The following is a 57,671-nucleotide window of genomic DNA, read 5'->3' on the forward strand; positions in this document are numbered from 1 at the left end:
GGGTTCCGCATTCGGCGCAGCTCTGGGCCTGGCCGGTGCCGGGGGTCGGGCTGGTCATCTCTCGGGGATCCTTTCGGCGGCGGTCACCTGGACCGTGTAGGGCATGTGGGCGGGGCGGGCGGCGGCGACGAGGCTGTCCAGCCGGTGTTCGTCCGCGGGGGTGGGGTCGGGCAGGCGCAGGGTCACGTGCAGGCGCGGGCGGGTTTCCCCGGGGACAGGGCCGAGGGGACGGGCGTCCCAGGCGGCGGCGCCGCTCTCGGTGATCTCCGGGGTCACACCGAACACCAGGCGTACGGCCTCGGACAGGCCGCGCCGGGTGCCGCGTACGCGGTGCAGATACGCGGCGGCGGCGACAGCGGCGCGCAGCCGGGCCTCCGGTTCCGTGCCGTCGGTCTCGGCGCCCACCCAGCCGGCGAGCCACTGGGTGAAGTCCACGGGGGCCAGGGACGGCCTGAAGTAGGAGTCCAGGCAGTCGAGGACGGACAGGATCGGGGCGATGACGTCGTCCAGACCGCCGACGAAGCGCTGGGCGAGGTCGTCGTCTGCGAAGACGGCGGGGAGCATCGCGCCGATGGGGTGAGAGGAGCCGAGACCGTCGATGGAGCCTCTCACCGGCGCTCGCCTCCCGTGCCCGGGAGCCCGGGGCTCACGGCTTGTCCCCGATCACGCGGACCCGGTGGTCGAAGGAGAACACCAGCGACGGGGGCGAGAGGTCGATGCGGTTGGTGGGGTCGCCCCGTTTGCCGGTGAGGGGGTCGGCGGGGTGCAGCTGGACGTCGTCGACGAGTTCGACGCCGGGCACCCGCTGGAGGACGGCGAAGACCTCGCCGGACTGGACCGGGCGGCCGAAGGGCCAGCCGCGGCCGTCGGCGCCGCCGGTCAGCGGGTCGAGGTGGCGGTAGAGCGCGTCGTGGGCCTGACGGCGCACCCGGTCGGTGTCGGTGCCCCGGAAGGCGTGCAGCGTCGCGACGACGGTGACGCCCTGGTAGAAGGGCGGGCCGACGGCCAACCGCGTGCCGATCAGGCGGCGTTCGTCCAGGTGACGGGTGATGCGGCGCAACAGCGCGTCGCCGGGCACCAGTTGCTCGAAGCGCAGTCGGCCCCCCGGGTCGGGAACCGCCTGCGGGACCACCAGCACCCGCACCGCGTACGCCCCGTGCTCGCCCTCCTCGCCCTCCAGGCAGGTGATGCGGGCGGTCTCGGGGGCCGCGCGGCGGGCGAGTTCCTCGTAGTCCCGCAGGGTCACCGCGCGCTCCTGGGCGCGCAGCGTGATCGGCGCCCGGACCTTCGCCTCCTCCACGGTCTCCGCGTCCACACCGCCGCGCGCCGCCTCCCGGTTGACGACCTCGGAGACGTACGGGACGGAGGTGCGCAGCACCCGGATGGCGCCCCGGGCCACGTTCCCGGCCCGGCCGCCGCCGGTGCGATAGCGCACCGCGCGGATGACGGCGCCCTTGGGCGCGACGGCCCCGTACGAGCGCAGGGTGCCGTCGGGCTCCCGTACGGCCGGGCCGAAGGCGATCTCGCCGGTGGCGGAGTCCAGGGTGATGTGGCGGTCGTAGGAGGTGGACGCGGCGAAGGACGGGACGACGTCCCAGTCGGTCCAGCCGTCGTGCTCGGCGGTCTGCAGCAGCACGGGCGGGGTGTCGCCCACCACCGGGAAGTGGGCGAGGCGCAGCCGCTGACCGGGCAGGCCGGTGGACTCGCCGAGGGCCTCGTCGTACACGGTCTCGGCGTGGACGGCGGTCGTGGTGCCGCCGATGGTGAAGGCCTCGGCGGCGCGGACGGTCGGCGAGGTGGTGTAGAAGGGCTGGCCGGGCAGGGGTTCGGTGACCCGGCAGCGCAGCCAGCCGGCCTCCTGTCCGCCGGTGCGGGACAGGGTGTGCCCGCCGGGCATGTGCAGGACCACCTCGCCCGGCCGGTTCAGGCCGCCCGTGCCGTCACGGTCGACCTCGCACTCCGTCCAGCCGTCCTCGGTCCACGCCTCCCAGACCAGCGGCGGCTGCCGCGGGTCCACGCCGACGCCGTCGACCACGCTGTCCAGCTCCAGCACGATCGCGCAGTACGGGACGGCGGCGGTGAGCCCGAACAGCACACCGTCGCCGGGCCGCGGGGACTCGGCGAAGCACATCAGGTCCTTGCCCTCGGCGAGGTCGGCCGTCCGGTCGGTGACCGGCTCACCGGGCCGCTGGGTCACCAGGTGGCGCAACGCGCAGGGTACGACGGACAGTTCGCGCTCGGTGGCGAAGACGACCGCCTCCTCGCTCTCGGTGCGCAGCGTGGCGACCTCGGTGCCCACCGGCAGCGGCACCGGCTCCTCCTGCGGCGCCGACAGCCAGAACGTCACGTCCGTACGGGCGGCCGAGGGCGGGAAGAGGGTGATGCCCACCAGGTCCAGGAACGCCAGATGGTTCTTCTCCGGCACCCGGTTGAGCCGGTAGACGATCTGGTCGGCCATGTGGGCGACCGTCTCCACCAGGGTGACACCGGGGTCGGAGACGTTGTGGTCGGTCCACTCCGGCGCCCGCTGCTGGATGTAGCGCTTGGCGTCGTCCACGAACTGCTGGAAACGCCGGTCGTCGAGGTTCGGGGAGGGCAGGGCCATCAGCGGTCGCTTTCGGGACGGTCGGAGCCTTCGGGAGCGAGGTCCGGCTCGTCGTGGGAGGGGATGACGTAGAACGGGAAGACCAGGCTGCGCGGGTTGTTGGTGCCGCGGATCGCGTAGCGGACGTCGATGAAGAGGACGCCCTGGTCGGCGCCCGCCGTCACCTCGACGTCGGTCACCTCGATCCGCGGCTCCCAGCGGTCGAGGCTCGTGTACACCTCGTGCTGGATACGGCCGGCCGTGGCCTCGTTGACCGGCGCGAACACCAGGTCGTGGATGGCGCAGCCGAACTCGGGGCGCATCGGCCGCTCGCCCGGCGCGGTGGCCAGGACGAGCCGGATGGCCTCCTCGACCTCGCGCTCCCCGCTGACCAGGGCGATGCCCCCGGTGGGCCCGATGCGCAGCGGGAACGCCCAGCCGGATCCGACGAACTGCTCGGCCATCAGCGGGCCACCCCTCTTTCTGGGACGTACGACTTCTCGGCCGACGTGTGGACGTGTGGGCAAGTGGGGCGTGTAGAGCGTGTGGACGTGCGGGCCATGTGGGCTGTGCGGGGCATGTAAGTCACGTCGCCTGTGCGGGGCGTGTGCACGGTGGGCGTGCGGGCGGTGGGCGTCACGGGATCGGATACGGCTTCTTGTTGACGAGCACGATGCCCGTGATGTCGACATTGGCCGCCCGCAGCGCCGCCTGGCCGACCGCGTTGATCTGCACGGTTCCGGCCGCGCTGATCGTCGCGGCCCCGGCCGCGCTCATGGTGAGGGCGCCCACGGCGTTCACGTTGACCGCGCCGCCGAGCGACCGGAGGCCGACGATGCCCTGGCCCTGGAGGTTGAGGGGGCCGCCGCTGCGGATGGTCACGGACCGGCGCGCGCTCAGCGTCAGATCGGTCCCGGCCTTGACCGAGACCGAGGTGCCGCCGGTGATGGAGACGGCACCCTTGCTGTCCACGGTGATCTCGGTCTTCGTCCGGTCGAGGTTGATGATCAGCCGGTCGTTGCCGGTGGCGAGGCGCACGCCCTGCTTGCGCAGGCCGGTCTGCTGGCTGAGCAGGTCGACCCGGTTGCCCTCTCGGTCGGACAGGGTGTGGCGGATCGCCTTCTTCTTGACCGGGTCGTGCAGGTGCACGTCCTTCACGGGGGTCGGCTTGTCGACGCCGTTGTAGAGGCCGCCGATGACGAACGGGTGGTCGAGCGCACCCCGGTCGAAGGCGACCAGCACCTCGTCGCCGACGTCCAGCGGGAAGATCCCGCCGCCGGCCTTGCCGCCCAGCTGCACGGTCCGCGTCCAGTCACTGACGTACGCGTCGTCCAGCCACGGGAACTGCAGCTTCACCCTGCCCTGCTTCAGCGGATCCTGGACGTCGGTGACGAGGGCGTTGGCGACACTGGGCAGCCGCGGGGCCGCCGTACCGCCGCCCGAGGTCAGCCCGAACAGCGAGCGCCACTGCCGGCCGCTGACGGTCACCCACGTCTCGTAGTGGCTGCCGTCGCCGAAGGTGTGCCGTACGGACGTGCAGGTGTACTTGCCCTCGAACGGGGCGCCCACGTCGGAGAGCGTGATCGGCACACCGGGGCGCAGCAGCGGGTTGCCGCGCACCATGACCTCCAGCTCGGCGAAGGCGGAGGTGATGTCGTCGGCGAGGGAGGCGGCGGCGTGCGTGACCTCGCTCTGCAGGTCGTACGGCGTGTCCGTCTCGACCAGCTTGGCGGCCTTGAAGGGGGTCGCCGCCTTCTGCGGGGTGGTGCCGATGGCGATACCGGGGTTGGCGTCGGCCTTCGTCGTCGCGGTGAGCTTCTTCTTCGTCGTGACGTTCCAGCCGCGCGCCTCGACCTTGCCGACCTGGTCGGCGGCGGTGACGGCGGCCCGGCAGCGCAGGATGTCGACGCCGGCCTTCAGCTCGTAGGGGTTCTTCCGGCCGGGGGCGCTCGACGCGGGCGCGCCGGACGCCGGCTTCGGCTCGACGAACTGGAACTTCCCCTTGGCGTCCAGCGACATCACCATCTCGTTCTCGTCGGCGAGCCGCGCGAGGAAGTCCCAGTCCGTCACGTTGGACTGGCTGATGAAGTCGTAGACGGTCTTGGTGGACTGCACCTGACCGATCGGGACGCCGTTCATCGCGGCCAGCTTGCGGGCGATGTCGGCGGCCGTCTGGTTGCGGTACGCCGCCACCCTGCGCACCCGCATCAGCCGGTGGCCGGCGTCGTAGCCGCGCACGACGGTGAAGGTGCCGGTGCCGTCGTAGTCGGTCTCCATCCCGGTGACCTCGCCGGTGAACACCGGGCTGCCCGCGCCCTGTCCGCCGGCCACGGGCGAGATGACGACCAGGGAGCCGAACCTGACGTTCAGTTTGCCCAGCAGCAGCCCGTGCGGGTCCCGGAAGGTGACCCGGAACGCGCCGGGCACCCCGGCCCCGAGGTCGACCCAGCCGCCGACCAGCAGGTCGGCGTAGGCGGTCGGCAGCTCCCTGCCGTCGATGGTGACCCGGATGATGTTGGAGAAGGACGGGTTTCCCGCCTCGGCCCCGCCCATCAGCGGCCCACCTCTCCGGCCGCCGGGAGGACGAGTTCGGTGCCGGTGGGCAGATGGGTGGGGTCGTCGATGCCGTTGGCCTCCGCGATCGCCCGCCACGCGGACGCGTTCCCGTACTCCCGCCACGCCAGCGACTGCAACGAGTCGCCCGCCACGACCCGGTGCACACTGCGCGCGGTGAGCGCGCCCGAGGTCGGGTTCTGCCCCTCGGTCCGGCTGGGGATCTCGTGCAGCGTCATCCGGCAGGCGGCCCGGATCGGCACACCGGTCGTCCCGAACAGGGAGTACGTGACGTCCACGGAGCTGACGTACGCCGTGAAACGCGCGGTCGAGAACGACCCCCACTGGAACACCACCCACGGCGGCGACGGCTGCTTCGCGGCGAGGCTCTTGGCCGTCACCTCGCAGCACGACAGCAGCGACTCGACCTTCTTCAGCACGGTGGTGCCGCTCGGCTTGTCGGAGGAGTCGAGGAAGATCTCGACGTTCATCTCCCGGGGGTCGGGCCCCATGAACTCCGGCAGCGCGCCGTCGCGCACCGCCGCGCTCGTCGTCCGCTTCCACTGGGCGCCCTGGCGCAGCGTCAGTTCGGAGGGGTTGAACTCGAAGTTGAACGTCTTCTTCAGCCCGCCCGGTGTGGTGCTCGTCCCCACCGGCGGCTCGTGAATGGCCAGGGTGGCCCGCACGAGACTCTTGCCCGCGCCGCCGCCCTTGCTGCCCTTCGCCATGGTCTGTCCCCGCCCCTCAGTCCGTGAACCCGTGGTGCGCGATCTCCAGCACCTCGGTCGCCACGCTCGGGTTGGACGGGTCCAGGGACGGCCCCTGCCAGCTCACCGGCAGGACGTCGATGAGCCCCCAGTGCGCCACCTCCGAGCCGTCCGCGCGCAGCGCCGCGATCTGGGCCGTCGGCCGCTTCACGCCCGTCGCGACGGACGAGATCCACGCGGCGACCTTCGCCGTGTCCGGCGTCAGCGGCCTCGTCAGCCGGATGTTCGAGAACGTCACCCGCGAAGGGAACTGCCAGACGAACCCGTTGTTCCCGCCCTCCTGGCGGTGCTCGATCTCCACGGTCGAGGACAGCCCTTCGCACCCGTTGAAGTAACCGAGGCTCTCGCCGTCGATCGTCAGCGTGAAGAAGATGGTGGAGCCCGGGTCGAGATCGCGGGACATCTGGGAAGGGCCTTTCTGGTGGTGCGGGGCGTTCGGGGGCGGTCAGTGGCGGGGGTCGCGGAGTCTGCCGACGCGTTCGCGGTCGAGGCGGAGTTCGGTGCGGACGAGGCGGGTGATGCGGCCGATGAGCTTGTGGGTCAGTTCGTCGAGCTGGAAGTCGGTGAGGGAGCGAGGGTCGAACGGGGGGCTGGGGGAGTCGTTCTCCGCCGCGGGGGAGGGGGATGCGGGGGAGGTGGTGGGGGCGGTGGTTGTGGGGGTCGAGGTGGCGGGGGTGGGGCGGAGGGGGGCTTCCGGGGCTCGCTGGATCGGTGCGGGTGCGGGTGCGGGTGCGGGCGCGGGCGCTGGCGCGAGTGACGGTGTGGGCGCGAGTGCGCGGGGGGTGACGGGCGGGGTGGCGGGGGCCTTGCGGGCGACGGTGAGGGGACGCGCGGTGGGGGGCGGGGTGGTGGGCTGGGCGGGTCTGGCGGGCTGGTGCGCCTTGAGGCGTTGTACGGCGGGGCCGGTGCCCGGGGTCGCGGGGCGGCGCAGGGGTACGGCGGGCCGGGGGGTCTGACGCTGGATCACGGGGGGTGCCGTGGGCGTGGGCAGGGCCGAGGTGAGGGCGCGGGTGGGGGTGAGGGGGCGCGCGGGGAGGGGCGCGGTGGCGAAGGAGGTCAGGGGCGTGGCCGTGGGGGCGGAAGAGGGCAGGACCGCAGGGGTTCTGGAGCCGGAGCCGGGCGACGGGGCAGCGCCCGGTCGCCCGAGGGGTTGCCGGGTGGGGGTGATGGGCGACTGCGGGGTGGGGGTGGCGGGTCGCGCCGTTCCCCGCGCCCCTTCAGGGCGCTGTTCCTGGCCGGGGGGTCTCAGGGGGACGGCCTGCTGCTGTGTCGTCGTCGCCCGCTGCAGGGGGAGGGGCGAGGCGGGGCCCGCGCCGCCGGAGGGCTTGCGGGGGGAGAGGGGCTGCGCGTCCTGGGGCGGGGTGGAGAGCGGGGCGCCCAGGAGGGGGCGCTGACGGGGGGTGGGTGCCGGTACCGACGGTGTGAGGGGGGTCGGTGGGGGGGGCGTGGGGGCGGGGACGGCCGACGGGACGGGGCCGGAGGTGGGGGCACCGAGACCCAGGCGCTTTGCCGCGCCGGGGGTGCGCGGGCTGGTCGGGGCGGGGGAGGAACGACGGGGGCCTGTGGCCGCGGCGGGCGTGGTGTCCGTACCGCCCGGGGCGTGGGCGGCCGTCCCCTGACCGCCGGCCGCTGTGCTGGTGGTGGTCGGTGCGGCGGGAGGTCCGGCGGGCGCGGCTGCCGTACGGCCGGTGCCGGTTGTCGCCCGCTGGACGTCCACGGCTCCGAAGGCGGGGGCGGTCGAGCTGGGGCGGCCGGAACTGCCCGCTGCCCTGCTGGAGCCGGTGGTGGCGGTCGTGCCGGAGGGAGAGGTACGGGCTGTGCTCGGCGTGGCACCGCCCGTGCCGGATGCCTCGGCCGGGGTGCGGCCGCGTCCCGCCACGGGCTGTTGCGCATCGCCGGGAGCAGGGGCAGTGCTCGTGCTCACGTGCGGGGCGGTCGGTGGGGTGACGGTCACGTCGGGGTGGGCGGGCGTACCGCTGGACCCCGTCGCCGCGCGCTGGACGGTGTCGGCGGTGGTGGGTCCGGGGGCGCCAGAGGCGCCGTGCGGGCCGGTGCCCGTACCGGCTGAGCGGGTTGCCGGCGTGGCAGGGGCCGTGCCGCGGGTGTCCGCTGCCGTACGGCCCGGGTGGGCCGCCGCCCGCTGGACGGTGCCTTCGGTGCGTCCAGGTGCGGCGGGGGTGCCCGCGCCGGTCGCTGCGGCCGGGTTAGCGCTACCGCCGGGGTGCGCTGCCGTACGGCCGGGGTGGGTCGCCGTCGGCTGGACGGTGGCCTCGGTGTGTCCGGGGGTGGGCGGGGGGCCCTGGGGGTTGGTGGGCGGGGGGCCCTGGGGGTTGGTGGGCGTGGGGCCGGGGTTTGCCGGCGTGCGCCCCGGGTGGGCTGTCGCCCGCTGGACGGTGCCTTGGGTGTGTCCGGGGGCGGAGCGGATGGGTTGCGGGCTCGTGCCCGCGCTGCCCGAGTCGGTTGCCGTCGGCCGGACGGTGACCTCGGACTGTCCAGGGGTGGCGGGGAGGCCCTGGGGGTTGGTGGGCGTGAGGCCGGGGTTCGCCGCTGTGCGGCCCGGGTGGGCCGTCGCCCGCTGAACGGGGTCTTCGATGCGTCCGGGGGCGGTGGGGGTGCGATGCGGGCTTGTGGCCGGGCGGCCCGAGTCGGTCGCCGTCGGCTGGGCGGTGACCTCGGACCGTCCCGTGACCCGGGGCGATCCGGAGGACGCGGGGGAACCCTGGGGAGAGTCCACCGCCGTACGGCCCGCAGGGGACGCAGGGGACGCAGGGGACGCAGGGGACGCAGGGGACGCAGGGGACGCGAGGGATGCAGGGGACTCAGGGGACGCATGGGTCGCCGCCCGCTGGATGTCGAGCCCGGCGCGACCGAGGTCGGCCGCCGCGTCGGCGGAGCCGCTGGACGTGTTGTCATTGCTGCCCACGGGGGTGTCGCTGCCAACTTCCGCCGTCGGCTGGACCGTTGCCCTCACAGGGGCACCGGAAGCGTCGACCTGACCCACACCCGAGGCCGCCGACCCCGACGCGCCGGACCCCGACGCGCCGGACCCGGACGCCGTACGCCTCGACGCCGTACCCCTCGGTGCGGCGTCGCCCGGCACCGACCGTTGCAACGAGACAACGCCGGAGGCGGCCCTGGGCCCGGACGTCGGGCCGTCGGCGATCGCCGCGTGGCCTCCCGTGGTACCGCCCGATGCCGTAGGCCCACCAGGGGATCGGCCCGGGGCACTGCTCGGTGCCGCGGGCCCACTCGAAGCGTCGCCCGAAGTCCCGCTCGGCACCACCGGCCCGGACGACACATCGCCCGCTGCCGTGGGCCCCGTTGAGCCGCCCCCCGAGCCCCCGCCCCCCATGTCCCCGGCAGCCTGCGGCCGCACCGTCGGCAGCACGCGGCGCTGGACGGCCGGTGGGGTGGTGGGGACCTTGGTCAAGGGCGCCCGGCGGGTGGTGCGGGGCGGTACGGGAGTCACCCGGGGGCCGGCCGGGCGGGACGGCGTGACCTGGTACGGCGCGCGCTGCACCGGCCGTACATCGCCGGGCGCGTCGGGCTGGGGCGCGGGCTCGTCGAGCGCCACCGGGAGGGTGCGTACGGGCAGTTCGAGGCCGGCCACCGGTGCGGCCGAAGTGGTGAGGACGTCCCTGACCAGCCCGCCCGGCGCTCCGGGCAGGACGGCGTGGGACAGGGTCCCGGTGAAGGAAGGGTTCTGCCAGGTGCTCAACCGCCCGCTGAACCCGGCGTCCGCGACAGCGGCCCGCCCTCCGAGGGCACGCTGGATCGGAGCGAGCCCCTCCCACCCACGCCCCGCGGCCGAGCCACCGCCCGCACCGGCGGCCGGAGCCGGACTCCCCTCCGAACCCGAACCCGAACCCGAACCCGAATGCGAATGTGAATGCGACGGCGAACCCGACTCCGAGCCCGCACCCCCGGCGGCAGACGTCACCGCACCGACCGCGGCGACCGAGCCGACCCCACGTCCTGCCGCCCCCGCCGCGCCCGCGACACTCCGTAGCCGATCCAAGAACCCCACGTGTCAGCCCTCCGACCCGCCCCGTGTCACGAGGGACGCGATCTGTTCGGTGTAGCGGCGGCGGTCGTGGTGTTCGAGGTCGAGGATCTCCTCGAAGCCCCAGTGGAAGTGGTAGGCGACGTACGCGATCTCCTCGTGCAGCCGGTCGGTCGCGTACGTCACGATTCCCCCAGGCGGCTCCCGCCGAGTTCGACCTCGAACGGCTCGGAGCAGTGGGGGCACTCCACGGCCGCGCGGGTGTGGCCCTCCGCGTTGACCTGCCGGTAGAAGTCCTGGAGGAACGCGAGGTCGGACGCGAACATGTTCTCCACGATCCCGTCGTGGACCATCGGGAGGTTGCCCAGCCGGGTGATGACCCGGCCGAGCAGCACGACCGACAGATACGCCGGGTTCTCCTGGACGCGGACGTCCCGCAGCGGGATCAGCTCGTCCCGGGCGGTGGCGAGACGCATCACGCCCTCCCGGTGGACGTTCCCCGCCTCGTCGACGTACCCGCGCGGCAGCTCGAACGGGAACTCCGTCCGCAGCCGCTGCGCCGCCGGCGCGACCGCCGGGGCGGCGGCGGGAGGGACGGCGGTGGTGGGAAAGGGGGACGCGACCGAAGCCGCCTCCTCCCCGGCCCCCGCCACCGCACCCACCGCACCCGGACCCGCACCGGGGACGTCCACGATCGAGCCCGCGCCCGCGCCGGCCCTGCCAGCCGTGCGCCGCATTACTCGATGACCAGTTCTTCGAAGACGATGGTCACCGTCTCGGTGAGCGCGGACGCCTCGCCGGCCTTCAGGGTGCTGGCGTCGATCTTGCTGCACCAGGCGTTGCGCATGTTGTACCGCTTCACCGGATTGTTCTGGTAATCCATCATGATGATCGACGCGTTCTTGCGCGCCGAGCTCATCTGGCCGTTGATGGAGTCGTTGATCCACGTGTTGAACGCGGCCGACTGGGTCATACCGCGGACCACGGTGCACTGACCGTTCTTCTGCACACCCGGCAGCAGGTTGACCTCGGGCCGTCCCTGCGCGGAGTTCTGCTGGTACGTGATGACGTCCTGTTCGAGGGTGAGGCCGCTGACCTCCGCGAGGTACTCGACCATCACCCCGTCGATCTGCAGGCCGAAATTGTGTGAGGTAAGGGCGTCACCCGGCGCGAGACTCATCTGTTCTGTGTCCTTCTAGGGGGTCGGGCAGGGGGTGGGGCTGGAGAACTGGCTTGGTACGCGAACGCTGGTGGGCGCGGGCCGGCGAGGGCCTACTCCTCCAGCTCCCCGCTGCCGCTGGAGAACTGCGCCAGCCGGAAGATCACGAACTCGGCGGGCTTGACCGGCGCGATACCGATCTCGCAGATGACCCGGCCGAGGTCGACCGACTCCGGCGGGTTGGTCTCCTCGTCGCACTTGACGTAGTACGCGTCCTCGGGCCGCTGGCCGAAGAGGGCGCCGCTGCGCCACTCGTTGACCAGGAACGCGGAGACGTTGCGCCGGATCCGGGCCCACAGGGCGTGGTCGTTCGGCTCGAACACCACCCACTGGGTGCCGATCAGGATCGACTCCTCCAGGTAGTTGAAGTACCGGCGGATGTTGAGGTAGCGCCAGGCCGGGTCGGACGACATGGTGCGGGCGCCCCAGACGCGGATGCCGCGGCCCGGGAAGGCACGGATGCAGTTGACGCCGATGGGGTTGAGCAGGTCCTGCTCGCCGCGGGTGATCTGGAGTTCGAGATCCACCGCGCCGCGTACGACCTCGTTGGCGGGCGCCTTGTGGACACCGCGCTCGAAGTCGTTGCGGGCCCAGACGCCGGCGACGTGGCCGCTCGGCGGGATGACGCGGGACTGGCCGCTGGCCGGGTCGAAGACCTTGATCCAGGGGTAGTAGAGCGCCGCGTACTTGGAGTCGTACCCGGCGGTCTCCTGGCGCCAGACCCGGATCTGCCGGGCGTTGAGGCCGGGCGGCGGGTCGATGACGGCGACCCGGTCGCCCATCAGCTCGCAGTGGGCGATCAGACCGAGCTGGACCGCCTTGACGGCCTCCAGGTCGATCGCGCCGCGCTGGTAGGCGGCCATCAGGTCGGGCACGGCGACCATGGAGATCTCGTCCACGGCCTCCAGCCCGCCGAAGCCGGTGCGGTCGGCGGAGTCGCCGAGGTACTGGGCCGGGCCGGGGTGGCCGTCGTCCGCCGCGACCGGCGTGACGGGCGCGGGCGCGGCGGGGGCCGCCAGTGCCACGGTCTGGTTGTCGGGGCGCGCGAGCTGCGCGGCCGGTGCCGTCTCCTGGACCGTGATGAGCTTGGAGCGCTCCTTGACCTGCGTGACGACGTAGTTGCGGCCGCCCTTCTTGGCGGTCACGTCGAAGGTCTCGACCGGCTTGTCGCCGTCCTTGACGATCAGCCGGAACCGTTCGGCCGGACCCTCGCCCTCGGGGTCGGCGACCTCGACGCTCAGCGAACCGCCCGCGATGGCGGTCACACTGAACGTGCCCAGCTGCTTCGGCTCGCCCGGCGGCAGCGCGGCCGGCGCGGCGGTACCCGTCACCGCGGCCGGACCGCCCGCGGACGCGCCGCCCTGGTCGGTGCCGCCGACCCGGACGACGTACGCGGCGCTGCCGCCGTTGTTGAAGAACCCGTACACCGAGTGCGCGAGGTAGTAGCCGTCGGTGAACTCGCCGAAGGCGGCGACGTACTGGGACCAGTTGGTCACCAGCGTCGGCTCGTTCAGCGGACCGGTCGGGGCCAGGCCGACGAAGGCGGCCACCGAGGTGCCCACACCCTCGATGGGACGCGAGCCGCTGGCCACCTCCTCGACGTAGACGCCCGGCGACAGGTAGGACGGCATGCTCTGCTCTCCTTGGGGTACGAGACAGGTCGCCTCTCACCCTCACGCGCGAAGCGCGTCCGTCGAAACGTCCTCGGGGACCTGATCGGGGGCATGTCCGTTGCCCCGAGGGGCAGTCGGGCCGATCGGCGCGGACACACCCGGGCCGCCCCCCCGGCACCGGCCCGGCGGCAGCGCCCCCGTGAGCGCCCCCGAGCCCGCGCACGCTGCCCTTTCGGGCACCGCGACCGTGCACCTTCTCCTCCTGACCCGGCTCCCGCGCTCCCGGTAGCGTCCTGACGTGAGCCTGTGGACTTCCCTCGAACCCGCCTCCGCGACTGTGGACCCCGGGAGCAGTACGACGGTGCGGTTGCGTCTGCGCAACACCGGTGACGTCGTCGACGAGTACCGTTTCGAGCCGGTCGGTGACATCGCGCCGTGGACGACCGTGGAGCCGCAGACGCTGCGGCTGTACCCGGGGACGACGGGGTCGGTGGATCTGACGTTCGCCCCGCCCCGCACCCCGGACGCGGTGGCCGGCCCGAACGCCTACGCGGTGCGGATCACGCCGACCGAGCATCCGGAGGCGACGACGGTTCCCGAGGGGAACCTGACGATCACCCCGTTCACGGAGGTGCGGACGGAACTCGTGCCGCCGACGGTGAAGGGACGCTTCCGGGGGCGGCCGAAGCTGGCCATCGACAATGTGGGCAACACCAAGGTCACCGCGTCGGTCAGCGGCAGTGACAACGGCGACCAGCTGTCGTACGACATCCATCCGAGCAACGTGCAGATCGAGCCCGGCCGCGCCGCGTTCGTGAAGGCCACGCTGAAGCCGCGCCAGATCACCTGGTTCGGGTCGAAGGAGGAGCGGCCGTACACCCTCGCGGTGAAGCGGTCGGGGGTCACGCCGCTCGACGTCGAGGGCACCTACGTGCAGCGGAGTTTCCTGCCCGGCTGGCTCGCCACCTGCCTCGCGATCTGCCTGGCCCTCGCGATCACCTTCGTGACGCTGTGGCTCGCCTACAGGCCGAGGGTCGTCAGCGCCGCCACCGAACTGCAGAAGACCGGGGTCAGCACGCTGGCGCCCAGCCCCTCGGCGCCGGCGTCGACCCCGCCGCCGCCCACGCCCTCCGCCCCGCCCGCCTCCTCGCCGCCCCCGCAGGTGACGGAGACGGAAGCGGCGGGCACCGGTGGAGGCGGGTCCGGCGACGGCAGCGGCGGCGGGTCCGGCGGCGGGTCCGAGCCGAAGAAGAAGCGCGCGCCCACGGCCGCGACCGCCGTACGGCAGCTGGCCGCGTCGGACCCGGGCGGCCGGCACATCTGCTACCGCGCCTTCGTGACCGGCAAGGGTTGGACGGCCCCGGAGTGCGACGGCGACACGGCCGGCACGGTGGGTCAGGCCCGGTCGCTCAAGGCCCTCAACATCGCGGTGTCCGGCGTCAACGGCACGGCCAGCGCCGCGTTCGTCCACAACCCCGACTCGACCAACGGCCAGGGCACCTATGGCGGGAAGCCCTGGTCGAGTGCGAAGGACGGCTTCGACAACTACTTCGGCAGCTCCAAGCCGGGCGCCCCGGACCTGCTGGGCTTCACCATCAACGTCGACGAGGGCGGCAGGGGGGTCTGCCAGTCGGTCCACCAGAAGGACCGGGGCTGGCAGAACCTGGCCTGCGACAAGCCGGGCGAGGGCGAGAACTACATCTTCGGCGGCACCCTCGACAACGGCATCTGGCTCGAAGCCGTCAAGTTCACGGTGTGACAGGGCCGCCCGGGCGGGCGCCGGTGGCCGTCGGGGCAGCCGGGCCTGCCCCGACGGCTCCTGACCGGACGCCGCCCGCCGCGTAGCGTCCTGACGTGAGCCTGTGGACATCCCTCGAACCCGCCTCCGCGACTGTGGACCCCGGGAGCAGTACGACGGTGCGGCTGCGTCTGCGCAACACCGGTGACGTCGTCGACGAGTACCGCTTCGAGCCGGTGGGTGACATCGCGCCCTGGACCAGGGTGGAGCCCCAGACGCTGCGGCTCTATCCGGGGACGACGGGCACGGTGGAGCTGACGTTCGCCCCGCCCCGCACCCCCGACGCGACGGCCGGCCCGAACCCGTACGCGGTACGGATCACCCCGACCCAGCACCCCGAGGCGACGACCGTCCCCGAGGGGAACCTGACGATCACGCCGTTCACCGAGATGCGGGCGGAACTCGTCCCGCCGACGGTGAAGGGACGCTTCCGGGGGCGGCCGAAGCTGGCCATCGACAACCTCGGCAACACCAAGGTCACCGCCGCCGTCAGCGGCAGCGACAACGGCGACCAACTGTCGTACGACATCCATCCGAGCAACGTCCAGATCGAGCCCGGCCGCGCCGCGTTCGTGAAGGCCACGCTGAAGCCGCGCCAGATCATCTGGTTCGGGTCCAGGGAGGAGAGACCGTACGCGCTCGCCGTCCAGCGGGCGGGCGTCGCACCGCACGCCGTCGACGGCACCTACGTCCAGCGGGGGTTCCTGCCTGGCTGGCTCGCCACCTGCCTCGGGGTGGCCGTGGCCCTGGCGATCACCTTCGCGACGCTGTGGTTCGCCTACCAGCCCCAGGTCACCAGCGCCGCGACCGATCTCCGGCAGGCCGGTACGACGGCCCTGCCGAGCGGCAGCCCGTCCGCGATGGCACCGGCGCCGAGCATCTCGGCGGCGCCGCTCCCGTCGGAGACGCCCGAGGCTCCCCCGGAGGAGAAGCAGGAGCAGCAGGAGGAGCAGCCCGAGAAACCGGGTTCGGGCTCCGGCCCGGGCTCCGGGGGCTCAGGGTCCGGGTCCGGGTCGGAACCGGACACGAAGCCCACGGCGAAGAAGCCCGCCGCCGCCAAGGGGTTCGCCATCATCGGCCGGGGTTCGAACCGCTGCGTCGACGTCACGGACGCGAAGAACGGCAAGGGCAAGGACGGCACCCCGCTCCAGATCTGGGAGTGCGCCGGCACCGCCAACCAGAAGTGGGACTTCCGGGGCGACGGCACCGTGCGCTCCCTGGGGCTGTGCATGGACGTGGCGTGGGGCTCCCGGGACGACGGCGCCGTCATCCAGCTGGCCAGGTGCAGCGGCAACCCGGCCCAGCAGTTCGTGCTCAGCACCGAGGGGGACCTGGTCAACCCGCAGGCCGACAAGTGCGTCGACGTGAAGGACAACGGCACCGGCGACGGCGCCAGGCTCCAGCTGTGGACGTGCGCGGGCACGCCCAACCAGAAGTGGCGCGTGAAGTAGGCCCGCCCCGGCGGGGGCCACGCCCCCGCCGGAGTGCACTGCCCGGCGGCAACCGCCGGACGCCCGCTACCAGTTGCCCTCGCCCGGCACCAGCCGCCCGGCCTTGCGGTACTCGCGCTCGGCGCCCTCCCGCAGATCGGCCGAGGTGACCGGCCCGCCCCGCCCGGCGGCGGCGTAGGCGGCGGTGACGACCGCGCTGCGGATGGAACCGCCGGCCAGCTCGAAGTCGCGGGCGACCGCCGCCGGGTCGGTGTCGTCCGCGCGGGGCACCGCGGCGAGGCTGTGCCGCCACAGGGCCAGCCGCTGGGCGGTGTCCGGGAACGGGAAGTCGACCACCAGATCCAGCCGCCGCGTGAACGCCTCGTCGATGTTGGCCCGCAGATTGGTGGTCAGCAGGGCGATGCCGTCGAAGGACTCCAGGCGCTGGAGCAGATAGGCGCTCTCCATGTTGGCGTACTTGTCGTGGGAGTCCTTGACCTCGGAACGCTTGCCGAACACGGCGTCCGCCTCGTCGAAGAGCAGCACGGCGTCCGTGCGGTCCGCCTCGGTGAAGATCCGTTCGAGGTTCTTCTCGGTCTCGCCCACGAACTTGTCGACGATCGAGGAGAGTTGCACGACGTAGAGGTCCAGGCCGAGTTCGGCGGCCACGACCTCGGCCGACAGCGTCTTGCCGGTGCCCGACTCGCCCGCGAAGAGCCCGAGGACCCCACGGCCCCGGCCGCCCCCGGCGCTCAGCCGCCAGTCGCCGAGGACCCGGTCGCGATGGCGGGCGCGCAGCGCCAGTTCCCGCAGCTCGGCGAGGGGCTTGTCCGGCAGGACGAGGTCGTCCCAGCCGACGTCCGGGCGGATCCGGCGGGCGTGCCGTTCCAGACCGGAGGCCGACTGCAGCCGCGCGGCCAGCCGCAGATGGGCGGCGGTCACCTCGCTGCCGTCGAACGCCGCGAGGTCCACGGCCGCGCGGGCCGCCCGCTCGATCCGGTCACCGCCGAGCCGGTACGGGGCGACCGTGGCCGCCAGGTCGAACCCCGGCCCGTCCGCACCGGCACCGAGCGCCGCCGCCCAGGCCTCCACGGCACCCGAGGACTGCCGGGGCACGTCGAGGACCAGCGGATCACGGTCGCACCACTGCGGGTCGTATGGCTGCGGGCCGGTGAACAGCACGGACACGTCGGCCGTCGTCAGCGCCCGGAACAGCGGCCCCGGGTGCTCCGGCAGCGGCGCCACCACGACCGCGCACCCGCGCAGCCGGGCCTCGCGCAGCAGCGGGGGAAGCAGTCGGGCCGCCTCGTCCTCGGCCGCCGGGGGCGTGAAGTGCAGGGCCTCCACCCCCGCCGTGCGCAGGGCAGCCGAGGCCCGCGCCAGCCCGTCACCCTCCCGCCGCTCCCGCAGATGCACGGTGACCGGTGCGGCGGCCAGCCGGCCGGCCAGCCGGTCGGTGAACCCACCGTCCTCCGAGGTCGCGGACGCGGACATGGACGCGGAGGTGAACGAGGCCGCCGCCGGGAGCGACGGCGACGGCGCGAGCGGACGCACGTGACCGGCCAGCGCCGCGTCCATCGTGTCGTCGCCGAGCAGATGGGCGACCAGCCGGTCGGGCACCCTCAACTCCCTTCCGAGAAAGGGTCGTTCGGGCTCCTCGACGGTCAGCAGGCCGAGCGCGCTCAGCGGCGCCGAGGGCAGGAACCGGGCCCGCGCCCGAGCCAGCTGCACGGGCAGGCCGCACAGATCGAGCGCGAGCCCGACGGTGGCCCGGCGCCGGCTGACGTCGTCGTTGAGGTACCCGTACAGCTGCTCGTAGGAGCGGTCCAGATCGGGGGCCAGGGCGATCAGCAGGATGCGCGTGTCCAGCTCGGTCAGCCCGAGCCGCCCCGCGAGCCGCTCCAGCGGACCGCCGGGAGCCACGCCCGCGCCGGCGGCGTCCTCGGCGTCCTCGAACACGGGGGCGTGCGGCCCCGCCGGCGGCTCCAGCAGATGCCGTACGCCCTCCTCGGACACGTACAGCCCCCGCAGCGGATCTCCGGCCGTCGGATCACCGGCACCGCGCTCCGCCACCAACTCGGCGACCCGGTCGCGCAGTCGGGCGAGCCGGAGGAGGAGCGCGTCGGTGTCGGAGGACCCGGAGGTGCCGGAGGCCGCGTGGGTGGTGTGGGTGCTCAACGTCGCCCCTCCCCGGTGTCCGGCGCGGACGCCAACCGGCCCGGCCGGTGCGCGCGTTCCTCCGAGCCCTCCAGGGAGCCGTCCATGCCGCGTACCCGGATCGCCGCGCCCTCGGTGACCGGGGGACCGGCGTCGTACTCGGGGAAGGCCGGGAACGGGACGGTGACGACCAGGTCGAGGGACGGCTTCAGCTCGCCGCCCAGCGCGGACCAGATCTCCGCGAGGGACCGTGACTCGGAGTGCAGCCCCGCAACGGACAGCGGCACGGTCAGGCCCAGCGCCCCGAGCGCCCCCGGGAGTCTCTCGGCGGGCAGCAACTCGTGCGGCAGCAGCGTGGCCAGCACCGCCGAGAGCAGCCGGTGTTCGTCCTCGGGGCGCTTCGTCCAGGCGGTGACCAGGTACGACAGCCGGAACCAGCGGGGCGGCTGCCGGCGCCGCACGACGATGTCCCGGCTGTCACGGACCGGCATGTGGCCGCGCTGGCGACGGGAGACGTCCTCACGGATGTCGTACAGATAGGCGTTGACGGCGGGCGCGTTGCGCCGGGCCGCCCAGTCGCGGGTCGGCGCCTCGAAGGCGACGTCGATGCCGGAGCCGGCCAGGGCACCACCGCCGATCAGTCCCTTGAGGACCTCGTCCACCTCGTGGATCACGGTCGTGCTCCTGCTGTGTCGTGTGCCTGTCCCTCGATCCTGTCCGCCCGGAGGCATCCCTTCCAGACGCGCCGGGGACGACGAGGGGGCACGGTGCGCTGCCCAACGGGCCCGTTCCGTCTGCCCGTTCGATCAGATGTAGCCTTCCCGGAGGGCATAGGCCACCGCGTGCGCCCGGTTGCGCAGATGCAGCCGGGTGGTGAGCCCGTGCATCACGTTCTTGACGGTGCGTTCGGAGTAGGAGAGTTTGCTCGCGATCTCGCCGGTGTCCATCCCCTCGGCGACGAGCCGGAGGACGTCGATCTCACGCGGCACCAGGCCGGACAGCGGCGCCCCGGTGCGGCCGGCCACGGAACGCTGCAGCGTGCCCACCTGGTTGATCAGCCGCCCGAGCAGATCGGCGGGCAGGTCGCCGTCCCCGCGCGAGGCCGCGAGCACGGCCTGCGCCAGCCGGTGCGGGGTGGCCTCGTGGCGCCACACGATGGCCCCGACCCCGCACTCGATGACCTCCAGCAGCTCGGTCTCCCGGATCAGGCTCACCACCAGGACGGCCCGCGCCCCCTCGCTGCGCACCATCCGGCGCAGCGTGGACAGCAGCGGCTCGTCCGGTGTCTCCCCGACCAGTACGGCCACGGTGCCCGGCCGTACCGCGGCGTCGTCCTTCAGGTCGATCACCGGGTGCCCGCGCAGCTGGCTGAGCACGCCGGCCCGGGAGAGCGGGTCGAGGGTGTGGACCACGACCGGGATACGGCGCCGGGGTTCCTGGTGCTCGGCCATGGCGGTGGCCGTGCCGGTGACCATGGCCGTGGCCGCCGGCGTGTCCGCGGTCCGGAATGTGCTGCGCAACCGTTTCTCCCGTATGCACGAAATCGCCGCTCCTGTGAGGGGAGTGGCCGAGGGGCTCGATTCACCCTTCTGTGTGACGTGTGCGCCGCGCAATCGTGGAGGACCACGAGACACACCACGAGATCGACCCCGGGCCCGGCCCCGGCGCTTTCCCGCCGACCTTCCGCGAGCGGTGCACCCGGACGGACCGTGCCCCGTCTACGGAAGCGGAAAACGACGGTCCACGACAGCCACCACCACGACGGTCACGACAGGAGACAGCGATGTGCGCGCCGGAACCGCTTCTCGAACGCCGTGAGCCCTTGGAGCTGCTGGCCGCCGAGGCCGCCCGCGCCCGGACCGGCTCGGGCCGCCTCGTCCTGCTCCGGGGCGCCACCGGCACCGGCCGCACCGCGCTCCTGGAGGCCGCGGCCGACCGGGCGGCGGCGAACGGCATGCGGGTCCTGCGGGCCCGCTGCTCACCCGAGCACCGCTCCGTACCCTTCGACACCGTCTTCCAACTCCTCGCCCACGGACCGGAGTTCGACCAGGCGGCGGGCGAGGCGCCGGACCCGCCGGGCACCCAGCCGCACCGGGGCAGGCCCGCACGCCTGTGGCGGCTGCTGCGCTCCTACGCGGCCGAGTCCCCGCTGCTCGTCGCCGTGGACGACGCCCACCTCGCCGACGCCCCGTCCCGCCGCTGGCTCGTCGAGGCCGTCCGCCGCATCGACCGCCTGCCGGTGCTCCTGGTGGTCACCGAGCGCAGCCAGTACGACCTCGACCCCCCGGCGGACGGCTTCGCGCACGCCCTCTCCCCTGCCCTCGTGCACACCCGCACCCTGGCCCCGCTGAGCCCGGACGCCGGTGCGCGGCTGGTCCGTTCGGTCCACGGCGACGCCCCGCCGGACTGGGTCGACGCCTGCTTACGGGCGGGTGCGGGCAGCCCCCTGCTGCTGCGCGCCCTGCTGGCCGACCTCCGCGACGCCACCCCGGGGGCCCTCCCCGCTGCCCTTCCGGACACCTGCGCGGCGCTCTATCCGGGCACCTACGCCGCCGCCGTGTCCTGGTGGCTGGACAGCGCCGGGCCCGCCACCACCGCCCTCGCCCGCGCACTCGCCGCGCTGGACGACGCGGACACCCCGGTGGCGGCCGACGCCGACCTGCTCGCCCGGACGGCCGGGGTCGACCCCGCCCGCGTACCCGGCTGGCTCACCGCGACGACCCGCCTCGGCCTGCTGCGCCCCGACCCCGAAGGACGCCCCCGGTACGCCCACCCGCTGCTGCGGGACGCCGTGCTCGGCGGCTGGGCCGGCGCCGACCGGCAGGCCGCGCACCGCCGGGCGGCCGAGGCGATGCTGCACCGCGGCGACCACGCCGAGGCCGTCGCCGGCCAACTGCTGCGCTCCGGCCCCGTCGGCGAGGCCTGGGCGACCGGCGCCCTGCTCGACGCCGCCGACCTGGCCGTCCGCGACGACCGCAGCGACGACGCCCTCGCCCACCTCCGCCGCGCCCTCGACGAACCGATGCCGGCCGCCCGCCGCACCATGGTCCTCACCGAACTGGGCTCCCTGGAGTACGCCACCGTACGGTCCACCGCAGGCATCCCCCGGCTCGCCGAGGCCATGCGCCTGCCCGGACCGCCCCGCGAACGCGTCCACGCGGCGGTCGCCCTCGGCACGGCCCTGGCCCGGCGCGGCGAGGCCCGGGCCGCCGTCGACGTGCTGCGCGGGCTGCGCGACGAGCACCTGACGGGCCACCCGGACCTGATCCGCACCGTCCAGACCGCCTCCGCGCTGCTCTCCGACCACGACCAGGGCGTACGGCAGGAGGTGTACCGGTGGCTGCGTGAGACCGCCGAGCGCTCGCCCCACCTGGTCGGCACCGCCGGACAGGCCCTCCTCGTGCGCTACGAGGCCACCGCGGGCCTGACCTCGGCGGCCTCGGCGATGCACCGCGTGCGGGCCCTGCTCGCCCGGCCGGCCGATCCCCTGTCCGAGATCTTCCTGCTGGGCACCGCCGCCGCCGTCGCCCAGTGGGCCGACCAGCTCGACGAGGCCGAGCGCCTCGTCCGGCGCGGCCTCGACGGCCGGCGCACCTCCTTCCTCCACCCCGCGCACCAGGCCCTCCTCGACGTCCGCATCGACATCGCCGCCGCCAGGGGCGCCCACGAGGAGGTCCTCGCCGACCCCGAGGTCGCCCGCGCGCTCACCGGCGGCCCCGCGTCCGCCAACGCGCTGGCCCACGCGGTCGTCGCCCTCGTGGAGACCGGCCGTACGGAGGAGGCCGCCCGTCTCGCCGACGGCTTCGACGTCCGGCACGCCCACGACTCCTGGGAGTTGAACCGCTTCCTCCACGCCCGCGGCCATCTCCGTGCCGTCACCGGCGACCCGGCCGCCGCGCTCGACGACTTCCTGGAGTGCGGTCGCCGCCAGTCCGCCCGGGACGTCGCCAGCCCCGTCGTCACCCCCTGGCGCTCCGCGGCCGCCACCTGCCACCTCGCCCTCGGCCGCACCCGGGAGGCCCTCGCCCTCGCCGAACGCGAACTCGCTCTCGCCACCGTCTGGAACACTCCCCGCGTCCTCGGCCGGGCCCTGTCCGTCCTCGGCACGGCGACGGGCGGCCGCCGGGGCCTGGAACTGGGGGACCGGGCGGTACGGACACTGCGGCAGGGGGTCGACGGGGCGACGGAGGAGGCCGCCGGGGCCGCTGTCGTGGCCCTGGAAAGCGCCGCCTCGGCGGGCGGGGGCCGGCTGTCGGCCAGGGGCCCCATGACCGCCAAGGGCGGCTGGAAGCAGGGCGGAGCACGCGTGACGGCGACCGCCGCGCACAGCTGGGCGCCGGGCGAGGCCCTGGCACGGGCCGTGGGCGGCTGGTCCGCCGCGGTGCCGTCGACCGGCGGCTGGGCGGCGGCGGTCGACGCACCGGACGGCCGGGGGACCGGGGCGCCGGGCGGATCACCGGTGACGAGGGAGCTGATACCGGCCCTCATGGCGCAGGGACGGGCGCTCGCCGCCGCCGGGGAGCGGGCGCGGGCCCGCGACGCCTTCCGGGAGGCGGCCGAACACGCCGAACGCCTCGGCGCGCTCCGCCTGCGCGCCGTCGCGGAGGAAGCCCTGCGCGAGGGCGGCGCCCGCCGCGCGGCGACGGCCCTGACGGGCCCGTCCGCGCTCACGGCGGCCGAGCGCCGGATCGCCGAACTCGCCGCGCAGGGGCACACGAACAGGGAGATGGCCCAGCTCCTCCACCTCGCCCGCCGCACCGTCGAGACCCACCTGACCAGCACCTACCGCAAGCTCGGCATCCGCCGCAGAGCGGAACTCGCAGCGGCCCTCGCGCACACCGGGGAGACCACGTGACCCGGCCGCCCGGCCCGGACCCAACTGCCCGAGGAGGCACCCGATGGGCGCTCGTTCGTTCATGCTCGCGACCCGGATACCGATGGCGCGCGACGGCTTCGAGGAATGGCTCCGCACACCCCTGCCGGGCCTCGGCATCATCGAGAACCCGTCGGCGATGTACACGGGGTGGGCCGCCGACGGCGCCGAGACGGACTGGGACCTGACCGAAGTCGCCGTCCACTACCCGGCGGCACCGGCCGCGATCCGCGCGGACCGGGAGAAGACCCCCTCCCAGCTGCTCGCCCCCCGAGCCGCCCAGGGCCTTACCCTGCTCCGCCACCGGGACGACGCGCTGGAGGCCTATCTGTACGACTACCACGGCGAGGAGACCGGCACCCACACCGCGCTGCTGATGCTGGCCGGCGCGGGCCGCTTCGCCCCCGCCGGCACCGAGTCCCCGGTCCTGTACTGGGGCGGCGACGTCGACCCCGGCCTGCCCATGAACGGCGACCGGCCCCTCGCGGTCCTCCTCGTCGGCAGCACCCGCTCCCGCTTCGTCGCCACCTATCCGCTCGAAGCCCTGATCGCGCACCTGACACCGGTCGAGACCGACTTTCTCGCCGCGACCGCCGCCCACGGAGCCGACGACGAGCACCCCGGCCACGTGACGGACCTGCTCGACCCCGTCCTGCGCGCGAACCAGCGGGCCGCCCCGCCGAACGACCCGCTCAGCACTCGATGATGTTCACCGCGAGCCCGCCCCGCGCCGTCTCCTTGTACTTGACGGACATGTCGGCGCCGGTCTCCTTCATGGTCTTGATGACCTTGTCGAGGGACACCTTGTGGGTGCCGTCGCCGCGCATGGCCATGCGGGCGGCGGTGACCGCCTTCACCGCGGCCATGCCGTTGCGCTCGATGCAGGGGATCTGGACGAGGCCCCCGACGGGGTCGCAGGTGAGGCCGAGGTTGTGTTCCATGCCGATCTCGGCCGCGTTCTCGACCTGCTCGGGGGAGCCGCCCAGCACCTCGGCCAGCGCTCCGGCCGCCATGGAACAGGCGGAACCGACCTCGCCCTGGCAGCCGACCTCGGCGCCGGAGATGGAGGCGTTCTCCTTGAAGAGCATGCCGATGGCGCCGGCGGCCAGCAGGAACCGGACGACCCCGTCCTCGTCCGCGCCCGGCACGAAGTTGATGTAGTAGTGCAGGACGGCGGGGATGATGCCGGCCGCGCCGTTCGTCGGGGCCGTGACCACCCGGCCGCCGGCCGCGTTCTCCTCGTTCACCGCCATCGCGTAGAGCGTGATCCACTCCATGGAGCGGGCCAGCGGATCGCCCTCCGCCCGGAGTTGACGGGCAGACATGGACGCGCGACGCCGTACGCGCAGACCGCCGGGCAGGATGCCCTCGCGGGACATCCCTCGCGAGACGCATGCCTGCATCACACCCCAGATGTCCAGGAGCCCGGAACGGATCTCGTCCTCGGTGCGCCAGGCCCGCTCGTTCTCCAGCATCAGCGCGGAGATCGACAGGCCCGTCTCCTTCGTCACCCGGAGCAGCTCGTCACCCGTGCGGAAGGGGTACTTGAGAGGGGTGTCGTCGAGCTTGATGCGGTCCGCGCCGACCGCGTCCTCGTCGACGACGAAGCCGCCGCCGACGGAGTAGTACGTCTTCGACAGCACTTCCGTGCCCGCCGCGTCATGCGCCCAGATGGTCATGCCGTTGGCGTGGTAGGGCAGCGCCTTGCGGCGGTGCAGGACCAGGTCCTTGTCGAAGGAGAAGGGGATCTCGTGGTCGTCGAGGAGGCGGATGCGGCCCGAGGTCCTGATCGCCTCCACGCGGTCGTCGGCCGACTCCACGTCCACGGTGCGCGGTGAGGCACCCTCCAGCCCCAGGAGCACGGCCTTGGGGGTGCCGTGGCCGTGGCCGGTCGCGCCCAGCGAGCCGTACAGCTCGACGCGGACCGAGGCCACGTCCGCGAGCAGCTCCTCGTTGCGCAGTCGGCGGGCGAACATCCGGGCGGCTCGCATCGGGCCGACCGTGTGGGAGCTGGACGGGCCGATGCCGATCGAGAACAGGTCGAAGACCGAGATGGCCACGGTGACTCCTCAGAACGGGGGAGGGCGGTGCGGGGAGTGGGGCACCGCGCTCACTCCCCAGTGTGCGCGGTGCCCCGGCAAAGCGGGGTGTACGGCGATGAAGCCCGGGTTACTTCCCGAGCGTCGGGTACAGCGGGTGCTTGTCGGCGAGGGCCTTGACCCGGGCCTTGAGGGTCTCGGTGTCGGGGTCGGGCTTGAGGGCCTGGGCGATGACGTCGGCGACCTCGGTGAAGTCCTCGGCGGTGAAGCCGCGGGTGGCGAGGGCGGGGGTGCCGATGCGCAGGCCGGAGGTGACCATCGGGGGGCGGGGGTCGTTGGGGACGGCGTTGCGGTTGACGGTGATGCCGACCTCGTGGAGGCGGTCCTCGGCCTGTTGTCCGTCGAGTGCGGAGTTGCGCAGGTCGACGAGGATGAGGTGGACGTCGGTGCCGCCGGACAGGACGTCGATGCCGGCTTCGCGGGCGTCGGGGGCGGTGAGCCGCTCGGCGAGGATCTTCGCGCCCTCGACCGTGCGCCGCTGGCGCTCCTTGAACTCCTCGCTCGCGGCGACCTTGAAGGAGACCGCCTTGGCCGCGATGACGTGCTCCAGCGGACCGCCCTGGAAGCCGGGGAACACCGAGGAGTTGAGCTTCTTGGCGAACTCCTTGCTCCGGGCGAGGATGATGCCGCCGCGCGGGCCGCCCAGCGTCTTGTGGGTCGTGGAGGTGACCACGTCCGCGTACTCGACCGGGTTGGGGTGCAGCCCGGCCGCCACCAGACCCGCGAAGTGCGCCATGTCCACCCACAGGAACGCGCCGGTCTCGTCGGCGATCCGGCGGAACGCGGCGAAGTCCAGCTGCCGCGGATACGCCGACCAGCCCGCGATGATCACCTTCGGGCGGTGCTCCTTGGCCAGCCGCTCGACCTCGTCCATGTCGACCAGGCCGGCGTCGTCCACGTGGTAGGCGACCACGTCGAACTGCTTGCCGGAGAAGTTCAGGCGCATGCCGTGGGTGAGGTGGCCGCCGTGGGCCAGGTCCAGGCCGAGGATGGTGTCGCCGGGCTGGGCGAGGGCGAAGAGGGCGGCCTGGTTGGCGGAGGCGCCGGAGTGCGGCTGGACGTTGGCGTACTCCGCGCCGAACAGTTCCTTGAGGCGGTCGATCGCGATCTGTTCGGTGACGTCGACGTGTTCGCAGCCGCCGTAGTAGCGGCGGCCGGGGTAGCCCTCGGCGTACTTGTTGGTGAGGACGGTGCCCTGGGCCTCCATGACGGCGAGGGGGGCGAAGTTCTCGGAGGCGATCATCTCCAGGGTGGACTGCTGGCGGTGCAGCTCGGCGTCGACGGCGGCGGCGACCTCGGGGTCCAGCTCGTGCAGGGGAGTGTTCAGAAGCGACATGCGTACGACCTCGTCTTCTCAGCCGGCGGTGTGGGCGACGTACTCGTCGGCGGAGAGCAGGTCGTCCGGCTCCTCCGCGACACGTACCTTGAACAGCCAGCCGCCCTCGAACGGGGCGGTGTTCACCAGCGACGGGTCGTTGACGACGTCCTCGTTGATCTCGGTGATCTCACCGGACACCGGTGAGTACAGGTCGCTCACCGACTTGGTGGACTCCAGTTCGCCGCAGGTCTCGCCCGCGGCCACCGTGGAGCCCACGTCGGGGAGCTGGGCGTAGACGACATCGCCGAGCGCGTTCGCCGCGAACTCCGTGATGCCGACCGTCGAGACGCCGTCCTCGGCGACCGACAGCCACTCGTGCTCCTTGCTGTAACGCAGCTGCTGGGGGTTGCTCATGGCCTGAATTCTCCTGTACGCGGGGGAGTGGTGATGAAGGGGGGACGGCTGAAACCGCTGTTGAGCAGCGCGGATGTGCCGAGGGTCACGCTCGGGGTCCGTACGACGCCGCTTCTACGAAGGTGTCACTTCTGCCGCTTGTAGAACGGCAGCGCCACGACCTCGTACGGCTCGTGGCTGCCCCGGATGTCCACGCCCACACCGGCGGTGCCCGGCGCGGAGTGCGTGGCGTCGACGTACGCCATGGCGATCGGCCTGCCCAGCGTCGGGGAGGGCGCTCCGGAGGTGACCTCGCCGATCACCTGGCCGTCGGCGACGACCTGGTACCCGGCGCGCGGCACCCGGCGCCCCTCGGCGACCAGGCCCACGAGGACGCGCGGCGGGGCCGAGGCGGCGCGCTCGGCGGCGGCCGCCAGCGCCGTGCGCCCGACGAAGTCGCCGTCCTTCTCGAACTTCACGACCCGCCCGAGCCCGGCGTCGAACGGCGTCAGCCCGGTGGACAGCTCGTGCCCGTACAGCGGCATGCCGGCCTCCAGGCGGAGCGTGTCCCGGCAGGACAGCCCGCAGGGCACCAGGCCGACGCCCTCGCCCGCCTTGGTCAGAGCCTGCCACAGCTCGACGGCGTGCTCCGGCTTCACGAACAGCTCGAAGCCGTCCTCGCCGGTGTACCCGGTGCGCGCGATCAGCGCGGGGACCCCGGCGACCGTGCCCGGAAGGCCCGCGTAGTACTTCAGACCGTCGAGGTCGGCGTCGGTGAGGGCCGCCAGGACGCCGGGCGACTCGGGGCCCTGGACGGCGAGCAGCGCGTACGCGTCCCGGTCGTCCCGCACCTCGGCGTCGAACCCGGCGGCACGCTCGACGAGCGCGTCCAGCACCACCTGGGCGTTGGAGGCGTTCGCGACGACGAGGTACTCCGTGTCCGCGAGCCGGTAGACGATCAGGTCGTCGAGGATGCCGCCGTCCTCGCGGCAGATCATGGTGTAGCGGGCGCGGCCGGGCTTCACACCGCCGATGTTGCCGACCAGCGCGTGGTCGAGCAGCGCGGCGGCCCCGGGACCGGAGACGGTGATCTCGCCCATGTGGGAGAGGTCGAAGAGACCGGCCTTCGTGCGGACGGCGAGGTGCTCGTCGCGCTCGGAGCCGTAGCGCAGGGGCATGTCCCAGCCTGCGAAGTCGGTCATCGTCGCACCGAGGCCACGATGCAGGGCATCGAGCGCGGTACGGCGCGATCCAGCGGTGGGGCTACTGCTCATCGGTTCTGCTCCCAGGGCATGACAGGCGAGGGCGATCCTCCCCTTCTGTCATCGGAACCTGAGAGGTTCACCGCGACCGCGCGTATCGGTGGTCGTGGTTTGCACCTTGGGTGGAGCCGTCCCCTACGAAGAGGCGCGGCCCGCTTTTCAGATGTGCCTCGCCCGCGCGGTATCTGGGCCTGAGAGATTCAAGGGAGGGACTTGCTCCTTCGGCGCCCCAGCGAGACTGCTGGGAGCTCTCCCGCGCGGATTCAAGCGGCCGGTATGCAGTTGGCGCGCACATCATTGCACGCATCGACGCGGCGCGGCAGGGGGACCTTTCACAGGTGGGGGACGACGAGGGGAAGCGGACACAGTGGTTCGTAGCACTCTTGTGGCAGGACGAGGACTGAACCAGGAGGGATCGGGCATTACCTTTTCTTTACAGTCTGTGGGGATGGGTCTCCATACCCCTAGGGGAGGACGATCACGGTGAACAGGACCACGGCGTACGCGACGACCTCGGGCATCGCCATGCCCAAGCAGCCCGTCGCACCGGCCGGTGAGGCGTGCGGCCCGTTCCCGAGGGCGGTCGTCCGCGACCTCAGGGAGCGAGCCGGGCGCAGCCCGCGCGGACTGTCCTTCGGCCCGCAGGACCTGGTGGTGGTGACCGGGCTCCCCGGCAGCGGCAAGTCGACGCTGATGCGGCGGAGCGTGCCGGGCGTCCGGATCGACTCCCAGGACACCCGCGACCGGTTCGACGCGCGCTTCGCCCGCCACCTGCCGTACGCGGCGTACCGGCCCTTCGTGCGCCTCGCCCACTACGCGGGGCTGCGGCGCGCCCTGCGCTCGGGGGAGGGCGTCGTCGTGCACGACTGCGGGGCGCAGGCATGGGTACGAAGTTGGCTCGCCCGGGAGGCCAGGAGGCGGGGCGGCACCCTGCATCTGCTGCTGCTCGACGTGACACCCGGCGAGGCGCGGGACGGGCAGCGGGAGCGGGGGCGAGGGGTGTCGCGGTACGCCTTCGCACGGCACCGGGGTGCCATGACCAGGCTGCTGCGGGCGGTCGAGGAGGGACGGCTGCCGCAGGGGTGCGGGGCGGCGGTGCTCCTCGACCGGGCGGCGGCGGACGTCCTGAAGCGGATCGACTTCGTGGGGTAGCGGGGCGCCCCGGAGGGGCGCGCCCCCGGCCCGGAAGCAATTAAGGTGCAGGGACAACAGCATCACGGAGCAAAGCGGTAGGCAGCAGATGGACTTCCCGGCGGACTTTCCGGCACAGGCGCATCCCCACGGGCACGGCGGGTGGCCCGGCAACGAGCTGGAGGAGGTGCTGTCCGCGTCGCTCGGCGTGCCCCAGGCCGGGGCGCGGATCGTGGAGGTGCTGGCCCGCAGCTTCGTATGGGTGCCGCTGCCGGAGGGCGGCGGCCCGCAGAGCGGTCAGCTCGATCTGCCCACGATGGAGTTCGACGGTCAGGCGTACGTGCCGGTCTTCACCTCCGAGGAGCAGTTCCGCCAGGTCGTCGGCCATCACATGTCGTTCACGATCGCCCCGGCCGTCGAGTTCGCGCGCGGTCTGCCCCCGCAGATCGGCCTCGCCCTGAACCCGGACGGCGTCGTGGGCATGCCCTTGCCGCCGCCCGCCGTGGCCGAGCTGTGCCGGGCCGGACGGACCCCGCTGGACGGCACGGCGAACGGCGCCCGCGTCCGGCTCTTCGAACCGGACTGGCAGGACGAGCCCGTGGACTTCCTCGCGGCCGCCTCCGCCGAGTTCGCCGCGACCGGGGTGGTCCTCTCCGCCCGCCGCTGCCTCGCCACCATCGAGACCGCCGCCCCCGTCATGTTCATCGGCGTCGAACTGGCCTCCTGGGAGGCCGACCGCGGCCTCCCCCTGGCCGCCCTCGGCAGGGCCCTGGCCAAGACGCCGGTTCCCTGGCCGGTCAACATGGTCTTCCTGGACGTCGCCCAGGACCCGGTGGGGGACTGGCTCCGCGAGAAGGTACGGCCGTTCTACCAACAGGGCTACTGATCAGCGCATCCCGAAGGGGCGCGGGGAACGGCGCGACCAGCCACGACGCGCCCGCCCTCCGTGACGCACGACAACCCCCGAGCCCTGACCGGCTCAACCCGCACACCACCTAAGCTGTTTCCCACCACCAGGGTCCACCACCCACCACGGTCCACATCGAAGGGCGGCCAACGTGAGCGCGAGCGGCAGCCGCATCGCCACCGGGCAGGTCGAGCACATGCTGCGGCAGGTGACGCCCGGGCGTTACGACGCCTACGAGGCGCTGCTGCGTGCCCTCGCCACCCCGTCCTCCGGCCAGATCTGGATGCTGCTCTGGCACGGCCAGGGCGGCTCCCCGGACGCGCAGTACGGGAACATGGAGGTCGAAGGGTTCAACTACGCCCCGTGCGTGACCTCCGCCCAGGAGCTCTCCGCCAGTGGCTGGAACCGCAGTTACGAGGTCGTCGACGGCCTCGACGTGGCCCGCACCCTCTACCCCGACCACTACGGCCTCTGGCTGAACCCGCACGCCCCGGGCGGCGGTGTCGGCATCCCCTGGCTCGACCTGCGCCGGATCGCCACGGGCCTGGAGCGGCAGCCCGCCGGCCCGCTCCGGCTGTCCGAGCCGGCCATCGAGATCCCCCAGTTCTACGGCCTGCTGACCCAGAACGCGCACCGCACGCCCGCCGTGCGCTCGCTGCGCCGCGCCTGGGTGCAGCCCGCGCTCGGCGCGCCGTACCTGGCCATCGGCCTCGACGTGTACGACACCTCGCCGCCGGCCGTCGACTCGGTGCGCGCGATGATGCAGCAGTCCATCGGCGCCGTCCCGGACGGTCTGCCCGTCTCCACCGTCGCGATGTCCGACGAGTACGACCCGGTCGCCATGTGGCTGCGCGCCGGCGCCCGCCCGTTCTACGACCGCGAGGCCCACGCGGCCCCGGCACAGGCCCCGGCGGCGGGCGGCTACGGCTATCCGAGCCGGTACTGAACCGCCGCGCCCACGACTCTCCACCGCACCCACCGCTCAACAGAGCGTCACGTCCGGATAGCGGAACCCCGCTGGCCACATCACGGTTGCGCATACATTCGCCGCCGGGTCTGGTGCCTGATCGCGCGGCCGTTGAAGACTCCCCCAGAGCGATGGGGGGATCCGGCGAACGCGCTGTTCACGCGGTGAAGTTCGATGCCGTACCCCTCCCTCGTACCCAGCAGTAGTCACAGAGCAGGCGAAAGAGCAGTGGTGACGGACCGCACCGCAGACCCGGGCGGCCGCCAGGCACAGTCGGCAACCACCGGCACGGGCAAGCACGAGGGACGATGACCGCACCCATTGAGACGACCGGATCGCAGGCCGAGGCACAGCCCGAAGCCGTGCTGGAAGGTGTCGAGGCCAAGAAGATCGAGGGCCGTTCGCTCGGCCAGATCGCCTGGACCCGCTTCAAGCGCGACAAGGTGGCGGTCGCCGGTGGTCTCATCGTCGTCCTGCTGATCCTGATCGCGGCCCTCTCCCGGCCGCTGCAGTCGCTGTTGGGGCTCGACCCCAACGCGTTCAACCAGGACCTGATCGATCCCAACACCTCGCTCCCCCAGGGCGATTTCGGCGGGATGAGCTGGGACCACCCGCTCGGTGTCGAGCCGAAGTTCGGCCGCGACATCCTCGCCCGCATCCTGGAGGGCTCCTGGGTCTCCCTGGTCGTGGCCTTCGGCGCGACGATCCTGTCGAACGCCATCGGCGTGGTGCTGGGTCTGGTCGCCGGCTACTACGGCGGCCGGGTCGACACGGTCGTGAGCCGGCTGATGGACACCTTCCTGGCGTTCCCCCTGCTGCTCTTCGCGATCGCCATCTCCGCGACGCTGCAGGGCGGCGCCTTCGGTCTCGAAGGTCTGCCGCTGCACATCTCGGTGCTGATCTTCGTCATCGGTTTCTTCAACTGGCCGTACATGGGGCGCATCGTGCGCGGTCAGACCCTGGCGCTGCGCGAGCGGGAGTTCATCGACGCCTCGCGCGGGATGGGCGCGGGCGGCCCGTACGTCCTGTTCAAGGAACTGCTGCCCAACCTCGTCGCGCCGATCATCGTCTACTCGACCCTGCTCATCCCGACCAACATCATCTTCGAGGCGTCGCTCAGCTTCCTCGGTGTCGGGATCCAGCCGCCGCAGGCCTCCTGGGGCGGCATGCTCAACCAGGCTGTCGACTTCTTCGAGGTCGACCCGCAGTACATGATCGTTCCCGGCCTCGCGATCTTCATCACGGTGCTGGCCTTCAACCTCCTCGGTGACGGCCTCCGGGACGCCCTCGACCCCCGCAGCCGCTGACGTCTGCGACCGCGGCCCGGTTGTGGCCCGAAGTCCCACGCAACTGTCCAACTACGAAGGAGAACCCGACCATCATGCGAAGGTCAGCAATGGCCGCTGTCGCGGTTGTGAGCAGCGCCGGCCTGCTTCTGTCCGCCTGCAGCAAGGCGGACGACGGCTCGGACGACGCCCCCAAGGGAGCCGGCGCCAACGCCGCGACCACGGGTGTCGTGAACGAGTCCACGGCGAAGGGCGGCACGGTCACCTACGCCAGTTCCGACGCCCCCGAGTCCCTCGACCCGGGCAACATGTACTACGCGTACGGCTTCAACTTCAGCCGCCTCTACGCGCGTCCGCTGATGACCTTCAAGCCCGGCCCGGGTGAGAAGGGCAACGAGCTGGTCCCGGACCTCGCCGAGAGCGCGGGCACGCCCAGCGACGGCGGCAAGACCTGGACGTACAAGATCCGCCAGGGCGTCAAGTTCGAGGACGGCACCCCGGTCACCTCCAAGGACGTCAAGTACGCCGTGGAGCGCTCGAACTTCGCGCGTGACGTGCTCTCGCTGGGCCCGAACTACTTCCAGCAGATGCTGAACGACCCGAAGAAGTACAAGGGTCCCTACAAGGACAAGGGCGACAAGGGCATCTCGTCCATCGAGACCCCGGACGACCACACGATCGTCTTCAAGCTCAACAAGGCGTTCTCCGAGTTCGACTACCTGGCGAGCATGCCGCAGACGGCTCCGGTGCCGAAGGCCAAGGACACCGGCGTCGACTACACCAAGAAGGTCGTCTCCACCGGTTCGTACAAGTTCCAGAAGTACGACGAGGGCAAGCAGATAGTCCTGGTGCGCAACCCCGAGTGGGACGCCAAGACGGACCCGCTGCGCAAGCAGTACCCGGACAAGATCGTGGTGAACCTGAAGGTCAACAAGGCCACCATCGACAAGGACGTCATGTCCGGCGACACCATGATCGACATTCAGGGCACCGGTGTCGACGCCCAGACGCAGGCCCAGGTCCTCAAGGACAACGACCAGAAGGCCAACACGGACAACGCCTCCGGCGGCCGTCTCGTCTACACGGCGATCAACACCAAGGTCGCGCCGTTCGACAACGTCGAGTGCCGCAAGGCCGTCGAGTACGCGATCGACAAGGTCGCCGTGCAGACCGCCATGGGCGGCCCGATCCGCGGTGACATCGCCTCCACGGTGCTGCCCCCGGACGTCACGGGCTACGAGAAGGCCGACGCGTACGCCACCCCGGACAGCAAGGGTGACGTCACCAAGGCCAAGGAGCACCTGAAGGCCTGCGGCAAGGAGGGCGGTTTCAAGACCTCCATCTCCGCCCGTACCGACCGTCAGGGCGAGGTCGACGCGGCCACCGCGGTCGTCGAGGCGCTGAAGAAGGTCGGCATCCAGGCCGACATCAAGCAGTACCCGTCGGGCAAGTACTTCTCCGACTACGCGGGTGTGCCGGCGTTCAACAAGAAGAACGACATCGGCCTCATCATGATGCAGTGGGGTTCCGACTGGCCCACCGGCTACGGCTTCCTGCAGCAGATCGTGCACGGCAAGGCCATCGGCCAGTCCGGCAACACCAACCTGTCCGAGCTGAACGACCCCGCGGTCAACAAGCTGCTGGACGACGCGATCGGCAACACGGACGAGGCCGCCCGCACCGCGGCGTACACCGAGGTCGACAAGAAGGTCATGGAGCAGGCCGCCATCGTGCCCCTGACCTACTTCAAGGTCCTGCTGTACCGCTCGCCGTACGCCACCAACCTGGTGTCGTCCTCGGCCTTCAGCGGTCAGTACGACTACCTCAACATCGGTGTCAAGGAAAAGAAGTAGCCCCGGAAGGCAGGTGAAGGCATTGGCGCCCGCGGGTGAGCACACCCGCGGGCGCCGGCGCCGGTCCTCGTGATCTCGTACATCCTCCGCCGGACGATCGCGGCGGTGATCCTGCTGCTCGTCGTCACTGCGGTCACCTTCGGTATCTTCTTCATCCTGCCGAAACTCGCCGGGCAGACCGCCGACCAGCTGGCACAGCAGTACATCGGCAAGAACCCCTCGCCCGAGGACATCGCGGCGGTCAAGCGGAACCTCGGCCTGGACCAGCCGGTCTACGAGCAGTACTGGAACTTCATCAAGGGCATTGTCTCCGGTGCCACGTACGACCTCGGGCCCACCACGGTCCGCTGTGACGCCCCCTGTTTCGGCTACTCCTTCAAGGACCATCTGGAGGTCTGGCCGCAGCTCACCAGCCGGCTGCCGGTGACCATCTCGCTCGCCTCCGGCGCCGCCGTGCTGTGGCTGCTGGGCGGCATCACGGCCGGTGTCATCTCGGCCCTGAAGCCCGGCTCGTTCTTCGACCGGGCCGCCATGGGCGTGGCGCTCGCGGGCGTCTCCCTGCCCATGTTCTTCACCGGCCAGCTCGCCCTGCTGCTGTTCAGCTACCAGCTGGAGATCTTCGGCCGGACGTACGTCCCCTTCACCGAGAACCCCTCGCAGTGGGCCAACACCCTCTTCCTGCCGTGGTGCTCGCTCGCGCTCCTCTATTCGGCCATCTACGCCCGGCTCACCCGCTCGGGCATGCTGGAGACGATGAACGAGGACTACATCCGCACCGCGCGGGCCAAGGGTCTGCGCGAGGGCAAGGTGGTCGTCAAGCACGGCCTGCGCGCCGCGCTGACCCCGCTGGTGACGGTCTTCGGCATGGACGTCGGTCTGCTCCTCGGCGGCGCCCTCATCACCGAGACCGTGTTCTCCCTGCACGGCATCGGCGAGTACGCGGTCCAGTCGATCAGCGCCAACGACCTGCCCCCGATCCTCGGGGTGACCCTGCTCGCGGCGTTCTTCGTCGTCTTCATGAACCTTGTGGTGGACCTGCTGTACGCCACGATCGACCCGCGGGTGAGGCTCTCGTGACCGAACTGTCCAAGACCGGGGCCGCCGTGGGCGAGCCCGCACGTGCCGGGGACGCCCCCACGGCGTTCCTCGAAGTGCGCGACCTCAAGGTGCACTTCCCCACCGACGACGGCCTGGTCAAGTCCGTCGACGGCCTCTCCTTCCAGCTGGAGAAGGGCAAGACCCTCGGCATCGTGGGCGAGTCCGGCTCCGGCAAGTCGGTGACCTCGCTGGCGATCATGGGCCTGCACCGGCTCGGCGCGCGCGGCAAGAACGTGCGGATGTCCGGCGAGATCTGGCTCGACGGCAAGGAACTCGTCGGGGCGAGCCCCGACGAGGTGCGCCGGCTGCGCGGCCGCGACATGGCGATGATCTTCCAGGACCCGCTGTCCGCGATGCACCCGTACTACAGGGTCGGCAGCCAGATCGTCGAGGCGTACCGGGTCCACCACGACGTCAGCAAGAAGGTCGCCCGCAAGCGCGCCGTCGAACTCCTCGACCGCGTCGGCATCCCGGAGCCCCACAAGCGGGTCGACGGCTACCCGCACGAGTTCTCCGGCGGTATGCGCCAGCGCGCCATGATCGCCATGGCCCTGGTCAACAACCCCGAACTGCTGATCGCCGACGAGCCCACGACCGCCCTGGACGTCACCGTCCAGGCGCAGATCCTGGACCTCATCCGCGACCTGCAGAAGGAGTTCGGCTCCGCGGTCATCATCATCACGCACGACCTCGGCGTGGTCGCCGAGATCGCCGACGACATCCTCGTGATGTACGGCGGCCGCTGCGTGGAGCGCGGCCCGGTCGACGACATCTTCTACGGACCGCAGCACCCCTACACCTGGGGCCTGCTCGGCTCGATGCCGCGCATCGACCGCGCCCAGACCGACCGGCTCATCCCGGTCAAGGGCCAGCCGCCGAGCCTCATCAACGTCCCCTCGGGCTGCGCCTTCAACCCGCGCTGCCCGTACGCGGACCTCCCCAAGGACAACATCACCCGCACCGAGCGCCCCGAGTTGCGCGAGGTCGGCGGCCGGCACTTCACCGCCTGCCACCTGTCGCAGGAGGACCGTACGCGGATCTGGACCGAAGAGATTGCGCCGAAGCTGTGAGCGAGACTGAGACCCGGGCCGCCGTGCCGGCCCCGCGCACCGACGCCGACGAGAAACCGCTGCTCAGGGTCGAGGGCCTGGTCAAGCACTTCCCCATCAAGAAGGGCCTGCTCCAGCGGCAGGTCGGGGCGGTCAAGGCCGTCGACGGCATCGACTTCGAGGTGCGCCGGGGCGAGACCCTCGGCGTCGTCGGGGAGTCCGGCTGCGGCAAGTCGACCATGGGCCGGCTCATCACCCGCCTGCTGGAACCGTCCGGCGGCAAGGTCGAGTTCGACGGCACGGACATCACGCACCTCAAGACGGCCGGGATGCGTCCGCTGCGCCGCGACGTCCAGATGATCTTCCAGGACCCGTACGGCTCGCTGAACCCCCGCCACACCATCGGCACCATCGTCTCGGCGCCGTTCAAGCTCCAGGGCGTCGAGCCCGAGGGCGGGGTGAAGAAGGAGGTCCAGCGTCTCCTGGAGCTGGTGGGCCTGAGCCCCGAGCACTACAACCGCTACCCGCACGAGTTCTCCGGCGGCCAGCGCCAGCGCATCGGCATCGCCCGCGCGCTCGCCCTCAAGCCCCGGATGGTCGTCGCGGACGAGCCGGTCTCCGCGCTCGACGTGTCCATCCAGGCGCAGGTAGTCAACCTCATGGACGACCTGCAGGACGAGCTCGGCCTGACGTACGTGATCATCGCGCACGACCTCTCCGTCGTCCGTCACGTCTCCGACCGCATCGCCGTGATGTACCTCGGCAAGATCGTGGAGCTGGCCGACCGGGACTCCCTGTACGCGGCGCCGATGCACCCGTACACCAAGGCGCTGCTCTCGGCCGTGCCCATCCCGGACCCGGCGCGCCGCAGCGCCAAGAGCGAGCGCATCCTGCTCAAGGGCGATGTGCCCTCGCCGATCGCGCCGCCGAGCGGCTGCCGCTTCCACACCCGGTGCTGGAAGGCCACGCAGGTCTGCACGACCACCGAGCCGCCGCTGGCCGAGCTGAAGCCGGGGCAGCGGGTCGCCTGTCACCACCCCGAGAACTTCGAGGACCAGCAGCCCCAGGACGTCGTCCTGCTGACGGCCGCGAAGGAGGCGGGCGAGCTGGTACCGGACGCGGTGAAGAAGACGGAGGCGCCCGCGGAGCCGGAGGTTCCCGCCGTGTCGGAGACGTCCGCGGTGTCGGAGACGTCCGGCGATCCCGAGCCGCCGGTCGCGACGGAACCGCCTGCGGAGACCAAGGTCGCCAAGGCACCGGAAGCCGCCGAGGCGCCGGAAGCCGCCAAGGCACCGGAAGTCGCCGAGGAAACCGACGACAAGTAAGCGAAATCGAGCCCCCGCCTTGCAATGTAAGGCGGGGGCTCGTCGTTGCGTCACAATGTAGGGGTGTCTCCCTATCCGCTCGACCTGATCGGCATCTTCGTCTTCGCGATCTCCGGCGCCCTGCTGGCCGTCCGCAAGAACTTCGACGTGTTCGGCATCGCCGTCCTCGCCGAGGTGACCGCCCTCGGCGGCGGGCTGTTCCGGGATCTGGTCATCGGCGCCGTACCGCCGGCCGCCTTCACCGATCTCGGCTACTTCTTCACCCCGCTGCTCGCCGCCCTCCTCGTCTTCTTCCTCCACCCGCACGTGGAGCGCATCCAGTCCGGGGTCAACGTCTTCGACGCGGCCGGCCTCGGCCTGTTCTGCGTCGCGGGCACGACGAAGGCGCACGCGTACGGACTCGGTCTCACCGCCTCCGTCGTCCTCGGCCTCGCCACCGCGGTCGGCGGCGGTGTGCTGAGGGACGTCCTCGCCAACGAGGTGCCCTCGCTGCTGCGCTGGGACCGGGACCTGTACGCCGTCCCCGCGATGGTCGGCGCCGGGATGGTCGTCCTGTGCATCAGCCTGGACGCCCTGAACCCCTTCACCTCCGCCCTCGCCGCGATCACGGCCTTCGTGCTGCGACTGCTGGCGATGCGGTACCACTGGCGGGCCCCGCGGGCGTGGAACCGGCGGTCGGCGGCCGTCGAGGAGGCCTGAGGGCCTGGAGGCCTGGGGGCCCGGAGGTCCGGGTGCCTGAGGGTCCGGGGCATAAAGCTACCGCTTAGTAATCACCTGTTGTACGGTTCATCCATGCCCGAAGCAGCTTCCGTACAGGCCACCATCGGCGACAGCGAGTTCGACCGGGACACCGCGGTCACCCGGCGGTCGCCCGGCGTCTACGACGTCGACCTCTCCGCCGGCTGGACGATCATCGGCGCCGTCAACGGCGGCTATCTCCTCGCCGTCCTCGGCCGCGCCCTCGCCGAGGCGCTGCCGCACGGCGACCCGTTCACGATCTCCGCGCACTACCTGACCGCCTCCCAGCCGGGCCCGGCGGTCGTCCGCACGGACGTCGTACGCACCGGCCGGACCCTGTCGACCGGCCAGGCCTCCCTCTTCCAGTACGACCCCGAGGGCCGCGAGGTCGAGCGGATCCGCGTCCTCGCCTCCTACGGCGACCTGGACGCCCTCCCGGACGACGTCCGTACGACGGCGAAGCCGCCCGCGATCCCGCCGATCGAGGAGTGCTTCGGCCCGCAGGACGCGCCCGGCCCCGTCCCCGGCGGCTCCGCGATCGCCGACCGTCTGTTCCTGAAGCTGGACCCCGCGACCCTCGGCTGGGCGCTCGGCGCGCCCTCCGGCAAGGGGGAGATGCGGTCGTGGTTCGGGCTCGCCGACGGCCGTGACCCCGACCCGTTCTCCCTGCTCCTCGCGGTGGACGCGCTGCCGCCGACCGCGTTCGAGATGGGCCTCGAGGGCTGGGTCCCGACGGTCGAACTGACCGTCCACGTCCGGTGCCGCCCGGCGCCGGGCCCGCTCCGCGTCGCCATCTCCACCCGCAACCTCGCCGGCGGCTTCCTGGAGGAGGACGCCGAGGTCTGGGACAGCGCGGACCGGCTGGTCGCGCAGTCCCGGCAACTGGCGCGCGCCAGGCTGACGAACTGACGGACCAGGACCCGTGCCGCGTTGATCTCCCGCCGCCGCCCTGTCTGTGGCCACGCCCCACTTCCTGGTGGCCGGAGCCGACAGGCGGTGGGCAGACAGAGGGGCGCGCCCGTGAACGGGCGCGCCCCTCTGTTCGCTGCGGAGGGTCAGTCCAGCCAGTGGCGACAGCCGATGCTGATCAGCCGCATGCGGCGGCTCGCCAGCCGGGTCACCCGGGCGCGCTCCTCCTCCGGCTGGTCCCGGGCCGCCAGGAACAGTGAGGCGGTCACCAGCATCTGATCGACGTACAGGCCCGCGAGCATCAGCCGGTCGTCGTCGGTCCACCCGTCGGTCTCGGGCCGCTTGGCCAGCTCGGTCCGCACCTCTTCGGCGAACCGGGCCAGTTGCCCCTGGATGGCGTCCCGCACCGGCTGGACCCCGCTGTGCCGTTCGCGCGCGATGAATCTGACGTGTGCGGGGTACGCGTCCACATGGCGGGCGATCAGATCGACGGCGCTCTCGATGAGTTCGTCGCTGTCGCCCACCGCCGACATCAGGTCCCCGAGCACCGGGTGCAGGCTGCCGAGCACCTCCTCGACCAGCGCGACACCGAGGTCCGCGGTCGAGCGGAAGTGCCGGTAGAACGCGGTGGGTGCGACGCCCACGGCCCGGGTGACCTCGCGCAGTCCGAGGCTGCTGAGGCTCTGTTCCTCCAGCAGACCGAGCGCGGCGTCCATGAGCGCCTGCCGGGTCCTCTGCTTCTGGACCTGCCGGATGCCGAGCGTGTGACTCATGCCATGCAGTCAACAACTGTTCTCCGTAAATGCAAAGCCGGGCGACGCGCTAGACTTGGCAGTCAGTGAACAATTGTAACCACAACCGTTCACCTGGCTGTCACCGAAACGTCCGGACCGACGAACCGAAACGAGAGGCGGATCCGCCATGTTGTTCCTGGTCGCCGCACTACTGCTGCTGGGTGTCGTCCTCGGCACCGTCGCCCATGTGCCGATGGCCGTCTCGTCCGCCCTGGCCGCAGGCATCGCCCTGTGGCTGGCGGTGTTCGCGTACCGCGAGCGTCACGCCCGCCGCGACCGCGCCACCGACTGACCGTTCGCCGCCACTCGACCGTCGCCACCACTCGACCGTCGCCACCGGACGGCCACACACCGCTCGCGACCGTCCCCGAGAGCCCGTAGGGAGCAGACCGACCATGCAACTCACCGCCGCACGCCCGCAGACCGGATCGACCACCACCCGCACCCGTACCCGAGGCCGGGACGCCGACGGCATGGCCGTCGCCTCCTTCGTGCTGGGCCTGTTGGGCCTGCTGGTCCTCAACCTCTTCCTCGGCCCCATCGCCATCGTCCTGGCGGCCGTCGCCCTGAAGCGCGGCACGACCCGCCGGGGCCGCGCCTTCCTGGGCCTGGGGCTGGGTGTCGCCGACCTCGTGGTCCTGGCCGCGCTGATGCAGAGCACGGACACGGTGTCCTGGAGCTTCTGAGGCACGGCCCAGTGCCTTGTCGGCCATGATCCGAGACGCCCCGAGGGCACCCGCACGGAGCCCCGTAGAATCGGCTCACCATGGCTTACCTCGACCACGCGGCGACCACCCCGATGCTCCCCGAGGCGGCAGAGGCCCTGACCGCCCAGCTGAGCGTCACCGGCAACGCCTCCTCGCTGCACGCCTCCGGCCGCCGAGCGCGGCGCACCGTCGAGGAGGCCCGTGAGACCCTCGCCGAAGCCCTCGGAGCCCGCCCGAGCGAGGTGGTCCTCACCTCCGGCGGCACCGAGGCCGACAACCTCGCCGTGAAGGGCCTGTACTGGGCCCGCCGTGCCGCCGACCCCGCCCGTACCCGTGTCCTGGCCAGCCCCGTCGAGCACCACGCGGTCCTCGACGCCGTCCACTGGCTCGGTGAACACGAGGGCGCCACCGTCGAGTACCTCCCGGTCGACACGTACGGCAGGGTCCACCCGGACGCCCTGCGCGAGGCCGTCGCCCGCAACCCCGACGACGTCGCCCTCGCCACCGTCATGTGGGCCAACAACGAGATCGGGACGATCCTGCCGGTCCGTGAACTCGCCGACGTGGCACAGGAGTTCGGCGTCCCGTTGCACGCCGACGCGGTCCAGGCCTTCGGTCAGATTCCGGTCGACTTCGACGCCTCCGGCCTCGCCGCCATGACCGTCTCCGGACACAAGATCGGCGGCCCGTACGGCATCGGCGCGCTGCTGCTGGGCCGCGAGTACAGCCCCGTACCCGTCCTGCACGGCGGCGGGCAGGAGCGCCATGTCCGCTCCGGCACGCTCGACGTCCCGGCCATCGCCTCCTTCGCGGTCGCCGGCCGGCTCGCCGCCGAGCAGCACGAGTGGTTCGCCCGCGAGATCGGCGCCCTGCGCGACGCCCTGGTCGACGCGGTCCGTGCGGCGGTGCCGGACGCGATCCTGGGCGGCGACCCGGCCCCGGGGGGCCGCCTCCCGGCCAACGCGCACTTCACCTTCCCCGGCTGCGAGGGCGACTCCCTGCTGCTGCTGCTCGACGCCCAGGGCATCGAGTGCTCCACGGGCTCCGCCTGCACCGCCGGCGTCGCCCAGCCGAGCCATGTCCTCCTCGCCACCGGCACCGCCCCCGACCTGGCCCGCGGCACCCTCCGCTTCTCCCTCGGCCACACCTCCACGGAGGCGGACGTCGAGGCGGTCGCCAAGGCCATCGGACCGGTGGTGGAACGCGCCCGCACCGCGGGCCTGAGCTGAGCGGGCGCACCCGGTCCGTGCCCGGTTCTCCCCGGGTCTAGCTCTCCATCACCATGAGGCCGGCCATCATGCCCTCGTCCTCGTGCTGGAGAAGATGGCAGTGGAGCATGTACATGTACGTGTCGTCCGCGAAGTCGGTGAACTCCATGGCGATCTTGATGGACCCGCCGCCGACGACCTCGTAGGTGTCGAACCAGCCGAGATCGACACCGGTCGGCTCCTCGCCGTTGATCTCGATCAACTGGAACGGCACGTCGTGCAGATGGAACGAGTGCTCCAGCATCGTGTTGTTGGTGATCGTCCAGATCTCCTGGGAGCCCAGCGTCGTCATGATCGTCGCCATGGAGTCCATGGTGGTGCCGACCGCCCCGTTGACCGCCATCTCCAGGCCGTCCTGGTCGAGGGTGATCTCGCGCGCGGTGAAGTCCGAGGTGTCGTACCGCTCGATCGTGTTGAGCGGGGCCGGCAGGTCGTCGGGACTGTCCGAGGCGTCCGGGGTGACGGTGAGGAAGTCGTACGTGCCGCTGCCGCCACGGACCCATCCCGTGGTGATGACGGCCTGCAGGGTCACCGCGTCGCTCAGGTCCATGACGAACTCGGCGCGACCGCCCGCCACCAGCCGGATGGACTTCACCTCGGTGGCCTCGGTGAGATAGCCCTGCTCGGTGGCGACCTGGGTGAGCGTGCCGCCGTCGCCGCGCTGCACGGTGATGATGTCGGACGGCGAGGCGTTGAGCACCCGGAACCGGGTGCGGGTCCTGGCGGCGGTGAACGTCAGCGTGGTGTCGTCGACGTTCGTGCCGTTGCACAGCACCGGGAAGCGGAGGGTGTTGCGCAGATAGCCGTTCAGGTCGTACTTGATGTCTCCGGCCGCGTCGGTCGCCAGGCACTGCAGGACGAGCGGGATGTCGTCGACGCCGTACTCGCTCGGCAGCGCGGCCGACGCGTCGCTCTCGTCCGCCACGATGATCAGACCGGCCAGGCCGTGCACGACCTGCTCGGCCGTGGTGCCGAGTGCGTGCGGGTGGTACCAGAGCGTCTTGGCCTCGTCGAGGACCTCGAAGGTGGGGGACCAGGTCTCCCCGGCCGCGAAGGCGTTCTGCGGGCCGCCGTCCATGTCCGGCGGGATGTGCGCGCCGTGGAAGTGGACGCTGGTGTCGGCGTCGAGGCCGTTGGTGATGTTCAGCAGGACCGTGGAGCCGGTGGTCCACTTCATGGTGGGGCCGAGGTAGGACCCGTTGTAGCCGGCGGTGTCGCTGGTGACACCGCTGAGGACCTCGTGGGTGCCGCTCTGCGCGGTGAACGTGAACGTGGTGGTGCCGTCGGAGGTGGTGCCCTCCAGGAGGTCCGGGATGTTCAGCGAGGCGGTGCCGGTCGCGGCGCCCGCCTTGTTGCCCTTCGCGTCGGTCAGCAGGGAGAAGGCCGTACCGGCCGCCGCGACCGCCGCCAGCCCGGCACCCGCCGTCCCGCCGAGGAACCTGCGGCGGTGCAGACCCTTGCCCCGGTGGCCGCCCTTGCGCTCAGTGTTGTTCGTCATGAGCCGGGATGCTCGACCCGGGGACTGTGTGAGCGCTGGGACGAACGTAGGAGGGGGCCGAGTGGGCTGTGAGCCCGCCGTGCGCGACGGGCTGTCCCAACTGCGGTGCGGGTGTGGCGAGTTGAGGCAGGTGCAGGTCGGGTCCGTGACGCGGGACGTATCGGGCGGCCGTCGGACTGGGTGGGGGATGCCGACGCATGTCGATGTGATTCCCGTCACATGCCCGTCGCGTGCCCGTCACATGCCCGTCGCGTCGGGACGGTCTGTGCTGCCGCTGTCCCGGCCCTCTCGCGCCCCTGCGCCCCCGCTGTCGGGTGCCGTCCGCGGTGCCTGGGTCAGGCGGACGTCGACGACCGTGCGGCCGCCGCCGCCCGGACCAGCTTCATGTAGCGGTCCCAGTCCCAGCCCTCGCCGGGGTCGGTGTGGTCCGTCCCCGGCACCTCGACGTGGCCGAGGATGTGCTCGCGGTCCACGGGGATGTCGTACCGCGCGCAGACACGGGCCGTGAGCCGCGCCGAGGCCTCGTACATCTCGGTGGTGAAGTCCTCGGGTTTCTCCACGAAGCCCTCGTGCTCGATGCCGACACTGCGCTCGTTGTAGTCGCGGTTGCCCGCGTGGTAGGCCACGTCCAGCTCGCGGATCATCTGGGTGACGTGGCCGTCCTTGCGGACGATGTAGTGCGCGGCCGCGCCGTGCTCCGGGTCCTGGAAGACCTTCACGGCGCTGGCGAAACTGCCCTGGGTGACATGGATGATCACCATGTCTATGCCGAAGTCGTCCGGCCGGTCTGCCAGCCGCCAGTTCGCGTCCGAGGCCGCGACCCACTTCGCGCCCGTGTAGTCGACCTCGCCCTCCTTGCGCGGCTTCGTGACACCGGGCAGCCGCCACCACGCGCGCGTCAGCTCGTCCTTGGCCACGACGGCCGTACCGACGGCGGCCACGGCCGTGCCGATGAGCAGCGCCCGGCGTCCGACGCGTCGGCCCGTGTCCCCGCCGCCGGCGGCGCTCGCGCCGCCGGTCCCGGAACCGCCCTTCGAAGCCCGTCTCGTTCCCACGAGATCGTCAACGGATACTCGCGGGCTCCGGTTCCCGGCGACCCGTACCCTTGAAGGGTTATGACTGAGATCTCGCAGCGCTCCCGCCCCCTCCGTGTCCTCGCCGCCATGTCCGGCGGGGTCGACTCCGCCGTGGCCGCCGCCCGCGCGGCGGAAGCCGGGCACGACGTGACGGGCGTCCATCTGGCGCTGTCCGCCAACCCGCAGTCGTTCCGGACCGGGGCGCGCGGCTGCTGCACGATCGAGGACTCCCGGGACGCCCGCCGCGCCGCCGACGTCATCGGCATCCCCTTCTACGTGTGGGACCTCGCCGAGCGCTTCCGCGAGGACGTCGTCGAGGACTTCGTCGCCGAGTACGAGGCCGGACGCACCCCGAACCCCTGTCTGCGCTGCAACGAGAAGATCAAGTTCGCGGCCCTGCTCGACAAGGCCCTCGCCCTGGGCTTCGACGCCGTCTGCACCGGCCACTACGCCCAGGTGCTCGTGCGCGAGGACGGCACCCGGGAGCTGCACCGCGCCTCCGACATGGCCAAGGACCAGTCGTACGTCCTCGGCGTGCTCGACGACAGGCAGCTCGCCCACGCGATGTTCCCGCTCGGCGACACCGTGACGACGAAGGACGAGATCCGCGCCGAGGCCGAGCGCAGGGGCCTCGCCGTCGCCAAGAAGCCCGACTCCCACGACATCTGCTTCATCGCCGACGGCGACACCCAGGGCTTCCTCGCCGACCGGCTGGGCCGCTCCGAGGGCGACATCGTCGACGAGTCCGGCACCGTCCTCGGCACCCACGAGGGCGCGTACGGCTACACCATCGGCCAGCGCAAGGGGCTGCGCATCGGCACCCCGGCCGCCGACGGCAAGCCGCGCTACGTCCTCGACATCTCCCCGGTCGACAACACGGTGACGGTCGGCCCGGCCGCCGCCCTCGACGTCGAGGCCCTCACCGCGATCCGGCCCCGCTGGTGCGGCGCGGCTCCCACCGGCCCCGGCACCTACACGGCCCAGCTGCGCGCCCACGGCGGCGAGACCGAGGTCCGCGCGGAGCTGGTCGACGGCACTCTGGAGGTCTCCTTCGCGGAGCCCGTCCGCGGTGTCGCCCCCGGACAGGCGATCGTCCTGTACGACGGCACGCGCGTCGTGGGGTCCGCGACGATCGCCTCCACCACGCGCGCGCGGGCGGGTGCCGCATAGCACCGCGGCCACGATCGTCCCTCCCCGGGTAGCCGTCCTCGTGCGCGCGGCGCAGGCTGCTTGGTGAGCTTCGAGCTCTTCCAGGAGGCCCCGGACGGGCCGCAGGGGGACGTAGGAGGTCGCCATGACAGCCACAGATCCGGCAGGACAGGCGGGAAACCCGTCCCGGGGCCCGTCCCCGGACCCGTCGCGCGATCCGGATCCGCCACGGGACGCGGGTCGGGACGCTTCACGGGACGGGCCTCGGGATCCGTCACGCGACGCGGCCATGGATCCGTCCCGTGACCCCTCTCGTGGGCAGTCCCGTGACCCGTCTCGCGACCAGTCCCGTGACCCGGCCCGTGACCCGCTCCGCGCCGCAGCGAGGAACCGCCGGAGTCTCAGCCACCGGATGCGGTACGCCCTGCGCCACCCCCGGCGTGTGCCCGCACACGCCCACCGGGTGGCGCGGGACACCTGGCTGCGGCTGAAGCACCGCGACCACATCGCCTACTACCGGGCCGTCATGGCCGCCGACACGGCACGCAGTCCCGAGGCCGCCGTCGGGCACAACCCGTCCGTCGAGAAGTGGGAACGCATCGGCCGGATGCAGTTCGACTACCTCCTGCGGCACGGCCTGGAGCCCCGGCACCGGATGCTGGAGATCGGCTGCGGGAACCTGCGGGCCGGGCGGCTGTTCATCGACCATCTGGACACCGGGAACTACTACGGGATCGACATCTCGCCCGCCATCCTCATGGAGGCCCAGCGCACCCTCGCGCGCGAGGGTCTGCAATCCAAACTGCCCCACCTGGCGCTCGTCGCCGACCTCACGTTCGCCTTCCTGCCCGCCGGTCACTTCGACGTCGTCCACGCGCACAGCGTGTTCTCCCACTCGCCGCCGCACGTCATAGAGCAGTGCCTCGCGCACGTCGGCCGCGTCCTCGCCCCCGGCGGCTGCTTCGACTTCACCTTCGGCCGCACCGAGGGCGACGAACACCAGGTGCTCCACGAGGACTTCTACTACCGCACCGACACCCTCGTCGAACTCGCCCGGCGGTACGGCCTGTCCGCCCGGCTCATGGACGACTGGGAGGACCTGCCCCATCGCCAGTCGAAGATCCGCGCGACCCTGGCGGAGGAAGCCGGCGGGCGCGGGGGACCGGATGTCGGTGCCGCCCCCTAACGTGGACGCATGAACATCTGTGTCTTCCTCTCCGCCGCCGACCTCGCCGACCGGTACACCCGCCCCGCGAGGGAATTCGCCAGGCTGATCGGCAAGGGCGGGCACACCCTGGTGTGGGGCGGCTCGGACGTCGGACTGATGAAGGTGGTCGCCGACGGCGTGCGGGAGGCGGGCGGCAGACTGCTGGGCGTCTCGGTCGAGTTCCTGGCGGCCAAGGCGCGGCCGGACACCGACGAGATGGTGGTCGCGCGGGACCTCGCCGAGCGCAAGCGGCTGCTCCTGGAGAAGGCCGACGCGGTCGTCATCATGGTCGGCGGGACCGGCACGCTCGACGAGGCGACCGAGATCCTGGAGCTGAAGAAGCACGGTCACACCGAGATGCCGGTCGTCCTCCTCAACACCGCCGGGTTCTACGACGGTCTGAAGGAGCAGTTCCGGCGCATGGAGGACGAGGGGTTCCTGCCCCGCCCCCTCACCGACCTGGTCTTCTTCGCGGAGGAGCCGGTGGGGGCGCTGGCGTACCTGGAGGAGAGCCGGGGCGTCGCCTGAGGGGCGTTCTCCGTCCCGCTCCGGTGATGCGAGCATGACCGCATGGCTACTCATGTGATCACCGGGGCGGGATCCGGCATCGGCGCGGCCGTCGCCCGACGACTGCACGAGCGCGGGGACGACCTCGTGCTGCACGCGCGCGACGCGGGACGGGCGAAGGAACTGGCCGCGGAGTTCCCCGGGGCGAGGACGCTGGTCGGCGATCTGGCGGACCCGGACAAGATCTCCTGGGCCTTCTCCCACCAGAGTCTGCCGGACCGCGTGGACTCGCTGCTGCACATCGCGGGCGTGGTCGACCTCGGCCCGGTCGGCGAGCTGACCCCCAAGACCTGGCGCCACCAGCTCAACGTCAACCTCATCGCCCCCGCCGAACTGACCCGCCACTTCCTGCCCCAACTCCGGGCCGCCCGTGGGCACGTGCTGTTCGTCAACTCCGGCGCGGGCCTCAACGCGCACGCCGACTGGTCCGCGTACGCCGCCTCCAAGCACGGGCTCAAGGCGTTGGCGGACTCCCTGCGGTGGGAGGAGCACGGCAACGGGGTCCGGGTGACGACGGTGTACCCCGGGCGCACGGCCAGCCCCATGCAGGCGAAGGTGCACCAGCAGGAGGGCAAGGAGTACGACCCCGCGCGCTGGATCGCCCCCGAGTCGGTCGCCACGACGATTCTCATGGCGCTGGACCTGCCCCGCGACGCGGAGGTGAACGACCTGACGGTCCGCCCGGGCGCGTGAGGGCTCTGCCGGACGGGGTGCGTGGTCGGGTGCGGGTGAGTGGGGGCTGGCCGCGCAGTTCCCCGCGCCCCTGAAAAGCAGGGGCTGCGCCCCGAGCTTTCAGGCCTGCGGGGCCGAGGTTTCCAGGCCCGTGGGGCCGTGGCTTTCAGGCCTGCGGGGCCGAGGTTTCCAGGTCCGCGGGGGCGTGGCTTTCAGGCCCGGGAGGCCTGGGCTTTCAGGCCCGCGGGGCTGGGCCTTGAGGGGCGCGGGGAACTGCGCGAGAAGCCCCACCCACCCGCACCCGACAACGCACCCCCGGCGGAGCCGTACGCTTCGGGGCGTGAGCGACGACTTCAGTTTCGGCCCTGCCACCGGCGTGGGGTCTATGCCGGGCGGCGACGCCCGAGAAGCCGCCAAGACCGTCACCGGCACCTTCGGGTGGCCGGAGACAGGCATGGCGCACCTCCCCGAACTCCCCGCCAGAGGCCCCGGCGCCGACATGATCGGCAGAACCGCGGGGATGCTGGTCGAGATGTACGCGCGCGTGGAGCCCAGCGGCTGGCGCGTCGGCGACCGACCGGGCCGGGACACCAAGCGGGCCCGTTCGTGGCTGGGCGAGGACCTCGACGCGCTGGAGGAGTTCACCCAGGGATACGAGGGCCCCCTGAAGGTCCAGGCCGTCGGGCCCTGGACCCTCGCCGCCGCGCTGGAGCTGAGGAACGGCGAGGCAGCCCTCTCCGACCCCGGCGCCTGCCGTGACCTCGCCGGCTCGCTCGCCGAGGGCCTGCGCCAGCACCTCGCCGAGGCCCGCCGACGTGCGCCGCGAGCCCAACTCGTCCTCCAGCTCGACGAACCCTCCCTCATCGCCGTCCTGCGCGGACAGGTCAAGAGCGCCAGCGGCTACCGCACGCACCGCGCCGTCGACCGCCAACTCGTCGAGGCCACGCTGCGGAGCGTCATCGACGCCGCACAGGGCGCGGTGATCGTGCACTCGTGCGCCCCCGACGTGCCCTTCGCGCTCCTGCGCCGGGCCGGTGCCACCGGGATCTCCTTCGACTTCACTCTGCTCACCGAGCGTGACGACGACGCGATCGGGGAAGCGGTCGAGGGGGGCACCAAGCTGCTGGCCGGTGTCGTGCCGACCACGGAGGGGGCGTTGTCGGACCCTGCCGGTAGCGTCATGGGTGTCAGGACGCTGTGGCGCAGGCTGGGGCTGCATCCGGGGCTTCTCGCGGAGGCGGTCACGGTCACTCCGACGTGCGGGCTCGCGGGGGTCTCCCCGGCCTACGCGCGCACGGCGCTCGCGCAGTGCGTCAAGGCGGCGAGATCCCTCGCGGACAACCCAGAGTAACGGGAGGACAACACGGTGGCCGGCGACCAGGACGCACAGCCCACATCGGTACCCGCCGAGGCGACGGTGCCCCCCGAGGCACGCGAGAAGCACGCGCGGCTCGCCGAGGAGATCGAGGCGCACCGCGCCCGCTACTACGGGCAGGACGCTCCCGTCATCAGCGACGCGGAGTTCGACGAACTCCTGCGCACCCTGGAGGCGTTGGAGGACGAGTACGGCGAACTGCGCACTCCGGACTCACCGACGCAGAAGGTCGCCGCCGAGTACAAGACCGATCTCGCCGAGGTCGAGCACCGCGAGCGCATGCTCTCCCTCGACAACGTCTTCGACGACGAGGGCCTCGCCGCCTGGGCCGAGCGCGTGGCCAAGGACGTCGGCACCACCGACTACCACCTGCTGTGCGAGCTGAAGATCGACGGCCTCGCGGTGAACCTGACGTACGAGGACGGCCGACTGACCCGGGCCGCCACCCGCGGCACCGGCGAGGTCGGCGAGGACATCACGCCCAACGTCATGACGATCGCCGAGATCCCGCACCGGCTGAAGGGCGACCACGTCCCCCGGCTCGTCGAGATCCGCGGCGAGGTCTACTTCCCGATGGAAGCCTTCCAGGGCCTCAACGAACGCCGGGTCGCGGCCGGCGAGAAGCCGTACGCCAACCCCCGCAACTCCGCCTCGGGTTCGCTGCGCCAGAAGGACCCCAAGGTCACGGCCACCCTGCCCCTGCACATGGTGGTCCACGGCATCGGCGCCCTGGAGGGGTTCGACGGCGGCTTCACCCGCCTCTCCCAGGCCTACGACCTCCTCAAGTCCTGGGGCCTGCCCACCGCCGAGCACAACCGGGTGGTCGACGACCTCGACGGCGTACGGGAGTTCATCGCCCACTACGGCGAGCACCGTCATTCCGTGGCGCACGAGATCGACGGCGCGGTCGTCAAGCTCGACGAGATCCGGCTGCAGGGACGTCTCGGGTCGACGGCGCGCGCACCCCGCTGGGCCATCGCGTACAAGTACGCGCCGGAGGAGGTCAACACCAAGCTCATCGACATCAAGGTGGGTGTCGGCCGCACCGGTCGGGTCACGCCGTACGCCCAGGTCGAGCCGGTGACCGTGGCCGGCTCGGAGGTCGAGTTCGCCACCCTGCACAACCAGGAGGTCGTCAAGGCCAAGAACGTCCTCATCGGGGACACGGTCGTCATCCGCAAGGCCGGCGACGTCATCCCCGAGATCCTCGGCCCGGTCGTGGACCTGCGCGACGACAACGAGACGCGCCCGTTCGTGATGCCGACCGAGTGCCCGGAGTGCGGGACCCCGCTGCGTGCGATGAAGGAGGGGGACATCGATCTGCGGTGCCCCAACGCCCGTAGCTGTCCGGCCCAGTTGCGGGAGCGCGTCGCGTATCTGGCGGGCCGGGAGTGCCTGGACATCGAGCACTTCGGCGGGGTCGCCGCCGCCGCGCTCACCCGGCCCCTGGAGCCGGCCGACCCGCCCCTGGTCGACGAGGGCGACCTCTTCGACCTCACCGTGGAGAAGCTGCTTCCCATCAAGGCGTACGTCCTGGACGCGGACAGCGGTCTGCCCAAGCACGATCCCGGGACGGGCGAGCCGAAGGTCGTCACGGTCTTCGCCAACAAGGAGGGCGGGCCGAAGAAGAACACCCTCGCCCTGCTCCAGAAGATCGAGGAGGCCAAGAGCCGTCCGCTCGCCCGCTTCCTCAACGGGCTCTCCATCCGTCACGTAGGACCGGTCGCCGCCCAGGCCCTCGCCCGCGAGTTCCGCTCGATCGACCGGATCGAGCAGGCCACGCAGGAGGAACTCACGGCGGTCGACGGCGTGGGCGCCATCGTCGCGAAGGCCCTGGAGGAGTGGTTCGCCGAAGAATGGCACCGGGAGATCATCCGTAAGTGGAAGGCGGCCGGTGTCCCGCTGGAGGACAAGGGCGCCGGTGAGGACGAGGGACCCAGGCCCCTCGAAGGGCTGACGGTCGTGGTGACCGGCACACTCGAACACCACACGCGGGACGGCGCGAAGGAGGCGCTGCAGAGCCGGGGCGCCAAGGTGACCGGCTCGGTGTCCAAGAAGACCTCCTTCGTCGTGGTGGGCGAGAATCCGGGCTCCAAGCACGACAAGGCGATGCAGCTCAAGGTGCCCGTCCTGGACGAGGACGGCTTCGCCGTCCTGCTCGAACAGGGACCGGACGCGGCGGCGGAAGTCGCGCTCCCGATCGAGGAGTAGGGGTTGAAGGCCACCCGTTCGGCGCATACCAGATGCATACGGGTGGCCGGTCGCATTCGGGCAACCGCCGGCGACCGCCGCCCGTGGAAGCCTTGTGCGGCCTACTGTTGAGGTGTGCGCCTGCCGTGCCCGGACGCGTGGTGGGTTGCCGGACGCGGTGCCGTCGAGGTCGTGAGAAGAGCGACGGGCCGCGTGGCGTGGGCACCGCCGGCTGTGAGAGGGACGGGAATGGAACCGACCGAGAGCGTCGCCCCGGACTCGCGGCTGCGCCTGCGCCGGGTGTCCGGGGCCTGGCGACGGGGACGCTCCCTGCTCATGGGAGGACGCCCGTTCGAGGAAAGCCGGGAGGGCGCACCCGGGCAGGCGGCGGAGTCCGGGACCGGTACGGCAACGTCGCCGGGCCGTGCGAGCGCGAGCGCACCCCGCCCTCTCGTACCCGGCCCGGCCCAGCTCGGCTCCGGCACCGCGGCCGCCATGGCCGGGGCGCCCGTCGTCACCGGCGCGCTCGGCGAGGGCCGCGGACACGAACTGCCCGGCCACGACGCCGATCGGCACCTGTCCTGGCCCGCGCTGCCCGCCGTGATCGTGGGCCTCGCCGGTGCCATCCTCGGCGCCGGCTTCTACCGGGCCTTCGTCGGACCGCACGCGCTCTTCCCGGCCGGCACGGTCGGCTGGTCCCTCGCCCTCCTGACCGGCATCATCGTCGGCCATCTCGTCGCCATGGGCCGCGCGCGCTGGTGGGGCGGCACCGGCTCCGGCGCCGCCCTCACCCTCGCCGTCCTGCTGCTGTACGGCTGGGTGGCCGCCGGGATGGTCAGCCTCACCGTCGTCGTGCTCGTCGGCGTCGCCCGCCGGGGCCGCTGGCGCCAGGGCGTCCTGCACGGCGCGGTCGACATCCTCGGCATCGGTGCCGCCGCGCTCGTCCTGCGGGTCTTCGGCCGCGTCCCCTCGGTGGAGCGGCCCTGGGACCCGGACAGCTGGAATCTCTACTCGGCCCCGCAGGTGGCCCTGGTCGCCGTCGCCTATCTCGTGGTCAGCCGGGTGCTGCTGTGGCATCTGGCCGCACCGCGCGGCGGACTGCCCACCGTCGCCCGTACGGCCCTGGTCAGACAGGGGCTCGTCGCCGTCGCCCTGCTCGGGATCGCGCCGCTGGTCTGCGTCGTCGCCATGGCCCAGCCCCTGCTGCTGCCGCTCTTCGCCATCCCCCTCATCGCGCTCGACTCCACCCTGTGGATAGCCCGCGCCCGTGCGGAGGAACAACTGCGCGACCCGCTCACCGGCCTGCCGAACCGGCAGTGGCTGCTGGAGCGGACCTGGACCGCGCTGGACGACGCCGAACGCATCGGGGCGCGGTCGGCGCTGCTGCTGATCGACCTCGACCGCTTCAGGTCCGTCAACGACACGCTCGGCCATCTCGCGGGCGACCGGTTGCTGTTGCAGATAGCGGATCGGCTGCGGGTCGCCCTGCCGCGCGGAGCGGAGGCCGCGCGGCTGGGCGGTGACGAGTTCGCCGTCCTGCTCCCGGTCGCCGACTCCACGACGTCCGCGTCGCGGGTCGCCCGCAACCTCGTCGCCGCGCTCGGCTCGCCGCTCGACCTCGACGGGCTCACCCTCGTCCTGGAGGCCAGTGCCGGGCTCGCCGTCTTCCCCGACCACGCGCTCGACGCGGAGGGGCTGCTGCGGCGGGCGGACGTGGCGATGTACCAGGCGAAGCGCGACCGTACGGGCGTGGAGGTCTACGAGTCCAAGCGGGACTCCAACACCCCCGACCGGCTCGGTCTGCTGGGTGACCTGCGGCGCGCGCTCGACGCGCACGAGGTCGAACTGCACTACCAGCCGAAGGTCCGCTTCGACGGGCAGGTCGCCGGCCTGGAGGCGTTGGTGCGGTGGGTGCACCCCGAACGGGGGAAGGTGCCGCCGGACGAGTTCATAGCGATCGCCGAGTCCTCCGGACTGATGCCGCACCTGACGGAGTACGTCCTGGAGACCGCGCTCGGGCAGGTGGCGCGGTGGCGGGCGCAGGGGCTGCACGTGCCGGTGGCGGTGAACGTGTCCCCGCGCGACGTCCACACCCCCGGCTTCGCCGGCGCGGTGGCCGCGCGGCTCGCCCGCCACGGGGTTCCCGCCGGGGCGTTGCAGCTGGAGATCACGGAACATGTGCTGCTCGAAGACCCGCAGCGGGCCGCGGACACCCTCGCCGGGCTGACCGGGCACGGGGTGAAGATGTCGCTGGACGACTTCGGGACGGGGTATTCGTCGCTGGTGCATCTGCGGCGGCTGCCGGTGAGCGAGCTGAAGATCGACCGGTCGTTCGTGGCCCGGCTGGCGATCGACAGCGAGGACGCGGCGATCGTGCGCTGCACGGTCGATCTCGCGCATTCGCTGGGGCTGCTCGTCGTCGCGGAGGGCGTCGAGGACGACGAGACGTGGGAGCGGCTGCGGGACCTCGGGTGCGACGCGGTCCAGGGGTGGCTGGTCGCCGCCGCGATGCCGGCGGAGGAGGCGACCGCGTGGTTGCGGGCGCGGGGTTCGCGGGGCTGGCAGCGGCGCCCGCCCGCGGCGCTGCCGGCGGCTACGGCGGAGGAGTGACGAGGGGGCGGGCGGGGGGCGCCTCATAGCTCGGGGGTTCGGGTGCGTCGGCGGGTGCGGCTCCGGTGGGGGTTGCTCGCGCAGTTCCCCGGCGCTACGCCCCGTGCCTTTCCTCCCGCAGCCCCCTCTGCCCTTGATCCCGCCGTCCCGCCGCCCTTGATACCGAGGGCCCGTCGCCACGCATCCCGCCGCCTGGTCGCCACGCAGCGCGCAGGCCCGTCACCATCCAATCCCGCAACCCCGTCGCCGCGCATCGCACAGCGCCGTCCGCCATCCATCCGGGCTCGTCACTCTCCAGGCGGCCCCCAGCCCTGTCGCTTCCAGACCCGCAGCCCCGCGCGGTCTTCCAGGCCCGCAGGGCCTGGTCTTTTAGGGGCGCGGGGAACTGCGCGAGAAGCCCCACTCACCCGCACTCGCCGACGCACAGGTACCGCCGAGCGATGAGGCGCCCCGGCCCAGCGGCGCAGCCAACCCCCCGCGCCCCCTAGGATTGGCGCCAAACCACACACACTCACCCCAGAGGATCGCTGCATGCCTGGCATTACGCGCGAGGAGGTCGCCCACCTCGCCCGGCTGGCGCGTCTGGAGCTGAAGCCCGAAGAGCTCGAACACTTCGCGGGTCAGCTGGACGACATCATCGGCGCGGTCGCCCGCGTCAGCGAGGTCGCCGACCAAGATGTACCACCGACCTCGCACCCGCTGCCGCTGACGAACGTCATGCGCGCGGACGAGGTCCGTCCGTCGCTCACCCCCGAGCAGGCGCTTTCCGCCGCCCCGGCCCAGGAGCAGCAGCGTTTCAAGGTGCCGCAGATCCTGGGGGAGGACTGATCACGTCATGACCGACAGCATCATCAAGCTCACCGCAGCCCAGATCGCCGCGAAGATCGCCTCCGGCGAACTCACCGCCGTGCAGGTCACCGAGGCCCACCTGGCCCGGATCGAGGCCGTCGACGAGAAGGTGCACGCCTTCCTGCACGTCGACCGCGAGGGCGCCCTCGCCCAGGCCCGCGCCGTCGACGAGAAGAAGGCCAGGGGCGAGAAGCTCGGCCCGCTCGCCGGCGTCCCGCTCGCGCTCAAGGACATCTTCACGACGGTCGGAATTCCGACCACCGTCGGTTCGAAGATCCTGGAGGGCTGGATCCCGCCGTACGACGCCACGCTCACCAAGCGGCTCAAGGACGCCGACGTCGTCATCCTCGGCAAGACCAACATGGACGAGTTCGCCATGGGGTCCTCGACGGAGAACAGCGCGTACGGCCCGACCGGCAACCCCTGGGACCTCACCCGCATCCCCGGCGGCTCCGGCGGCGGTTCCTCCGCCTCCCTCGCCTCCTACCAGGCCCCCCTCGCCATCGGCACCGACACCGGCGGCTCCATCCGCCAGCCGGCCGCCGTCACCGGCACGGTCGGCGTGAAGCCGACGTACGGCGCGGTCTCCCGCTACGGCATGGTCGCCTTCTCCTCCTCCCTCGACCAGGGCGGCCCCTGCGCCCGTACGGTCCTGGACGCGGCGCTCCTGCACGAGGTCATCGCCGGTCACGACCCGCTCGACTCCACCTCCATCGACGCCCCGGTCCCCCCGGTCGTCGAGGCCGCCCGCAACGGCAGCGTCGCCGGGATGCGCGTGGGTGTCGTCAAGCAGTTCCGCGGCGAGGGCTACCAGGCCGGCGTCGTCCAGCGCTTCGACGAGTCCGTCGAGCTGCTGAAGGAGCTGGGCGCCGAGATCGTCGAGCTGGACTGCCCGTCGTTCGACCTGGCGCTGGCCGCGTACTACCTGATCGCGCCGAGCGAGTGTTCGAGCAACCTCGCCCGCTTCGACGGACTGCGCTACGGCCTGCGGACCGGCGACGACGGTACGAACTCCGCCGAGACGGTCACCTCCCTCACCCGTGAGGCGGGCTTCGGCCCCGAGGTGAAGCGCCGCATCATGCTCGGCACGTACGCGCTCAGCTCCGGCTACTACGACGCGTACTACGGCAGCGCCCAGAAGGTCCGTACGCTCATCACGCGGGACTTCGAGAAGTCGTTCGAGCAGGTCGACGTCATCGTCTCGCCGACCACGCCCACCACCGCCTTCCCGATCGGCGAGCGCGCCGACGACCCGATGGCGATGTACCTGGCGGACCTCTGCACCATCCCGACCAACCTCGCGGGCAACTCCGCGATGTCCCTGCCCTGCGGCCTCGCGCCGGAGGACGGTCTCCCGGTCGGACTGCAGATCATCGCCCCGGCGCTGAAGGACGACCGTCTTTACAAGGTCGGCGCCGCCGTCGAGGCCGCCTTCGTGGAAAAGTGGGGGCACCCGCTTCTCGAGGAGGCTCCGTCGCTGTGAGCAACGCACTGTCCAAGGCCAAGGACTTCCAGAAGTCCAAGTCCGGTACGTACGTGTCCATCGCCACCACCGCCTTCGGCGCGTGGGGCATCGCCAAGCGGATCAAGAAGGCCCGCGTCGAGCAGGACACGCTCCGGCTGATCGACGCGTCCGTGGCCGCCGTCGGCATCGTCACCGGTCTCGCCATCCTGTACCGCGAACTGAAGCGGCTGGGCGACGACGACGTCCTGCTGGGCTGAGAGGGAACCAAGACCGTGACCACCACGACCGACCTGGTGTCGTACGAGGACGCGCTGGCGTCGTACGACCCCGTCATGGGCCTTGAGGTCCATGTCGAACTCGGCACCAAGACGAAGATGTTCTGCGGCTGTTCCACCGAACTCGGCCAGGACGCCAACACGCAGACCTGCCCCACCTGCCTCGGCCTGCCCGGCGCGCTCCCGGTCGTCAACGCGATCGGCGTCGAGTCGGCGATCAAGATCGGTCTCGCGCTGAACTGCGAGATCGCCGAGTGGTGCCGCTTCGCCCGGAAGAACTACTTCTATCCGGACATGCCGAAGAACTTCCAGACCTCCCAGTACGACGAGCCGATCGCCTTCAACGGCTACCTCGACGTACAGCTGGAGGACGGCGAGACCTTCCGCGTGGAGATCGAGCGCGCCCACATGGAGGAGGACACCGGCAAGTCGACGCACGTCGGTGGTGCGACCGGCCGTATCCACGGCGCCTCGCACTCGCTGCTCGACTACAACCGCGCGGGCATCCCGCTCATCGAGATCGTCACCAAGCCGATCGAGGGCGCCGGCGAGCGCGCTCCCGAGGTCGCCAAGGCGTACGTGCGTGAGCTGCGCGAGGTCATCAAGGCGCTCGGCGTCTCGGAGGCCCGTATGGAGA

50 protein-coding genes and 2 riboswitches (2 of these 52 running past the window's edge) are annotated in these 57,671 nt (G+C 72.1%); of the genes, 28 read left to right on the forward strand and 22 right to left on the reverse strand.

Features of this window, described 5'->3' with window-relative positions; all coding sequences use genetic code 11:
* The 12 genes from H4687_RS32380 to H4687_RS32435 form a co-directional block, all read right to left on the reverse strand.
* Positions 1 to 58, reverse strand: the 5' portion of a protein-coding gene (locus H4687_RS32380) for an NADase-type glycan-binding domain-containing protein (RefSeq protein WP_050398016.1). The gene continues 1,391 nt to the left of window position 1, outside the view; 58 of the gene's 1,449 nt are visible here — the first part of the coding sequence; it begins with the start codon at positions 56 to 58; its stop codon lies off the left edge, out of view.
* Positions 55 to 612 carry a phage tail protein gene (locus H4687_RS32385; protein ID WP_005480077.1) on the reverse strand — a complete coding sequence of 186 codons (558 nt, stop codon included), beginning with the start codon at positions 610 to 612 and terminating at the stop codon, positions 55 to 57. Before H4687_RS32385 ends, H4687_RS32380 begins: the two co-directional genes overlap by 4 nt.
* 34 nt (positions 613 to 646) lie before the next feature.
* Complete coding sequence (locus tag H4687_RS32390) at positions 647 to 2,605, reverse strand: putative baseplate assembly protein (RefSeq protein ID WP_046916641.1); 1,959 nt, start codon at positions 2,603 to 2,605, stop codon at positions 647 to 649.
* A complete protein-coding gene (locus tag H4687_RS32395) occupies positions 2,605 to 3,048 on the reverse strand; it encodes a GPW/gp25 family protein (protein ID WP_046916642.1) in 444 nt (147 codons plus the stop codon). Before H4687_RS32395 ends, H4687_RS32390 begins: the two co-directional genes overlap by 1 nt.
* 172 nt (positions 3,049 to 3,220) lie before the next feature.
* Positions 3,221 to 5,137, reverse strand: a complete 1,917-nt coding sequence (locus H4687_RS32400; protein ID WP_046916643.1) for a VgrG-related protein — start codon at positions 5,135 to 5,137, stop codon at positions 3,221 to 3,223.
* Positions 5,137 to 5,865 carry a CIS tube protein gene (locus H4687_RS32405; protein ID WP_046916644.1) on the reverse strand — a complete coding sequence of 243 codons (729 nt, stop codon included), beginning with the start codon at positions 5,863 to 5,865 and terminating at the stop codon, positions 5,137 to 5,139. Before H4687_RS32405 ends, H4687_RS32400 begins: the two co-directional genes overlap by 1 nt.
* Positions 5,866 to 5,881: 16 nt before the next feature.
* On the reverse strand, positions 5,882 to 6,307 hold the full coding sequence (locus H4687_RS32410; RefSeq protein WP_046916645.1) for a phage tail protein: 426 nt from the start codon (positions 6,305 to 6,307) through the stop codon (positions 5,882 to 5,884).
* A gap of 42 nt (positions 6,308 to 6,349) precedes the next feature.
* Positions 6,350 to 8,638 carry a hypothetical protein gene (locus H4687_RS32415; protein WP_192781745.1) on the reverse strand — a complete coding sequence of 763 codons (2,289 nt, stop codon included), beginning with the start codon at positions 8,636 to 8,638 and terminating at the stop codon, positions 6,350 to 6,352.
* A gap of 1,296 nt (positions 8,639 to 9,934) precedes the next feature.
* A complete protein-coding gene (locus H4687_RS32420; protein ID WP_005480066.1) occupies positions 9,935 to 10,093 on the reverse strand; it encodes a DUF6760 family protein in 159 nt (52 codons plus the stop codon).
* Positions 10,090 to 10,644: a hypothetical protein gene (locus tag H4687_RS32425; RefSeq protein ID WP_050399320.1), complete on the reverse strand. Its 555-nt coding sequence runs from the start codon at positions 10,642 to 10,644 to the stop codon at positions 10,090 to 10,092. Before H4687_RS32425 ends, H4687_RS32420 begins: the two co-directional genes overlap by 4 nt.
* A complete protein-coding gene (locus tag H4687_RS32430) occupies positions 10,644 to 11,087 on the reverse strand; it encodes a phage tail protein (RefSeq protein WP_005480063.1) in 444 nt (147 codons plus the stop codon). Before H4687_RS32430 ends, H4687_RS32425 begins: the two co-directional genes overlap by 1 nt.
* A gap of 92 nt (positions 11,088 to 11,179) precedes the next feature.
* Positions 11,180 to 12,757, reverse strand: coding sequence for a phage tail sheath family protein (locus H4687_RS32435; protein WP_005480061.1), 1,578 nt, complete (start codon positions 12,755 to 12,757; stop codon positions 11,180 to 11,182).
* A 280-nt stretch (positions 12,758 to 13,037) separates the two neighbouring features.
* On the opposite strand from H4687_RS32435, the gene H4687_RS32440 reads away from it, so the two are divergent.
* Both H4687_RS32440 and H4687_RS32445 read left to right on the forward strand, forming a co-directional pair.
* A complete protein-coding gene (locus H4687_RS32440; RefSeq protein ID WP_050399321.1) occupies positions 13,038 to 14,498 on the forward strand; it encodes a hydrolase in 1,461 nt (486 codons plus the stop codon).
* A 95-nt stretch (positions 14,499 to 14,593) separates the two neighbouring features.
* Positions 14,594 to 15,988, forward strand: a complete 1,395-nt coding sequence (locus H4687_RS32445; RefSeq protein ID WP_046918024.1) for an RICIN domain-containing protein — start codon at positions 14,594 to 14,596, stop codon at positions 15,986 to 15,988.
* Between the two features lie 66 nt (positions 15,989 to 16,054).
* Here the strand turns inward: H4687_RS32445 and H4687_RS32450 are convergent, their stop codons facing one another.
* The 3 genes from H4687_RS32450 to H4687_RS32460 form a co-directional block, all read right to left on the reverse strand.
* Positions 16,055 to 18,145, reverse strand: a complete 2,091-nt coding sequence (locus H4687_RS32450) for an ATP-binding protein (RefSeq protein ID WP_046918025.1) — start codon at positions 18,143 to 18,145, stop codon at positions 16,055 to 16,057.
* Positions 18,142 to 18,798 (reverse strand): DUF4255 domain-containing protein, encoded by a 657-nt coding sequence (locus H4687_RS32455; RefSeq protein WP_005480053.1) that lies wholly within the window; start codon positions 18,796 to 18,798, stop codon positions 18,142 to 18,144. The genes H4687_RS32450 and H4687_RS32455 overlap by 4 nt, the downstream gene beginning before the upstream one ends.
* Before the next feature lie 132 nt (positions 18,799 to 18,930).
* Positions 18,931 to 19,599 (reverse strand): helix-turn-helix transcriptional regulator, encoded by a 669-nt coding sequence (locus H4687_RS32460; protein ID WP_046918029.1) that lies wholly within the window; start codon positions 19,597 to 19,599, stop codon positions 18,931 to 18,933.
* 308 nt (positions 19,600 to 19,907) lie between these two features.
* On the opposite strand from H4687_RS32460, the gene H4687_RS32465 reads away from it, so the two are divergent.
* A complete protein-coding gene (locus tag H4687_RS32465) occupies positions 19,908 to 22,979 on the forward strand; it encodes a LuxR family transcriptional regulator (protein WP_046918026.1) in 3,072 nt (1,023 codons plus the stop codon).
* A 43-nt stretch (positions 22,980 to 23,022) separates the two neighbouring features.
* A complete protein-coding gene (locus tag H4687_RS32470) occupies positions 23,023 to 23,703 on the forward strand; it encodes a hypothetical protein (RefSeq protein WP_063778550.1) in 681 nt (226 codons plus the stop codon).
* On the opposite strand, the gene H4687_RS32475 is transcribed toward H4687_RS32470, so the two are convergent.
* The 4 genes from H4687_RS32475 to gcvT form a co-directional block, all read right to left on the reverse strand.
* Positions 23,690 to 25,057, reverse strand: a complete 1,368-nt coding sequence (locus tag H4687_RS32475) for an L-serine ammonia-lyase (RefSeq protein WP_046918027.1) — start codon at positions 25,055 to 25,057, stop codon at positions 23,690 to 23,692. The genes H4687_RS32470 and H4687_RS32475 overlap by 14 nt on opposite strands.
* A gap of 109 nt (positions 25,058 to 25,166) precedes the next feature.
* Complete coding sequence (gene glyA / locus H4687_RS32480) at positions 25,167 to 26,432, reverse strand: serine hydroxymethyltransferase (RefSeq protein ID WP_046918028.1); 1,266 nt, start codon at positions 26,430 to 26,432, stop codon at positions 25,167 to 25,169.
* An 18-nt stretch (positions 26,433 to 26,450) separates the two neighbouring features.
* Positions 26,451 to 26,828, reverse strand: coding sequence for a glycine cleavage system protein GcvH (gcvH, locus tag H4687_RS32485; protein ID WP_046912761.1), 378 nt, complete (start codon positions 26,826 to 26,828; stop codon positions 26,451 to 26,453).
* A gap of 125 nt (positions 26,829 to 26,953) precedes the next feature.
* A complete protein-coding gene (gene gcvT / locus H4687_RS32490) occupies positions 26,954 to 28,081 on the reverse strand; it encodes a glycine cleavage system aminomethyltransferase GcvT (RefSeq protein ID WP_046912760.1) in 1,128 nt (375 codons plus the stop codon).
* Positions 28,082 to 28,116: 35 nt separating this feature from the next.
* A riboswitch (glycine riboswitch) is annotated at positions 28,117 to 28,238 on the reverse strand.
* Positions 28,239 to 28,335: riboswitch (glycine riboswitch) on the reverse strand.
* A gap of 217 nt (positions 28,336 to 28,552) precedes the next feature.
* Here gcvT and H4687_RS32495 point away from each other — a divergent pair.
* The 10 genes from H4687_RS32495 (at position 28,553) to H4687_RS32540 (ending at position 39,332) form a co-directional block, all read left to right on the forward strand.
* Positions 28,553 to 29,221 (forward strand): AAA family ATPase, encoded by a 669-nt coding sequence (locus H4687_RS32495; RefSeq protein WP_097249323.1) that lies wholly within the window; start codon positions 28,553 to 28,555, stop codon positions 29,219 to 29,221.
* An 88-nt stretch (positions 29,222 to 29,309) separates the two neighbouring features.
* Positions 29,310 to 30,086 carry an enhanced serine sensitivity protein SseB gene (locus H4687_RS32500; protein WP_046912758.1) on the forward strand — a complete coding sequence of 259 codons (777 nt, stop codon included), beginning with the start codon at positions 29,310 to 29,312 and terminating at the stop codon, positions 30,084 to 30,086.
* A gap of 172 nt (positions 30,087 to 30,258) precedes the next feature.
* Entirely contained in the window at positions 30,259 to 31,053 is a 795-nt protein-coding gene (locus H4687_RS32505) for an enhanced serine sensitivity protein SseB C-terminal domain-containing protein (RefSeq protein ID WP_005480035.1), read from the forward strand.
* Between the two features lie 329 nt (positions 31,054 to 31,382).
* Positions 31,383 to 32,381: an ABC transporter permease gene (locus H4687_RS32510; protein WP_046912757.1), complete on the forward strand. Its 999-nt coding sequence runs from the start codon at positions 31,383 to 31,385 to the stop codon at positions 32,379 to 32,381.
* A gap of 74 nt (positions 32,382 to 32,455) precedes the next feature.
* The gene (locus H4687_RS32515; protein ID WP_225966894.1) at positions 32,456 to 34,213 is read left to right on the forward strand and encodes an ABC transporter substrate-binding protein; all 1,758 of its coding nucleotides are present in this window, start codon (positions 32,456 to 32,458) and stop codon (positions 34,211 to 34,213) included.
* Positions 34,214 to 34,282: 69 nt separating this feature from the next.
* Entirely contained in the window at positions 34,283 to 35,290 is a 1,008-nt protein-coding gene (locus H4687_RS32520; RefSeq protein WP_046912755.1) for an ABC transporter permease, read from the forward strand.
* Positions 35,287 to 36,381 (forward strand): ABC transporter ATP-binding protein, encoded by a 1,095-nt coding sequence (locus H4687_RS32525; RefSeq protein WP_046912754.1) that lies wholly within the window; start codon positions 35,287 to 35,289, stop codon positions 36,379 to 36,381. Before H4687_RS32520 ends, H4687_RS32525 begins: the two co-directional genes overlap by 4 nt.
* Entirely contained in the window at positions 36,378 to 37,685 is a 1,308-nt protein-coding gene (locus H4687_RS32530; protein WP_046912753.1) for an ABC transporter ATP-binding protein, read from the forward strand. Before H4687_RS32525 ends, H4687_RS32530 begins: the two co-directional genes overlap by 4 nt.
* A gap of 63 nt (positions 37,686 to 37,748) precedes the next feature.
* Positions 37,749 to 38,384: a trimeric intracellular cation channel family protein gene (locus tag H4687_RS32535; RefSeq protein ID WP_005480022.1), complete on the forward strand. Its 636-nt coding sequence runs from the start codon at positions 37,749 to 37,751 to the stop codon at positions 38,382 to 38,384.
* Between the two features lie 93 nt (positions 38,385 to 38,477).
* Complete coding sequence (locus tag H4687_RS32540; protein ID WP_046912752.1) at positions 38,478 to 39,332, forward strand: thioesterase family protein; 855 nt, start codon at positions 38,478 to 38,480, stop codon at positions 39,330 to 39,332.
* 146 nt (positions 39,333 to 39,478) lie between these two features.
* Here H4687_RS32540 and H4687_RS32545 read toward each other — a convergent pair whose 3' ends face one another.
* The gene (locus tag H4687_RS32545; protein ID WP_046912751.1) at positions 39,479 to 40,105 is read right to left on the reverse strand and encodes a TetR family transcriptional regulator; all 627 of its coding nucleotides are present in this window, start codon (positions 40,103 to 40,105) and stop codon (positions 39,479 to 39,481) included.
* A gap of 148 nt (positions 40,106 to 40,253) precedes the next feature.
* On the opposite strand from H4687_RS32545, the gene H4687_RS32550 reads away from it, so the two are divergent.
* The 3 genes from H4687_RS32550 to H4687_RS32560 all read left to right on the forward strand — a co-directional run bounded on the left by H4687_RS32550 (position 40,254) and on the right by H4687_RS32560 (position 42,062).
* Positions 40,254 to 40,418 carry a hypothetical protein gene (locus tag H4687_RS32550; protein ID WP_005480018.1) on the forward strand — a complete coding sequence of 55 codons (165 nt, stop codon included), beginning with the start codon at positions 40,254 to 40,256 and terminating at the stop codon, positions 40,416 to 40,418.
* A gap of 103 nt (positions 40,419 to 40,521) precedes the next feature.
* On the forward strand, positions 40,522 to 40,812 hold the full coding sequence (locus H4687_RS32555) for a hypothetical protein (protein ID WP_046912750.1): 291 nt from the start codon (positions 40,522 to 40,524) through the stop codon (positions 40,810 to 40,812).
* Positions 40,813 to 40,892: 80 nt separating this feature from the next.
* A complete protein-coding gene (locus tag H4687_RS32560) occupies positions 40,893 to 42,062 on the forward strand; it encodes a cysteine desulfurase family protein (protein ID WP_046912749.1) in 1,170 nt (389 codons plus the stop codon).
* A gap of 37 nt (positions 42,063 to 42,099) precedes the next feature.
* Here the strand turns inward: H4687_RS32560 and H4687_RS32565 are convergent, their stop codons facing one another.
* Positions 42,100 to 43,599: a multicopper oxidase family protein gene (locus H4687_RS32565; protein WP_078907341.1), complete on the reverse strand. Its 1,500-nt coding sequence runs from the start codon at positions 43,597 to 43,599 to the stop codon at positions 42,100 to 42,102.
* A gap of 335 nt (positions 43,600 to 43,934) precedes the next feature.
* On the reverse strand, positions 43,935 to 44,654 hold the full coding sequence (locus H4687_RS32570) for an N-acetylmuramoyl-L-alanine amidase (RefSeq protein WP_046912748.1): 720 nt from the start codon (positions 44,652 to 44,654) through the stop codon (positions 43,935 to 43,937).
* Between the two features lie 60 nt (positions 44,655 to 44,714).
* Between H4687_RS32570 and mnmA the strand changes: the two genes are divergently transcribed.
* The 11 genes from mnmA to gatB form a co-directional block, all read left to right on the forward strand.
* A complete protein-coding gene (gene mnmA, locus H4687_RS32575) occupies positions 44,715 to 45,845 on the forward strand; it encodes a tRNA 2-thiouridine(34) synthase MnmA (protein WP_046912747.1) in 1,131 nt (376 codons plus the stop codon).
* A 391-nt stretch (positions 45,846 to 46,236) separates the two neighbouring features.
* Complete coding sequence (locus H4687_RS32580) at positions 46,237 to 47,010, forward strand: class I SAM-dependent methyltransferase (protein ID WP_046912746.1); 774 nt, start codon at positions 46,237 to 46,239, stop codon at positions 47,008 to 47,010.
* Positions 47,011 to 47,019: 9 nt separating this feature from the next.
* Positions 47,020 to 47,559: an LOG family protein gene (locus tag H4687_RS32585; RefSeq protein WP_046912745.1), complete on the forward strand. Its 540-nt coding sequence runs from the start codon at positions 47,020 to 47,022 to the stop codon at positions 47,557 to 47,559.
* Positions 47,560 to 47,601: 42 nt separating this feature from the next.
* The gene (locus tag H4687_RS32590) at positions 47,602 to 48,291 is read left to right on the forward strand and encodes an SDR family oxidoreductase (RefSeq protein WP_078907342.1); all 690 of its coding nucleotides are present in this window, start codon (positions 47,602 to 47,604) and stop codon (positions 48,289 to 48,291) included.
* A gap of 319 nt (positions 48,292 to 48,610) precedes the next feature.
* Positions 48,611 to 49,621, forward strand: coding sequence for a methionine synthase (locus H4687_RS32595; protein WP_078907343.1), 1,011 nt, complete (start codon positions 48,611 to 48,613; stop codon positions 49,619 to 49,621).
* 15 nt (positions 49,622 to 49,636) lie between these two features.
* On the forward strand, positions 49,637 to 51,856 hold the full coding sequence (gene ligA / locus H4687_RS32600; protein ID WP_046920365.1) for an NAD-dependent DNA ligase LigA: 2,220 nt from the start codon (positions 49,637 to 49,639) through the stop codon (positions 51,854 to 51,856).
* Positions 51,857 to 52,084: 228 nt separating this feature from the next.
* Positions 52,085 to 54,445, forward strand: coding sequence for a bifunctional diguanylate cyclase/phosphodiesterase (locus tag H4687_RS32605; protein WP_050398686.1), 2,361 nt, complete (start codon positions 52,085 to 52,087; stop codon positions 54,443 to 54,445).
* A gap of 531 nt (positions 54,446 to 54,976) precedes the next feature.
* Positions 54,977 to 55,273, forward strand: a complete 297-nt coding sequence (gene gatC, locus H4687_RS32610) for an Asp-tRNA(Asn)/Glu-tRNA(Gln) amidotransferase subunit GatC (RefSeq protein ID WP_005480000.1) — start codon at positions 54,977 to 54,979, stop codon at positions 55,271 to 55,273.
* A 7-nt stretch (positions 55,274 to 55,280) separates the two neighbouring features.
* Positions 55,281 to 56,777, forward strand: a complete 1,497-nt coding sequence (gene gatA, locus H4687_RS32615; RefSeq protein ID WP_005479999.1) for an Asp-tRNA(Asn)/Glu-tRNA(Gln) amidotransferase subunit GatA — start codon at positions 55,281 to 55,283, stop codon at positions 56,775 to 56,777.
* Positions 56,774 to 57,016, forward strand: a complete 243-nt coding sequence (locus H4687_RS32620; RefSeq protein WP_005479998.1) for a hypothetical protein — start codon at positions 56,774 to 56,776, stop codon at positions 57,014 to 57,016. Before gatA ends, H4687_RS32620 begins: the two co-directional genes overlap by 4 nt.
* Positions 57,017 to 57,031: 15 nt before the next feature.
* On the forward strand, positions 57,032 to 57,671 hold the start of the coding sequence (gene gatB / locus H4687_RS32625; RefSeq protein ID WP_046917232.1) for an Asp-tRNA(Asn)/Glu-tRNA(Gln) amidotransferase subunit GatB. 875 nt of this gene lie beyond the right edge of the window; 640 of the gene's 1,515 nt are visible here — the first part of the coding sequence; its start codon is at positions 57,032 to 57,034; its stop codon lies off the right edge, out of view.

Origin of the sequence: Streptomyces stelliscabiei, assembly GCF_014873495.1 — a bacterium.
Classification (GTDB): Bacteria; Actinomycetota; Actinomycetes; order Streptomycetales; family Streptomycetaceae; genus Streptomyces; species Streptomyces bottropensis.

What these genes read in the sequence shown, in the direction of transcription:
- H4687_RS32390 (WP_046916641.1), bottom strand. Translation starts at nt 2,605, where the DNA reads ATGGCCCTGCCCTCCCCGAACCTCGACGACCGGCGTTTCCAGCAGTTC.
- H4687_RS32395 (WP_046916642.1), bottom strand. Translation starts at nt 3,048, where the DNA reads ATGGCCGAGCAGTTCGTCGGATCCGGCTGGGCGTTCCCGCTGCGCATC.
- H4687_RS32400 (WP_046916643.1), bottom strand. Translation starts at nt 5,137, where the DNA reads ATGGGCGGGGCCGAGGCGGGAAACCCGTCCTTCTCCAACATCATCCGG.
- H4687_RS32405 (WP_046916644.1), bottom strand. Translation starts at nt 5,865, where the DNA reads ATGGCGAAGGGCAGCAAGGGCGGCGGCGCGGGCAAGAGTCTCGTGCGG.
- H4687_RS32410 (WP_046916645.1), bottom strand. Translation starts at nt 6,307, where the DNA reads ATGTCCCGCGATCTCGACCCGGGCTCCACCATCTTCTTCACGCTGACG.
- H4687_RS32425 (WP_050399320.1), bottom strand. Translation starts at nt 10,644, where the DNA reads ATGCGGCGCACGGCTGGCAGGGCCGGCGCGGGCGCGGGCTCGATCGTG.
- H4687_RS32430 (WP_005480063.1), bottom strand. Translation starts at nt 11,087, where the DNA reads ATGAGTCTCGCGCCGGGTGACGCCCTTACCTCACACAATTTCGGCCTG.
- H4687_RS32435 (WP_005480061.1), bottom strand. Translation starts at nt 12,757, where the DNA reads ATGCCGTCCTACCTGTCGCCGGGCGTCTACGTCGAGGAGGTGGCCAGC.
- H4687_RS32460 (WP_046918029.1), bottom strand. Translation starts at nt 19,599, where the DNA reads ATGGTCACCGGCACGGCCACCGCCATGGCCGAGCACCAGGAACCCCGG.
- H4687_RS32465 (WP_046918026.1), top strand. Translation starts at nt 19,908, where the DNA reads ATGTGCGCGCCGGAACCGCTTCTCGAACGCCGTGAGCCCTTGGAGCTG.
- H4687_RS32470 (WP_063778550.1), top strand. Translation starts at nt 23,023, where the DNA reads ATGGGCGCTCGTTCGTTCATGCTCGCGACCCGGATACCGATGGCGCGC.
- glyA (WP_046918028.1), bottom strand. Translation starts at nt 26,432, where the DNA reads ATGTCGCTTCTGAACACTCCCCTGCACGAGCTGGACCCCGAGGTCGCC.
- gcvH (WP_046912761.1), bottom strand. Translation starts at nt 26,828, where the DNA reads ATGAGCAACCCCCAGCAGCTGCGTTACAGCAAGGAGCACGAGTGGCTG.
- gcvT (WP_046912760.1), bottom strand. Translation starts at nt 28,081, where the DNA reads ATGAGCAGTAGCCCCACCGCTGGATCGCGCCGTACCGCGCTCGATGCC.
- H4687_RS32500 (WP_046912758.1), top strand. Translation starts at nt 29,310, where the DNA reads ATGGACTTCCCGGCGGACTTTCCGGCACAGGCGCATCCCCACGGGCAC.
- H4687_RS32510 (WP_046912757.1), top strand. Translation starts at nt 31,383, where the DNA reads ATGACCGCACCCATTGAGACGACCGGATCGCAGGCCGAGGCACAGCCC.
- H4687_RS32515 (WP_225966894.1), top strand. Translation starts at nt 32,456, where the DNA reads ATGCGAAGGTCAGCAATGGCCGCTGTCGCGGTTGTGAGCAGCGCCGGC.
- H4687_RS32540 (WP_046912752.1), top strand. Translation starts at nt 38,478, where the DNA reads ATGCCCGAAGCAGCTTCCGTACAGGCCACCATCGGCGACAGCGAGTTC.
- H4687_RS32545 (WP_046912751.1), bottom strand. Translation starts at nt 40,105, where the DNA reads ATGAGTCACACGCTCGGCATCCGGCAGGTCCAGAAGCAGAGGACCCGG.
- H4687_RS32550 (WP_005480018.1), top strand. Translation starts at nt 40,254, where the DNA reads ATGTTGTTCCTGGTCGCCGCACTACTGCTGCTGGGTGTCGTCCTCGGC.
- H4687_RS32555 (WP_046912750.1), top strand. Translation starts at nt 40,522, where the DNA reads ATGCAACTCACCGCCGCACGCCCGCAGACCGGATCGACCACCACCCGC.
- H4687_RS32560 (WP_046912749.1), top strand. Translation starts at nt 40,893, where the DNA reads ATGGCTTACCTCGACCACGCGGCGACCACCCCGATGCTCCCCGAGGCG.
- H4687_RS32565 (WP_078907341.1), bottom strand. Translation starts at nt 43,599, where the DNA reads ATGACGAACAACACTGAGCGCAAGGGCGGCCACCGGGGCAAGGGTCTG.
- mnmA (WP_046912747.1), top strand. Translation starts at nt 44,715, where the DNA reads ATGACTGAGATCTCGCAGCGCTCCCGCCCCCTCCGTGTCCTCGCCGCC.
- H4687_RS32580 (WP_046912746.1), top strand. Translation starts at nt 46,237, where the DNA reads ATGCGGTACGCCCTGCGCCACCCCCGGCGTGTGCCCGCACACGCCCAC.
- H4687_RS32585 (WP_046912745.1), top strand. Translation starts at nt 47,020, where the DNA reads ATGAACATCTGTGTCTTCCTCTCCGCCGCCGACCTCGCCGACCGGTAC.
- H4687_RS32590 (WP_078907342.1), top strand. Translation starts at nt 47,602, where the DNA reads ATGGCTACTCATGTGATCACCGGGGCGGGATCCGGCATCGGCGCGGCC.
- H4687_RS32605 (WP_050398686.1), top strand. Translation starts at nt 52,085, where the DNA reads ATGGAACCGACCGAGAGCGTCGCCCCGGACTCGCGGCTGCGCCTGCGC.
- gatC (WP_005480000.1), top strand. Translation starts at nt 54,977, where the DNA reads ATGCCTGGCATTACGCGCGAGGAGGTCGCCCACCTCGCCCGGCTGGCG.
- gatA (WP_005479999.1), top strand. Translation starts at nt 55,281, where the DNA reads ATGACCGACAGCATCATCAAGCTCACCGCAGCCCAGATCGCCGCGAAG.